The following is a 57,552-nucleotide window of genomic DNA, read 5'->3' as shown; positions in this document are numbered from 1 at the left end:
GTTACCTAGATCTTTCCGGACGGGGGCTGCGGTTCCCGTACCCGGCCAGGGAGTTCTCGGGCGTTTCGGGGGCGCCTGGCGTGTCACCGTCCACCTGGAGCACCACCTTTGAATCCCCAACCCTTCCCGTTTTTTCACCTTCGATTCATTCGCCATGTGGCCCAGGTAACAAGTCGGACAAAGCTCGCAATGACCGAACGTGATCATCGGATCGCATGCTTATGCGGTTTTCCGCAACGGATTCCGAAGCACTTCCGGCGTTGACTCGATCAATACGCCCACGGTTCCATTGCGGCCCGGGAGCGACTGGAACCGGACACCGAGCAACCAGCCAGCGGAGGCGATACCGCTCCCACTCCAGCACCGCACAGAGCCGATCGGAAGCCACATGACCGACACGCTTCGTCCGCCACAGAACGTAGCCGCCCCGGCGGCCGAGGCGGCCGCGTCCCAACAGCTCAAGCGCTCGATCGGCGTGGTGGGCGGCACCCTGCTCACGCTGTCCTGCGTCACCCCCGCCTCGACGCTCTTCGTGATCGTGCCGGAGCTGTTCTCCAGCATCGGCAGCGCCACCGCCCTGGCCATCGCGATCGGCACCGTGCTCTGCGTCGCGGTCGCGTTCTGCTACTCCGAGCTCGGCACCCTGATCCCCAGCGCCGGCGGCGAGTACGCGATGGTCGGCACCCTCGCCGGACGGCTGATGGGCTGGCTCGTCTTCGTGCTCTCGCTGATCGTGGTGATGATCGTCCCCTCGGTCATCGCCCTCGGCACCGCCGACTACCTCGCCCCCGTCCTGCACCTGGACAAGGCCATGACCGGCGCCGCCGTGATGCTGGCCGCCACCCTGGCCGGCCTGCTCGACCTGCGCGCCAACGCCTGGATCACCGGCGTCTTCCTGGTCCTGGAGGTGGTCGCGGCCGGCGTGGTGTCGGTGCTCGGCTTCGCCCACGCCAACAGCGACGCCCCCAGCCTGCTGCACGGCGTGGTCGCCGGGGACGGCGGCACCACCACCACGGTGAGCGTGGGCGCCATCGTCGGCGCGCTCGGCATCGCCCTGTTCATCACCCAGGGCTTCTCCACCGCCGTCTACCTCTCCGAGGAGCTGGAGAACCCCCGCCGCACCGTCTCGCGCACCGTGCTGTGGACGCTCGGCATCTCCTCCGCCGTCATCCTGGTCCCGGTCGTCGCCATCACGATGGGCGCCCCCGACCTCCAGACCCTGGCCTCCGGCGACATCTCCGGCATGGTCACCGCCTGGAGCAACTCCGCGGTCGGCACCTTCATCAGCCTCTGCGTCGCGCTGGCCATCATCAACGCCGGCATCGTCATGGTCATCCAGAACTCCCGGGTGCTGTTCGCCTCCGCCCGTGACAAGGCCTGGCCGGAGCCGGTCAACAAGGCCTTCGGCACCCTCGGCCGGTTCGGCTCACCGTGGGTCGCCACCCTGGCGGTCGGCCTGCCCGGCGCCGCGCTCTGCTTCGTCAAGGGCGAGCTGCTGAGCAACATCACCGGCGTCGCCGTCACCGGGATGTACCTGCTGGTCGCGATCGCCGCGCTGCTCTCCCGCCGCGCCCACCACAAGCACGCCGCCGCCTGGCGGATGCCGCTGTGGCCCGCCGTCCCGGTCGTGCTGATCGCCGTCCTGGTCTACGTGATCACCCAGCTGGACACCGAGCCCCTGCTGTGGACCGGCGGCATCACCGCCGCCGGCACCCTCTACTGGCTGTTCTACCTGCGCCCCCGGCAGGACACCCACTGGGTGATCAGCCTCCCCGAGGACCAGCAGGACTGACCCCCACCCTCCCCCACACCTCCCCCACACAGCGGTGCCCCGGGCCTCCCCAGCCCGGGGCACCGCCATGTGCGCCTGCTACTTCGCCGTCTTCCAGACCGGGTCGGCGGCGATCGCCCTCAGCTGGTCCGGGGTGAGCAGCTGCTCACCCGGGCCCTGGGAGACCATGACCGCCATGCCGTCGGGGCGCAGGACGTTCACCACCGGCGGCTTGCCCTTGCCGTCCGGGGCGCCGCCGGTGCCGCCGGTGCCGCTGGTGAGCACCCGGCTCCCGTCCGGCAGGGTGACCGCGTCCTTGAACGCCCGCTCAGCCGGGTTGTCCCCGGACTTCGCCCAGTTCTCCACCCGCAGCACCACCGAGCCGGTGGTCCCGCCCCGGGCCAGCTGGAAGGTGGCCGCCAGCGGACCGCCGGTGCGGCCGGTCACCGTCACCCCCGGGGGCAGCAGCCGTGCCAGGGCGGCCTCCCGGTCCGCCAGGGACAGGCCGGGGTCGACCGCTTCGACGTCGACGCCGTCGAACCCGACCGCCGCGACGACCCGGTCCCAGGACCTGTCGGTGACGACCACCCTCAGCTGGTCGAGGGTGAGCGGCGGGTTGGGGCGGCTGTCCGGCGCGCCCTTCTCCTGGGGCGCGTTCCACTCGCTCAGGGAGATGCTCCGGCCGTCCGGGCCGTTCAGCGTGGCGTGCCACTCCTTGGTGTCGGCCCGGCCGTCCGGGTACTCGTGGCCCTGCTGCAGCAGGAGCTCGGAGCCGTCCGGCAGCGTGGTGACGGCACAGGAGTCGACCCGGGCGAGCTTCGGGTCCGGCGGGCAGCCGGGGGCCTGCGCCTGCCGGGGCCGGTGCTTCTGGACGCCGATCTGGATCAGCGACTTGCCCTGGCCGTCGTCGAAGACCAGGTCCGCCCCGGCGAAGGTGCCGTTCATCCGCTCGTCGTCGGTGCCGCGGCCCCTGGCCTCGGTGATCTCGCCCTTGGGGAGCAGGGCCCGGAAGGTCGCCAGGACCTCCTCGCCGGTGACCACGGCCGCGGTCGGGGCCGAGGACCGCGCCGCCGTCGGCGTGGCCGCGGGGCTGCCGCCACCGCCGGCCGCCGCCGGGGCGGAGGCCGCGCGCACCGTGCCCGTGTCCTTCGCCCCCGGCGCGCTCAGGTACACCGCTCCGGTGCCCACCAGGGCCAGCGCGGCCGCGCCGCCCACCACCGCGGCGGCCGAGCGGCGGCGCCAGCGGCTCCGGCCGCGCCGGTAGCCGCCCGCGGCCAGGTCCGCCTGTGCGGTCTGCTCGGTGCGGAAGCCCTCGCCCGTACGAGTGAGGGCATAGAGAAGATCGTCCTCGAACTTGTCCGGTTCGGACATGGGTGTTCACCGTCTCCTTGCGTCGGGGGTTGCGGGAAGTGCCGTACGGGCGGGGCGGCGCGCCGGCCTCAGCGGGCGGCGAGCTCGGTCAGCGAGTCGCCGAGCAGGGTGCGCAGCCGGGCCAGGGCCCGGGTGGTGCGGGTGCGGACGGCGCCGGAGGAGACCCGCATGGCCTCGGCGGTCTCCTCGACGCTGCGGTCCTCCCAGTAGCGCAGCACCAGGACCGCGCGGTCCTTGGGCGGCATCCGGCCGAGCGCGTCGAGGAGGGTCAGCCGCAGGGTGCTGTCGGAGTCCCGCCCCTCCGGCTCCGGCAGGGCGTCGCTGGGGCGCTCGCCGCTGGAGCGGCGGCGCTGCTGGGCGAGGAAGGTGCGCACCATGACGGTGTGGGTGTAGGCCGCCGGGTTGTCGATCCGGCCGCGGCCCGTGAAGGCGCTGCGCCGCCACAGCACGTACATCCGGCTGAGGGCCTCCTGGACGAGGTCCTCGGCGTAGTGGGTGTCGCCGCTGGTGAGCAGGCAGGCCGACCGGTAAAGGTGGCCGGTCCGGCCGGAGACGAGTTCCAGGAACTCCGCGTCCTTGGCCTCCCGGCCCGCCCCGTTCCACCTCATGCGCCCTGCTCCCCCGCGGTCCGCCCACCCTGACACCTCATCGATGCGGCGGGCGGGCGGCGGTGTTACAGGGTTCCAGCGGATCCCCGGGTGAGCCGGTCTCCGCCGGGCGGACGACGGGCGAACGCCGAACGGTCTCCGGACGGGCGACGGGCGACGGACCGTGGACCGGACGTCGGCCGGGTGTCGGGCCCGCGGGTCAGCCGGCGGACTTGCGGCGGTGGTCGCGCAGCACCACGCCGCCGCCGATCAGCAGGGCGACCAGCAACGCGCCGATGCCGACGACGTACGTCGCGGTGCGGCCGTCGCGGTCGGCCTGGGTCTCGCCGAGGCCCACCGGGCGCGGCACGATCGGCGCGGCGGCGAGCTGCACCGGGGCGTCCGGGGTGGGCGCGAGGGGCGCGTCGACGGGGGCCTTGGTGACGGCCTTGACCGGGTCCACCACGCCCCAGCCGATGAAGGTGTCCGGGTCCCGCTGGGTGCGCTGCGCGGTCTGCTCGATCCAGGCCCGCACCTGGGCCGCCTTCCAGTCCGGATGGGCGCCGACCAGCAGCGCGGCGAGCCCGGAGACGTACGGGGCGGCGAAGCTGGTGCCGTTGTCCACGCACTGGCCGCTCCCGGGCACGGTGGACAGCATGTCGACACCGGGCGCGGCGACCTTCACGAAGGCGCCGTACTGGGAGAACGGCGCGCGCTCGTTGTTGCGGTCGGAGGCGCCGACGGCCAGCACGGTCGGGAAGGCGCCCGGATAGGTGTCGCCCTCCTTGCCGTCGTTCCCGGTGGAGGCCACGACGACGGCCTTGTTCTCCTCGGCGTACTCGACGGCGGCCTTCAGCTCCGCGTAGCCGCCGAAGCGGGCGTCGCCCGCGCCGCGCACGTCCTGGGAGATGTTGATGACCCGGGCGCCGGCCTTGACCGCCTCCCTGATCGCCACGGCGAGGGTGGAGACGTCGCCGTTGCCGTCGCTGTCGTTCTGCCGGATCGCCAGGATCCTGGCGTCGGGGGCCAGGCCGACGAAGCCGGTCTGCTTGCTGACGCGGGCGGCGATGATGCCGGCCACCTTGGTGCCGTGGCCGACCGGGTCCTCGACGGACCTGCCCTTGACCGGCTCCTTGGTCTCCCGGTTGACCAGCAGGTTGGGACCCTCGATCACCTTGCCGTCGGCCAGCTGCGGGTTCCGGTCGTCCACCCCGGTGTCGATGACCGCGACCGTCACGCCCGCGCCGGTGGTCCTCCCGTCCTGCCACAGCTCGTTCAGCAGCAGGCGCTGCAGCGACCACGGCACGGTCTTCACGTCGGGAGCGTTCTTGGGGCAGTCGCCGGCCGCGGCCAGCCCGGTCCCGTCGCCGGCGTACGCCGGGGCGGCGAGCGGTCCGCCCAGCACCGCGAGCGCGGCCAGCGCCGCGGCCGCCTTCCGGTACCCGTGTCGGGACACCCTGCCACCCCTCATGTCGTCCACCCGTGCCGCGCGTCGGGGGCGGGTGCCCGGAATCCGGGTACCCGCCCCCTGTCGTTCCTCAAGGAACCCGAACGTCAGCCCCAGAGCTTGGCGTTGGCGTCCTCGGTCGTCTTGTAGCTCTGCGCGGCGTTGTCCAGCGAGGTCGCGATCTGCGAGCAGACCTGCTGGAGGTCGGCGGCGCGGGAGTCCCACTGGGCCTGGTGGGCCTGGTAGCCCTGCTGGGCGGCACCCTGCCAGCTGGCGGCGATGCGGGTGACCTGGGACTTGAGGTCGTTCAGCAGGTGGTCGATGCGGCCCGCCGAGGCGCGCACCTCCTCGGCCGCGTGGTGAACGGTCTGGAAATTGACGAGGATGTGGTCGGTCACGTTGTCTCCCTAGGCGAGGGTGCGGAGCGCCGCGCGGTCAGCGGCGGGCGCCCCGCAGAGCGGTGGATCGGACAGAACGGCGGTCGGCGCGGGTGCGGCGATCAGCGCGGGTGCGGTGATCAGCCCTGGGCCGAGGAGAACATCGCCTTCTGCTCCTCTTCGGTGCTCGCGTAGTGCTTGGTGGTCAGCTCGATCGCGTGCTTGATCGCGGTCAGCGACTCCTTGAGCTTCGCGATGTCCTCGTTGACCTTGTTCTGCAGGTTCGTGTAGGCCGTCGCGGCCTGGCCCTGCCAGCCGCTGGTGATGCCGGAGACCGTGCTGATCAGCTTGGTCCGCTCGGCCTCGATCTTGCCGATGGCCTCTTCGATCTGCTTGGCGAAAGCCAGCATCTCCTGCGCGGTCATCGTGAACTGACCCTGAGCCATGCTCCACCGTCCCCCATGAGACAACATTCGCGTGCACGGACGGCCCTGCGGGCCGGCCGCCACATCACCGGTGTGATGTCCAGCAGCACTGTAGTCGGCACACGCAGCTCGCCCAACACCGATCACCGACTAGTTACCAGACCATGACACTGGTGCCAATTCGGTTACGGCGCTTGGCCCGTCAGGCGTTCTGCGGCTGGACGGCGCTCTTCGCCGTCAACGGCGGTCCGGCCGGAACCAGGTTCGACCACTCCTTCGGGACCGGCAGCGGCTGGACGCCCTGGTAACCCAACCGGGCCTGGTTGGCGCCGGGTTCCTCCTGCTGCTGACCGGGCTCCTGGGACGCCCCGGGGGCCGGCGTCGCACCGGGCTGCGGGGCCGACGGCTTCGGGGTGCCGCTCTGGCCGGGCTGCGGCGTGGCGGCGGGCCGCCGACCGCCGTCACCGTTGGACGGGACGGAGTAGCGCAACCCGGTCTCGGTGATCAGGAAGTCGGTTCCGGAGCCGGCCGCCGAGTTGTCGAGCGAGCGGTAGAACAGTCCGTGACCGGGGGTCACGTACGCGGCCCCGGCGCCGTTGTTGTACGGCGCGGGGTACGTGGTCCCGGCCCACACGCTCCGCTTGGCCGTGGCACCGTCCTCGGCGACACCGTCGTAGGTGCTGCACACGACCATCCGCGCGTCCTGGCGGTCCTGCCAGTTGTTCACCGGCGCACCGGCCTTCAGCGGCCAGTCCGGCGCGGTGCCCTTCAGCCGGACGTCGCCGCCCCACTGGGCGTTGTCGGCCGGGTTCATCTCGTCGCTGCGCGGCTTCTTGTCCTGGTCGTACTTGTAGAGCATCTGGTACGCCGGGTTCTGCCGGATCAGCTCCGCCTGGAACGGGGTGACCAGGAAGAGCTGGTCCCTGCCGACCACGTAGTGGCGGTCCTGGTAGTGCACCAGGCGGCCGATCCGGCGGTCGGCCGGATTGCTCAGCTCCACCTTTGAGTTGGCGCCCTGGCTGTCGGCGACCCCCTCGACCTGCGGGAAGGTGATCGGGGTGGCGGTCACCAGGGTCTCCAGCCAGTCCCGCTTGACCCGCTGCGGCACCGCGTTGGGCCCGAACACCGCGGTGATCAGCGCCTTGCGCTCCTTGTCGTCCGACTGCGGGGTGCCGATCTGGTGCTTGCGGCCCTGCGCGTCGACCAGGTACACCGCCGCGGCCGCGACGGCCGGCTGACCCGGCGCCGGCGCGGCCGAGACCTGCTGCTCGTCGGCCTGCTGCACCAGCATCAGCTGGTCCGGCCCGAGCATCCGGTCCTTCGCCGCCAGCGCCGCCGCGTCCGCGCCGGCCGCCACGAACACCGCCTGGTTGACGGTCTCCTGCTTGTCGTCCGAGCCCGGGCGGTCGCACACCGCCCACTTCATCGGCTTGCTCGCGTTGTCCGTGGTCGGCAGCTTGTCCGGCGCGTACGGGATGCCGATCGTCGGCCCGTGGTTGGGGTACCGGTCGAGCACCCCGTCGTCCACCACCACGACCTTGGCGCCCGCGGGCAGCACCAGCCGCGCCGAGGACATGTTGAGCACCTGGTGCAGCCGCTTGGTCTTGTTGTCCTGGTCGAGGAGCACCACGTAACGGGTGGTCGACTGCTTGCCCTGGATGATGTTCTTGCCGTCGTCCCACTTCACCGGCGCGCTCGGCTTGAAGACCCCCCAGAGCCCGAACCCGGCCACGACCACCGCCCCGGCCAGCACACTCGGCAGCACCGCCTTCACCGGACGCGGCGCGTCCTCGTCGCTGCCGCCACCGGCGGGCAGCAGGAAGGCTCCCACCGTGCGCTTGCGGGCGAAGGTGTACGCGTTCAGCTCGTCCCGGCGCGATGCCATACCTCGTCGTCCCCCTTGTCAGACGTCGTCGGGCGTTGTCAGACCGACCGTCCCCGTGGTCACCCGCCGGGCACGAACCGGCGCGAACCCTCTACGATGCGGCAGCAGACGGTGAGTACGGTACGGGTACGGTCCGCGACACAGCCAGCCGGGCCGCGACAACGGATCAGAGAGGGCCACCGGGGGATGCCAAGCCAGACCGCTCCAGGACGCCGCCGCAGCGCGGGCGGCGGGAGGTCGCGACGGGCCGGCCGGGCTCAGCGCGGCGCGCCGACGACCGAGACCGGCACCGGGACCGCCCGGCCGGAGCCCACCGGCGGCGGGGGCGGCGGAGCCGTCCAGGTCCGGGTCAACCCCCGACCGGGGCTGCTCGGCGGGCGGCTGAAGCTCCAGCAGCTCGTCCTGGTCGAGGTCGCGGCGGCCCTGGTCGCCGTCGGCTGGACGATCAGCCGTCCGGTCGCGGCCGGATTCGGCGCGGTCGCGCTGGTGCTGCTCGTGCTCGCGCTCGTCCCGGTGCGCGGCCGCACCGTCCCGGAGCTGCTGCGGGTCCGCGCCGCCCTCAGGTCCCGCCGCAAGCAGGCCAGGACGCTGCTGCCGCCGGCCGGCACCGACCCGGCGCTGGCGCCGGCGCTGGAGCTCGAACCGGGGCTGCGCACCTGCACCCACGCCACCGAGGCCGAGTTCGGCGGCCGCCCGGTCCGCCGGGAGACCGGCATGGTCGGCGACGGCACCTTCCTCAGCTCGGTGCTGCTCGTCCAGGCCAAGGACCAGCCGCTGCGCCCGGTGCGCACCGCGCTGCCGCTGCCGCTGGACGTGATCTGCTCGGCGCTCACGGTGGACGACATCACCCTGGAGTCGGTGCAGCTGGTCCAGCACACCCAGCCCGCCCCGGCCCCGCACCTGCCCGAGCAGTCGCTGGCCGCCCGCGCCTACCGCGAGCTGCCGGACGGCACCTCCACCCCCGGGCTGCGGCTGACCTGGATCGCGCTCAAGCTCGACCCGGAGCGCGCCGCGACCGCCGTCCGGGCCCGCGGCGGCGGCGAGGAGGGCGCCCGCAAGGCGCTGCAGCGGGTCACCGACCAGCTGGCCGGCCGGCTCAACAGCGCCGGCTTCAACGCGACCGTGCTGGACGAGCGCGAGCTGATCGCCGCGCTGGCCATCTCCACCTGCGCCAACCCGATCGCGGTGGCCGGCCGGCAGGGTACCGGCAGCGGCGGCGGCACCACCCGCCGCACCCAGGAGGGCAACCGGTTCTGGCGGATCGACGACCGCTGGCACACCACGTACGGGATCTCCCGCTGGCCGCAGCTGAGCCGCCCCGGCGGCGCCCCCGGCCGGGTCGCCGCGCCGGACCTGGTCAACCTGATCACCGGCTCCCCGGCCCTCGCCAGCACCTTCAGCCTGACCGCCGGGCGCGGCACCGGCGGCTCGGTGACGGTCAGCGGGCACCTGCGGGTGACCGGCCGCAGCGAGAGCGAGGTCGGCCAGGTCGGCCGCCAGGTGGAGACCCGGGCCCAGAGCACCGGGCTCGGCCTCGTCCGGCTCGACCTGGAGCAGGCCCCCGGCATGCTCGCCACCCTGCCGCTCGGAGGGGCTTCCTGATGGCGTACCAGACCTACTCCACCGTCGGCCCGCAGCCCGGCGCCGAGCAGCGCCGGGCCCGGCCGCGGATCCTGCCCGGCTTCGGCCTGCGCGGCCCGCGCCGGGAGAAGCACGTGCTGGAGCCGGCCGACCTCGCCGCCCTGGCCTTCCCGGTCGGCGACGACGGCGTGGTGATCGGCGTCGACCCGCAGGGGCTGCCCGCGGTGCTCGGCCTGTTCCGCCCGACCTCGTACGACCTGGTCCTCGTCGGCGGCATGTGGACGGCGCAGGTCATCGCCCTGCGGGCGGCCGCGATCGGCGCCCGGGTCGCGGTGGAGACCGCCCGCGGACAGCTGTGGGGCCCGATGGCCCAGGCGGCCGGCGGCGGGCAGCCCTGCGTGACGATCCACCAGGTCGGCCGGCTCGGGCCGCAGGGCGCCTCGGTGGCCTCGCCGGTGCTGGTGGTGCGCGACCTCGGCGCCCGCCCGCCGCGCAGCCGGCTGTCCGCCGCGCCCTGGCAGACCACCCTGACGCTGCTGCCGTACCTGGGCCCGAACGCCTCCCGGGTGCTGAACGCCGCCGACCTGGTCGGCGTGCAGCGGATCTCGCCGCAGGAGGCCGAGCTGACCGGCCGGGTGCTGTCGCTGCCGCCGGAGGACGTGGCCGCGCTGCCCACCCTCGGCGACGACCTCACCCTGTGGGCGACCCGGATGCGGCGCCAGTACGTACGGGCCGTGGCGGGGCAGGCCGAACAGCAGGTGCTCGGCGGGCCGCGCCGGATGGACTGAGCGTCGGCTCGCCGCACCGGGCGGGCCGACGGGGATCCGTAGCCGCCTTCAACGGGGGTTGCCGTAGCGCCTAGTCTTTGATGCGGCAACGGCACCGCTGAACAAGCGGCGGCGAACACGAGGGAGCCAGAGTGAGCAGCGATCGGGACGGCGTCTACGTCGGCGACAACGCGGCGGAGGACGACGACGACTGGTCGGACGCGCCTGACTACACTCCCCCGTCCTGGTACGTGCAGACCGAGCCGGCGGCTCCGGGCGCGGCCGCGGCTCCGGCGCAGGCCCAGCAGGCTCCGGCCCAGCAGCCCGCCGCCGGGGCCGCACCGGCGCAGCAGCAGGGCCCGGCCCAGGCTCCGGCCCCGACCGCGGCCCAGGCTCCGGTGCCCGCCCAGGGCGCGGCACCGGCGGCCGAGGCCGTGCCGGGCGCCGCCCCTGCTCCGGCGCCTGCTCCCGCGCCCGCCGCGCCGGTCCCGCCGGTGCAGGCCGAGGCGCAGCACGTCCCGTTCCCGGCGGCCTCCGCGACCCCGCCGGCCGCCGAGCAGCCGCAGGCCGGTGCCCCGGCCTGGGCGGCGCCGGAGGCCGCGGCGCAGCAGCAGCCCGGACAGCCCCAGGCCGTCCAGCCGTACCCGGCGCCGGCGCCCGCCCCGACCGCCGCGGCCCCGCAGCCCGGGCCGGCCGCCCAGGCGGTCCAGCCGGGGCAGCCGGTCCAGCCCCAGAACTTCGCGCAGCCGCCGGTGCAGCAGGCACCGCCGCAGCACCCCCAGGACCCGCAGGGCCCGTCGGCGGCCTGGGACCCGCAGGCCGCGTGGGCGGCCCAGCAGGCCCAGCAAGCCCAGGCCCAGCAAGCCCAGGCCCAACAAGCCCAGGCCCAGCAGGCCGCCGCCCCGCAGCAGACCGGCCCGGTGCCGCAGCCCGGCCCGGTGGACCCGCGCCAGGGCGGCTGGCCGCAGCCCGCCGCCTACCAGCAGCCGCCCCAGCCGCAGCCCGGCCCGCAGGCCCAGCCGGCGCAGCCCCAGCCCGGTCCGCCGCAGCCGGGGCCAGGACAGCCGTGGCAGCAGCCGCAGTCCCCGCAGCCCAGCGCGTTCCAGCAGGCCGCCGCCCCGCAGCAGACCGCGCACGGCGCGCCGCTCGGCTACACCGCCGCCGTCGAGCTGTCCTCGGACCGGCTGCTGCGCAGCCAGCCCAAGCAGCAGCGCCAGCAGCCGCGCTTCCAGTTCGGCGGCAAGGCCGCGGCGGCCGAGAAGGCCCGCAAGCTGGAGATCATCCGCACCCCGGTGCTGAGCTGCTACCGGATCGCGGTGATCAGCCTCAAGGGCGGCGTCGGCAAGACCACGACCACCACCGCGCTCGGCGCGACCCTGGCCAGCGAGCGCCAGGACAAGGTGATCGCGATCGACGCCAACCCGGACGCCGGCACCCTGGGCCGCCGGGTCAAGCGCCAGACCGGCGCGACCATCCGCGACCTGGTGACGGCCATCCCGCACCTGCGCAGCTACATGGACATCCGTCAGTTCACCTCGCAGGACCTGAACTCGGGCCTGGAGATCCTGGCGAACGACGTCGACCCGGCGGTCTCGACCACCTTCAACGACTCGGACTACCGCCAGGTGATCGACGTGCTGGGCCGCCAGTACCCGATCATCCTGACCGACTCCGGCACCGGCCTGCTGTACAGCGCGATGCGCGGGGTGCTGGACCTGGCCGACCAGCTGATCATCGTCTCCACCCCCAGCGTGGACGGCGCCTCCAGCGCCTCGACCACCCTGGACTGGCTCTCCGCGCACGGTTACGCGGACCTGGTGCAGCGCAGCATCACGGTGGTCTCCGGGGTCCGCGAGACCAGCAAGATGATCAAGATCGAGGACATCGTCGCGCACTTCCAGACCCGCTGCCGCGGCGTGATCGTGGTGCCGTTCGACGAGAGCCTGGCGGCCGGCGCCGAGGTCAACCTCGACATGATGCGGCCCAAGGTCCGGGAGGCCTACTTCGAGCTGGCCACCCTGGTCGGCGAGGACATCGTCCGGGCCCAGCAGGCCGCCGCCCAGCAGGCCGGCTGGCAGCAGCAGGCCCAGGCGCAGCCGGGCTACCCCGGCGGCCGGCCGCAGCCGTACGCCGACCCGCAGCAGCAGCCCTACCCGCAGCAGGCCGGCCAGCCCGCCCCCGGGGCGCCGTGGGCCCCGCAGCCCGGCCAGGCCCCGCCGCCCCCGCCCGGCTACGGCTACCCCCAGCAGCCCGCTCCCGGGGCGCCCTGGCCGCAGCAGCCGGGGCCGGGCTACGGCTACCCGCCGCAGGCCCCCCAGCAGTGAGACGACGGCAGGGGCCCACCGACCTGGTGTCGGTGGGCCCCTTCCGTCGTCCCGGCGCCCGGAACCCGTCGGTCGGCCGCCGCCGGTCGGACCCGGTCGCTCAGACGCCGTCGGTCAGACCCCGTCGGTCAGCTCGCGGGCCCGCTTGACGTCGTCGGCCATCCGGTCCAGCAGCGCGTCGATGGAGTCGAACTTCTCCATCCCGCGCAGGTAGGCCAGGAAGTCCACGGCCACGTGCAGCCCGTACAGGTCCAGGCCGACCCGGTCGATGGCGTACGCCTCCACGGTGCGGGCGGTGCCGTCGAAGGTCGGGTTGGTGCCGACCGAGATCGCCGCCGGCATCCGCTCGCCGTCCGCGGTCAGCCAGCCCGCGTACACGCCGTCGGCCGGGACCGCGCTGTGCGGCACGGTCTCGACGTTGGCGGTCGGGTAGCCCAGCTCGCGGCCGCGCTGCGCGCCGCGCACCACCACGCCCTCGACCCGGTGCGGGCGGCCCAGCACCTCGTTGGCGCCGGCCATGTCCCCGGTCTCCACCAGCCGGCGGGTCAGGCTGGAGGAGAACGGCTGGCCGTCCCCGGCCGTGCCGCACACCTGGAGGTCGACGACCTCGACCTCGAAGTCGTCCGCCCGGCCCAGCTCGCCGAGCAGCGCGACGTCCCCCGCGGCCCGGTGCCCGAAGCGGAAGTTGGGGCCCTCGATGACGACCCGCGCGTGCAGCGCGTCCACCAGCACCTGCCGCACGAAGGTCTCCGGGGACTCCTTGGAGAACTCGGTGGTGAACGGCAGCACCAGCACCGCGTCCACGCCCAGCTCCGCGATCAGCTCGGCGCGGCGCGGGTGCGGCGCGAGCAGCGGCGGGTGGCTTCCCGGGCGGATGACCTCGCGCGGGTGCGGGTCGAAGGTCACCACGACCGACGGGATGCCGAGTTCGCGGGCCCGCTCGACCGCCCGCCCGATGATCAGCTGATGCCCGCGGTGCACCCCGTCGAACGAGCCGATGGTGACGACGCTGCGTCCCCAGTCACCGGGGATCTCCTCCAGGCCACGCCAGCGCTGCACCTGACCGCTCCTTGTTCCGTACGGCGCGTACCCTCTGTACGCTCAAACGCTCAAAACCCGAACCCCTATAGCGTGCCATGCGCCTGCCCCGGCTCAGGCACCGGAATGCGGGTTGAGCGCACCGAGGCCCCCGCGGGCAGCCCTGACACCGTCCGATCAGCCTCGGCGGCGGCGTACCGCGGATCCCGTCCGGCCGCCGCCAGGGCCCGCATCCGGGCCGGCCGGGGGCCGTCCGGAGCGGTCGGCCCGGCCCCGGACGGCCACCGGGCGAGCAGCCGGGCGAAGGCCGCCGACCGCCCGGCGCAGCGCACCAGCAGCTCGTCCGCGTCCGGCAGGCCCGGGGTGGCCCGGGCCAGCACCGCCCGGGCCCGGGCCGGGTTCTCGGCCGCGCAGTGCTCGGCCAGCCGCTCCACCACGGCGGTCAGCACCACTGGGTCGGCCTCGGCGGCGAGCAGGGCGTCCAGCAGCTCGCAGCGCAGCGCGTCCGCCGCCGGGTCGGCCACCGGGACGGACAGCACCTCGGCGAACGGCCGCCGGACGGCCGCGCTGCGGGTGGCCAGCGCGGCGTCGAGCAGCGCCCGCAGCTCCGTCCGGTCGGCCGGGTGGACGCCGGCGGCGCGTCCCAGCCGGCGGCCGAGGTAGTCGACGGCGACCGGACCGGCCGGCACCGGGTGGCCGCGCAGCAGCCGGGCGGCCAGCTCGGCGCCCCGCCGGACGGCCACCGGGGCGGTGGCGTCGGCGAGCACCCGCAGCGTCTCGGCGGGGGCCGCGCCGGCGGCGGCCGACCGGTCGGCGAGCGCGGCCAGGACGGCCTCCGGGTCGCTCTCCAGGGCCGGGGCGAGCGCCCGGGGGGTGAGGAAGGCGTCGCCGCCCGCCCGGAGCCGGGCGAGCGCGGCCGGCAGATGCTCGGCCCTGGTCGCCGGATCCGCGACCAGCAGCGCCAGCGCGGCCCCGTGCAGACCGGGCTCGTCCTCGCGGGCGAGCAGCGTCAGCGCGGTGTACCGCAGCAGCTCGGCCCCGGCCCCGGAGGCGTACGGGGCGGTCCGCAGCGCGTGCACGGCGGCCGCGACGTGCCGTTCGGGCCGCCGGTCGTGGCTCCAGCGGTCCACCGCCCGGCAGAGCGCGGACGGCTCCTCGGCGGCGAGCACGGTGAGCAGCGCGTCCGCCGCCGGGTGCGCGGCGGCGGCCAGCGCGTCGGCCAACTCGTCCAGGGCGAGCCGCCGGTGGGCGTACAGCAGGTCGTGGGCGAGGCCGGCCACGGTGCGTCCGGGGCGGCCCGGCAGGCCGCGCGGGTCCTCGAACCAGGCGCAGAGCAGCGGGAAGACCGCGACGGGGTCGGCGCGCAGCCGCTCGGCCACCACGGCGAGGAAGCGCTGCCCCGGGCCGTCGGCGACCACCAGGCGGCGCAGCAGGGCGAGTTCGGCCTCGACGGGCAGGCCCAGGCCGGTCCAGAAGGCCGGGCCGAAGCGGCCGAGCCCGACCGCCGGAAGCGCCACCGCGCCCGCCGCGCCGGCCCGTTCGGCGATCCGGTCGGCCAACTGGTCGAGCAGCGCCAGGTGTTCGGCCGGGTCCGGGCTGGCGGTGAGGCCCGCGGCGAGCAGCCGGGCCGCCCACCAGGCGGGTTCGCTGCCCGGCGGGCGCAGGTCCAGGGCGCGCCGGATCCGGTGCAGCCACGGGTCCAGGGCGCCGGCGCCACAGGTCTCGGCCACCCGGCGCAGCGCGGCGGCGACCGGGCCGACCCGGTGCCGGGCGACGGCGTTCGCTCCGGCGGCCGGCTCCCCCGCCCGGTCGCCGCCCGGCTCCCCCGCCCGATGGCCGCCCGGCTCCTCGACCTCGTCGGCGGGCCGGGGCGGGGTGTCCTCGGCCTCGCCGAGCAGCTGCCGCAGCGCCGCGTCCAGGTCCAGGTGCCGGCCCTGCAGCCAGTCCGCGAACTCCCCGTGCGCGAAGCGGAATCCGGGCCCGGCCGGGACGAACAGGCCCTCGGCGAGCACCGCCGCGGCCCAGCCGCCCCCGGCCGGAAACAGCTCCTCGAAGACCGTCCGGTCCAGCCCGCCGCCCGACGGGCCGCCGAGCATCCGCCGGGCCGCCTCGTGCACCCGCCCGGCGACCGCCGCCGCGAGCCGGCGCACCCGCCGGTGCTCGGGCCCGCCCGGCCGCGCCGCGCCCCTCCGGTGGGCACCGGGCCGGCGCGGCCGGGCGTCCTCCAGTCGCTGGGCCACCCGCAGGCAGCGCAGGTCCAAGAAGGCCTCGAACAGGTCGCCCCGGCGCACCTGCCCGTCGTGCGGCCCCCCGGCCCACAGCCCCTCCGCCCACAGCTCCCCGGCCAGCCGGACGGCCAGCGGGTGCCGGGCGTCCTCGGCGGCGACCGGGCGCCCCGGGGGCAGCCCGTACCGGCGGCACACCCGCTCGGCCGCCTCGGGGGGCAGCGGGCCGAGCCGGTGCCCGGCCAGGCTCGGCCCGCCCGGGCCGCGGCCGTCCATCCGCACGGTGGGCGCGCTGCTCAGGTCGCCGTCCGGGTGCGGCTCCGCCGTCCGGCGCGGGCCAGGGGCGCCGCCGCCCCAGGTCTCGGCCGCGAGCCGCTCCCAGAGCTCCTCCCCGCAGGCGGTCACCAGCCGGGCCCCGCAGCCGGTCAGCCACTGGCCGGCACCGCGCAGCCAGCGCGCGTCCACCGGCAGCGGGGCCTCCTCGGGGCCGTCCAGGACCACCAGCAGCGGACGGCCGGCCGCCGCGCACAGCGCCGCCACCGGTCCGGCCGCGGGCGCCGGGGTGCCGAGGCCGGCCGCCGCGGCGGCCAGTGCCCGCTCCACCGGCTCGGCGAGCGAGCGGTCCCCGGCGCGCAGGTCGGCGCCGCGCAGCCAGAGGGTGGGCAGCGGCCGGGCACCGCCGTGCCGACGGACGGCCAGCGCGGCCAGTTCGGTGGTGCGCCCGCTGCCGGGGGCGCCGACCAGCACGGTGACGGTCGCGGCCGGCTCCTCCCCGGTCAGGCCGTCCGGCCGGTCCACCCGGTCGGCGGCCAGCCGGGCCACCCGGCCCGGTCCGGCGCCGGCGGCCGTCACCTGGGCGGCGGCCAGCCGCAGCACCGCGGCCAGGTCGAGCGCCGGGCCGTGGCCGGGCACCGCCGCCGCGTTGCGCGCCGGCAGCCCGACCAGCGCCTCGGCGGCCTGCGTCCCGTCCGCGGGGCCCGTTCCGGCCGCCGCGGCCCCCACCGCCACGGCCGGCAGCGCCCCGTCGTGCCAGGGCCCGCGCACGGCGGGCGCGGCCAGCGCGACCACCGCCCCGCTGCGGGCGTCCAGCACCGGCGAGCCGGCCGGCACCGTGACCCCGCCGACCACCGGCACGTCCAGCAGCAGCACCCCGCCCAGCCGGTGCCCGCCGTACGCCGCGCCGGTGACCCCGAGCAGCCCGCAGCGCAGCGCGACCACCCGCTCGTCCTCCGCGGCCAGCGCGGGCACCAGCACCTCCGGCCCGGCCGGGACGGCGGCCAGCGGCAGCGGGGGCACCGGCAGCCCGTCGGCCGCCCCGGTGCGCAGCAGCGCGAGCCCCTGCCCGGGCAGCGGCAGCACGGCGTCCGGGCCGAGCACCGTGCTCCGCCCGCCGGGGGTGTGCAGGACGATCCGGTCCAGCCCGGCGACGCTCTCGTGGGCCGTCAGCACGGCCCCCTGCGGGTCGGCGACGAAGCCCAGGCCGTGCAGCCGCCCGTCGAGGTCGCGGATCCGCAGCAGGTACCGCCCCGGATCGCCCTCCGGAAACCCCGGCATCTCGCGCCCCTTCGGCCGTCGCTCGCCCGCCGCCGGGAACCTGCCCGCCGGGGCGGCGCCCCGACCGCGCCCGCGCCGCTCACCACGGGCGTTCACTGCGCGCGCTCCCTCGCACGGGTGAAACGGTTCCGGGAACGGCGGAGCCCCCGTCGGGATGACTCCCGACGGGGGCTCCGGACAGCGGCGGGGCCGTCAGCCGACGAAGACCGCGACCGGCTTCGCCTGCCCGCCCTTCTCCTCGACCAGCGCGAGGAAGCGCCCGTCCGGCCCGAACACCGCGATCGGCCCGTCCACGCCCATCCCGGGCGCCTTCAGCCGGGAGCCGTGCGACAGCTTCTGCGCCGAGGCCTCGTCCAGGTCCCAGCGCGGGAAGGCGGCCGCCGCGGCCTGCCCGATCGGCAGCACCTGCAGCCCCTCCGGGGACTCGCCGGTGACCGCGGCCTCCAGCTGCTCCAGGGTGTGCGCCGACTCCACCCCGTACGGCCCGACCTTGGTGCGGCGCAGCGCGGTCAGGTGCCCGCCGACGCCCAGTGAGGCGCCCAGGTCCCGGGCCAGCGCCCGGATGTAGGTGCCGGAGGAGCACTCGACGGTGACGTCCAGGTCGAGCACCGGCGTGCCGTCCTCGGCGACCGCCGCGCGCTGCCCGTGCACGGTGAAGGAGTGGATCGTGGTCGGCCGGGCGGCGAGCTCGAACTCCTCGCCCTCGCGCACCCGCGCGTACGAGCGCTTGCCGTCGATCTTGATCGCGCTGACCTTGGACGGCACCTGCATGATCTCGCCGGTGAGCGCCGCGATCCCGGCGTCGACGGCCTCCCGGGTGACGGCGTCGGCCGGGGCCGAGGAGGTGACCTCGCCCTCGCGGTCGTCGGTGACGGTGGTCTGGCCGAGCCGGATGGTCGCCTCGTAGGTCTTGGCGGTGAGCATCAGGTGGCCGAGCAGCCGGGTGGCCCGCTCGACGCCGATCACCAGCACGCCGGTGGCCATCGGGTCCAGGGTGCCGGCGTGCCCGACCTTCCGGGTCCCGGCCAGCCACCGCAGCTTGGCGACGACCCCGTGCGAGGTGATGCCCTCGGGCTTGTCGACGATCACCAGGCCGTCCGGGCCGGTGCCTTTGCGCTTCATCGGGTTCTTTCTCTCAACAACATCAGCAGAGACGATCAACGTACCGGGCGCAGGGCACCCCGGAACCGCTCGACCACCGCGGCCACCTCCTCGCGGACGCTGAATCCGGCCGCGAAGACGTGCCCCCCGCCGCCCAGCTCGGCGCAGGCCGCGGCGACGTCCACCGCGCCCTTGGACCGCGAGGAGCCGCGCAGCGTGCCGTCCGGATCCTGCTTGAGCACCAGCGCCACCTCGGCCTCGGCCGGGCGGCGCAGGACGTCGATCAGTCCCTCGATCTCCTCGACCGTGACGCTGAACAGCGCGAGGTCCTGGTACGGCACCCAGGTCCACACCAGGCCCAGCCCGTCCGCCGCCTCCGGCTCGTAGACGGCCCGGTCGAGCGCGCCCGCGAGCACCTTGAGGTAACCGAACGAGGAGGTGTCCCACAGCTGCCGGGAGATCAGGTCGTGCCGGATGCCGGTGGCCAGCAGCCGGCCCGCCAGCTCATGGGTGGCGGGCGTGGTGGCCCGGTACTTGAACGACCCGGTGTCGGTGGCGACACCGGTGTAGAGGCAGGTGGCCAGCTCCTGGTCGAGCTCGACGCCGAGCCGGCGCAGCAGTTCGTCGACCAGCACCGCGGTGGCCGGCGCGCTCGGGTCGATCAACTGGTGGGTGCCGAAGCCCGGGTTGGAGGCGTGGTGGTCGAACACCACCAGCACGGGCGCGGCGAAGGCCTTGTCGTGCAGCAGGCCGAGCCGGCTCTCCGCGGCCACGTCGAAGCAGAGCACCAGCTCGGGCCGGTCCGGCACCTCGGCGGCCGGCACGATCAGCTCCTGGCCGGGCAGGAAGGCCAGCGACTCCGGGACGATCTGCGGGTCGTCGCCGAAGGACACCCGCACCTGCTTGCCGAGCGCGCGAAGCGCCAGCGCGGCCGCCAGCGAGGAGCCCAAGGCGTCGCCGTCCGGGCAGATGTGGCAGATCAGGTCGATCGAACGGGCCCGCCCGATCTCCGCCACCACCCGCTGCCAGACCAGCTCGAACCCGCTCTCCTCGCTGCGCGGGGCCGGGAGCGCCGCGAGGGCACCCTCCACCGTGCTGGTGGAGGACGCCCCCGTGGTCGATCCGGCTCGCGAGGCGGCCCGCGCCGGCTCACCCGCCATGACTACTCGTCCTCGTCGTCACGCTCGGACGCCGGAACCCGGTACGGGTCCGCGTCGCCGGCGTAGCTCGCCCCCGCGGCCTGGGTGCGCACGGCGGCGTCCGAGGTGCGGGCCCGGTCGAGCAGGTCGTCGATGTTCCGGGCGTTGTCCGGCAGCGCGTCCGCGACGAAGGTCAGCGTCGGGGTGAAGCGCACCCCGATCTTGCCGACCTCGGAGCGGATCACGCCCTTGGCGCTCTCCAGCGCGGCCGCGGTGGCCTCGCGCTCGGTCTCGTCACCGAAGACGGTGTAGAAGACGGTGGCCTCGCGCAGGTCTCCGGTCACCCGGGTGTCGGTGATGGTCACGAACCCCAGCCGGGGGTCCTTGATCCGCCGTTCCAGGGTCTGGGCGACGACCACCTGGATGCGGTCGGCGAGCTTGCGCGCCCTTGCGGTGTCGGTCACGTTGCCTCCTCGTGCAGTGGGCCCGGTACCCGGGCGAGCTGCGCACCCGTCGGGGCCCACGCCCCAAAGTACCGGCCCGCGCCCGGCCTTGCGGGCGCTCTCGGTCCTGATCCGTGTGAGAACGGCGACTTCCGTCGGCCGGCTCCACGGTCCTCATTCGTCGTCGTCGTTGTGGTACCGCCTCCTCGCGGAGAGGAGCTGCACCTCGGGGCGGCCGGCGACCAACCGCTCACAGCTGTCCAGGACCTCGGTGACGTACCCGGCTTCGCCGGCCACCACCGCGAGGCCGATCTCGGCCCGGCGGTGCAGGTCCTGGTTCCCGGTCTCGGCAGCGCACACGCTGTACTTGCGCTGCAGTTCGGCCACGATGGGCCGCACGATCGAACGCTTCTCCTTGAGCGAGTGGACGTCGCCCAGCAGCAGGTCGAAGGTGAGTGTTCCCACGAACATGATGGACAGGTCTCGCCGACCTGGAAGGCCTCGGGGAGCAGCCCGGAACCGGGCTGACGCCGTTGTGTCTGACTACTCCCGGACCCTACACAGCGAGACCGGGGCCGGTCGACGGAAATACCACCCGTCGACCGGCCCCGGCTGACACCGACTAGGCGCGCGGCTTCTCGCGCATCTCGTAGGTCTCGATGATGTCGTCGACCTTGATGTCGTTGAACGACCCCAGGGTGACACCGGCCTCGAAGCCCTCGCGGACCTCGGTCGCGTCGTCCTTGAAGCGGCGCAGACCCTCGATGGAGAGGTTCTCCGCCACGACCTTGCCGTCGCGCAGCAGGCGGGCCTTGGCGTTGCGGCGGATGATGCCGTCGCGGACCAGGACACCGGCGATGTTGCCGAACTTGGAGGAGCGGAAGACCTCGCGGATCTCCGCGGCGCCGAGGCGCACCTCCTCGTACTCCGGCTTGAGCATGCCCTTGAGGGCGTTCTCGATCTCCTCGATCGCCTGGTAGATGACCGAGTAGTACCGGACGTCCACGCCTTCCTTCTCGGCCGCGGTACGCGCACGGCCTTCGGCGCGCACGTTGAAGCCGATGATGATGGCGTCCGAGCCCATCGCCAGGTCCACGTCGGACTCGGTGATGGCACCCACACCGCGGTGCAGGACCCGGAGCTCGACCTCCTCGCCCACGTCCAGCTTGACGAGGGCGTCCTCGAGGGCCTCGACCGAACCGGAGACGTCACCCTTGATGATGAGGTTGAGCTGCTCGATGGAGCCGGCGGCGATGGCCTTGTCCAGGTCCTCCAGGGACACCCGGACCCGACGCTGCGCGAAGGCGGCGTTGCGGTCGCGGGCCGAGCGCTTCTCGGCGATCTGACGGGCGGTGCGGTCCTCGTCGACGACGATGAAGCTGTCGCCGGCGCGGGGCACCGAGGTCAGACCGAGCAGCAGCACCGGACGGGACGGGCCGGCCTCGGAGAGGTTGTTGCCGTTCTCGTCCAGCATCGCGCGGACGCGGCCGTAGGCGTCGCCCACGACGATCGAGTCGCCGACGCGGAGGGTACCGCGCTGCACGAGCACGGTCGCCATGGCGCCGCGGCCCTTGTCCAGGTGCGCCTCGATGGCGATACCCTGCGCGTCCTGCTCGGGGTTGGCCCGCAGGTCCAGCGAGGCGTCCGCGGTCAGGACCACGGCCTCCAGCAGCTGGTCGATGTGCAGGCCCTGGCGCGCGGAGATGTCGACGAACATGGTGTCGCCGCCGTACTCCTCGGCCACCAGGCCGAACTCGGTCAGCTGACCGCGGACCTTGGTCGGGTCGGCGCCCTCGACGTCGATCTTGTTGACGGCGACCACGATCGGCACACCGGCGGCCTTGGCGTGGTTCAGCGCCTCGACCGTCTGCGGCATGACACCGTCGTTGGCCGCGACCACCAGGATCGCGATGTCGGTGGACTTGGCACCACGGGCACGCATGGCGGAGAACGCCTCGTGACCCGGGGTGTCGAGGAAGGTGATCGGGCGCTGCTCGCCGTTCACCTCGGTGACGACCTGGTAGGCACCGATGTGCTGGGTGATGCCACCGGCCTCGCCGGCCACCACGTTGGACTTGCGGATCGCGTCCAGCAGTCGGGTCTTACCGTGGTCGACGTGACCCATGACGGTGACGACCGGCGGGCGCGGGGCCAGCTGGTCCTCGTCGCCCTCGTTGGCACCGAAGTCGATGTCGAACGACTCCAGCAGCTCGCGGTCCTCGTCGTCCCGGCTGACGATCTCCAGCTGGAAGCCCATCTCGCCGGCCAGCAGCTCGAGGGTCGCGTCGGAGACCGACTGGGTCGCGGTGACCATCTCACCGAGGTTGAACATGACGGAGACGAGCGCGGCCGGGTTGGCGTTGATCTTCTCCGCGAAGTCCATCAGCGAGGCGCCGCTCGACAGGCGAACGGTCTGGCCGTTGCCGCGAGGCAGCATCACACCGCCGACGGACGGGGCCTGCATGGCCTCGTACTCCTGGCGCTTCGCCCGCTTCGACTTGCGGCCGCGCGCCGGGCGACCGCCCGGGCCACGACCGAAGGCGCCCTGCGTACCACCACGGGCACCCGGGCCGCCGGGACGACCGCCGAAGCCGCCGGGACGCGGGCCGAAGCCGCCGCCACCACCGGGGGCACCGCCACCGGGACGCGGGCCGCCGAAGCCGCCGCCACCGGCCGGACGCGAGCCCGGACCGGCCGGACGACCCTGGAAGCCGGGACGGGCGCCACCGGCACCCGGACCACCCGGACGGCCGCCGGGGCCACCCGGACCACGGCCACCCGGACCCGGACGCGGGCCGGCCGGACGCTGCGGCATCATGCCCGGGTTCGGGCGCGGCATGCCGGACGGGGTCGGACCGCCGGGACGCGGCGCGGCCGGACGGGGCATGCCGTCGGGACGCGGGGCACCACCCGGACGGGGGGCACCGGCACCCGGGGCACCGGCGGGACGCGGACGGTCGCCACCGGGACGCGGCGCACCGGCACCCGGGGCACCGGCGGGACGCGGACGGTCGCCACCGGGACGCGGGGCACCGGCACCCGGGGCACCGGCGGGACGCGGACGGTCGCCGCCCGGACGCGGAGCGCCGCCGCCCTGGGCACCGCCCGGACGCGGGGCACCGCCCTGACCGCCCTGACGGCGGTCGCCGGGACGGCCCATGCCGGTGGCGCTACCCGAGGTGAACGGGTTGTTGCCCGGACGCGGGCCGGCCGGACGCGGGCCCGGACGGGCGCCGCCGGAGGCCTGGCCACCCGGGCGCGGGGCCTGGGTGGACGGACGCGGGGCGTCGCCGGCCGGAGCCGGCGAGGAGAACTCGGCCGCGGGCGCGGCCGGGGCCGCCTGGGCGGCGGGACGCGCGGCCGGGCGCGGGCCCGGGGTCGGCGCGCCCGGCTTCGGGGCGGCGGGGGCGGCCGGCGCGGAAGGCGCGGCGGCAGCCGGGGTCGGACGGGGACCAGGCGCCGCGGCGGGGCGCGGACCCGGAGTCGGAGCCCCCGGCTTCGGGGCACCCGAGCCGGCGGCGGGGGAGGGCGCCGCGGTCTTCCGCGGGCCCGGCTTGGCAGCGGAGCCACCAGTGGGGGCCACACCAAGCGCGTCAGTCAACTTGCGCACGACCGGCGCCTCGATCGTCGAGGACGCCGAACGAACGAACTCACCGAGCTCGGTGAGCTTGGCCATGACGGCCTTGCTCTCCAAGCCAAGCTCCTTGGCGAGTTCATAAACCCGGACCTTAGCCACTTCACTCCTGTCTATGAGTCCGGGGGTCTCGTCCGCCGGACTGTCGCTACTTCATGGGCGTACCCATCGCGTACTCATCGCGTACTCATCGAGTGCTCATCGCAATCTCGACCTACTTCCACATCGCGAGGTACCTGACTGGTGGCACGGCGCGCGGCTGCCCGAACGCCGTGCTTGTTGCGGTAGTTCTCCGCCGCGCGAGCGGCGGCCGTCGCGGGAGGCGGCCCTGCTAGGGGGCTTCACCCGCCCGCTCCCCGATGAACCCGCGGAGCCGCTCGGTGTCGAGCGTGCCCTGGAGCCGGAAGGCCCGGGGGAACGCCCGACGGCGGACCGCGAGGTCGAGGCAGGCCGGATCGGGGTGCAGGTGAGCGCCCCGGCCCGGGAGTGCGCCACGGGGATCAGGGACGCACTCGCCCTCGACCGCCGTGACACGCAACAGCTGGTGCTTGGCCGCGCGCTTGCGGCAGCCCACGCAGGTGCGCTCCGGGCGTGCTCGGACATGCGTCCGGCCAGACGAAGGCAAGTCTACCCCTCCGAGGCGACATGGCGCCGCCCGTCGATCCCGGAGGGCCGACGGGGACACCCACGACAACACTGATTACCGGGCCTGCGATTCCTCGGACTGGCCCTCGGTGTCCGGCCGGATGTCGATCCGCCAACCGGTCAGACGCGCGGCCAGGCGGGCGTTCTGCCCCTCCTTGCCGATCGCCAGCGACAGCTGGTAGTCCGGCACGATCACCCGGGCGGAGCGCTGGGCGGCGTCCACGATCTCCACGCTGGTCACCCGTGCGGGGGACAGGGCGGCGGCCACCATCTCCCGCGGGTCCTCCGACCAGTCGACGATGTCGATCTTCTCGCCGTGCAGCTCGCCCATCACCGCGCGCACCCGGGAGCCCATCGGGCCGATGCAGGCGCCCTTGGCGTTCAGGCCCTGGCGGCGCGACCAGACCGCGATCTTGGTGCGGTGGCCGGCCTCACGGGCGATCGCCGCGATCTCCACGCTGCCGTCCGCGATCTCCGGGACCTCCAGCGCGAACAGCTTCTTCACCAGGCTCGGGTGGGTGCGCGACAGCGTCACCGAAGCGCCGCGCACACCCCGGCGCACGGCCACCACGTAGCACTTCAGCCGGGTGCCGTGCCGGTAGTCCTCGCCCGGGACCTGCTCCTGCGGCGGCAGGATGGCCTCCAGCTTGCCGATGTCGACCAGCACGTTCTTCGGGTCGTTGCCCTGCTGGACGACACCGGTGACGATGTCGCCCTCCTTGCCCGCGTACTCGCCGAAGGTCTGGTCGTCGGCGGCGTCGCGCAGGCGCTGCATCATCACCTGGATGCCGATGCTGGACGCGATCCGGCCGAAGCCGTTCGGGGTGTCGTCGAACTCCTTCGGCTCGACGCCCTCCTCCAGCTCCGCCGGGTCCTCCATGGCCCACACGGTGACGTGGCCGCTCTTGCGGTCCAGGTGCACCCGGGCCCGGCGGCGCGAGCCCTCGGTGCGGTGGTACGCGGTGAGGAGGGCGGACTCGATGGACTCGACCAGCAGGTCGAAGGGGATGTTCTTCTCGTTGACCAGCGTGCGCAGGGCACTCATGTCGATGTCCACGGCTACGCCTCCTCGTCTTTCGTCACGTTCGTCATGGTCGTACGGCACCCGGGGGTCACTCGGCGCCGTCCTCCCCCTCGTCGAAGTCCGCGGCCTCGTCCAAGAGCTCGTCGTCCTTGCGGTTGAACTCGACCTGGACGCGCGCCCGGTCGACCTCCGCGTACGCCAGACGGCGCTCCTTCGGGCGGCCGCGGCCCTTCACCGGCTGCACCTCGACCAGGGCGCCGTCCTCGTCCGCCTCCAGCACCCGGGCGACGATCTCCCCGCCGTCCACCAGGTGGATCCTGGCCAGCCGGCCCTCGGCGCGCTGCCAGTGCCGGGGCAGGACCAGCGGACGCTCCGCACCCGGCGAGCCGACCTCCAGCAGGTACGCGTCGTCCCCCATCAGGTCCGACTCGTCCAGGGCCGCACCGACCACCCGGCTGAACTCGGCGATGGCGTCCATGTCCACACCGCCGTCGGTGTCGACGTCGATCTGCACCTGTCGGCGGCTGCCCGCCCTGGTGACCCTGACGTCCTCCAGGTCCAGGCCGGCCTGCTCGGCCAGCGGCTCCAGCAACGCTCGCAGCCAGTCGGTGTGGGTGGTGCTCATCCGGGTGGACTCCTCGGCCGCGTCTGCTGTTGTCAGAAGGTCGCCCCGCGCCCCCGGTGCCACACCGGATCACGGCAGCTCGGCCCAAAGCCTATCCGGTCAGGCCCCCAACCACCGATTCCGGACCGCCGCCCACCGCCCGCACGCCACCCACTGCGAGCAAGCTCACACCCGGCACGGCATCCCCGAACCGGGCCCGGGAACGTGGGGATTCTGTAATCATTCACGCCAACGAGGGCAGCGGGGAGGCCGTCCTCCCGTACCCGCCCGGAGTGACCCCGATGCAGCCGCCCAGCCGACGGACCTTCCTGGCCCTCGGACTGCTCACCGCCCTCACCGCCTGCACCGCCGACCCCCGCGGCGCCCGCCCGGCCGGCCCCGCCCCGACCCGCGACCCGGACGCCCCCGCCCGGCTCCGCGCGATCGCCGACACCGACCTGCTGCTCGGCGCCTACGACAACCTGCTCACCGTCCCGGGCGCCCAGACCGCCATCCTCCAGCCCCTGCGCGACGACACCGCCCAGCACCGCGCCGCCCTCGCCCAGGGCCTGCCGACGGCGAGCCCCTCGCCCACCGGCACCCCGGTCCGCTCCCTGCCCACCCTCCCCGAGCTGGCCCTGATGGAGCGCCGGACCGCCGAGTCCCGCCTCAACGGCCTCGACGAGGTCAGCCCGCCCCTCGCCCGGCTGCTCGCCGCCGTCTCCGCCTCCAACGCCCTGCACGCCGCGGCCCTCGGCGACCCGACCCCCGTCAGGACGCCCGACGGCCGCACCGAGGCCACCCCGGCCGCCAGGACCGCCGCCGTCCCCGCCCTGCAGACCGCCCTCGGCGCCGAACACGCCGCCGTCTACGGCTACGGCGTGGTCGGCGCCCACCTCCCCGACGACCCCCAGCGCGCCGACGCCCGCTCCACCCACGCCGCCCACCAGGCCCAACGCGACGCCTGGCAGCGCCTCCTCACCTCCTCCACCGCCGCCCCCACCCCCGCCGCCGGCGGCTACCAGCTCCCGTTCCCGGTCGCCTCGCCCGCCGACGCCGCGAAGCTCGCCGTCCACCTGGAGACCCGACTGACCACCGCCTACGCCGACCTGGTCACCGCGCTCCCCGCCCCTTACCGCCCCTCCGCCGCCACCGCCCTGCGCGAAGCCGCCCTCCGGGCCCACCGCTGGGGCGCTCCGGCCACTCCCTTCCCGGGCCTCCCCGGCTGACCCCGGGCCCTCGCCGGCTGACCGCAGGGCCGCGCCGGCTGACGGCGGGCCCGCACCGCCTGACCCCGGCGGACGCGCGGGGCGAAGCCCGCACGCCCGCCCCGCCCCAAACCCCGACAATGGACCCATGTCGGAAGCCGAACCCACCATCACCGTTCCCAGCCGGCTGACGAACACCGTCACCGCCACCCACGGCGACGTCGCCCGCCGGTGGCTGGCCACCCTCCCCGCCCGGGCCGCCACCCGCCTCGCCGCCTGGAACCTCACCCTGGAACGGGTCCTCGACCCCGGCGGCAGCCTGAGCCTCGTCGCGTACGTCCAACGCGACGACCTCTCCCCCGCCGTCCTCAAGATCGGCCTGCCCACCCCCGAGACCGCCCACGAGCACACCGCCCTCGCCCACTGGGCGGGCCGGGGCGCCGTCCTGCTCCTCGACGCCGTCCCCGCCGAGGGCGTCCTGCTGCTCGAACGCCTCCACGGCGAGATCCCGCTGCGCTCCCTCGCCGAGCCCAAGGCCATGCTGGAGGCCACCAGCCTGCTGCACCGCCTCTGGACGGAGCTCCCCGAGGGCCACTCCTTCCCGGCCCCCGCCCAGCGGATCGCCACCACCGCCCGCCTCGCGGAACGCTCCCACCCGGCGGCCGCCGAAGCGCGGCACCTGGTCGCCGAGGCCCTGGACACCGCCCGCGACCTGGCCGGCTCCGCCACCGAGTCCTTCCTGCTGCACGGCGACTTCCACCACGGCAACGTCCTGGCCGCCGACCGCGCCCCCTGGCTGGCCATCGACCCGCGCCCGCTCGCCGGCGAACGCGCCTACGACCTGGCCCGCCTGGCTCTGGACCGCGCCGACACCCTGCTCGGGTCCCCCGGCGCCCCCGCCGCCGTCCGCCGCCGGCTGGGCCGGCTCTCCGAGGCCCTGGAGGTCGACCAGGACCGCCTCCGCGGCTGGACCCTCTTCCGCGCCGTCGACCTCGCCCTCCGGGCCCTCGGCACCGACCGCCGCGAGGACGCCGAGCTGTACCTCGAGTTCGCGAACTCCCTCTAGCCCGAAGCCCCTTGGCCCTCGCCCGCAGGCGCGCTCCAGGCCCCGGCCCCCCGCAGGGGCAGCCGGGCCCCCATCACCGCGTACAGCCGGTCCGTCGCCGGAAACCGCACCGCCCGCGCCAGGTCCCGGTACCCCAGCCCCCGGTACAGCCGCCGCGCCGGCGTCTCCGCGTCGATCGCCGACAGGATGCTCCGGTCTAGTCCCGACCGCTCGCACAGCGTCCGGATGAGCCGCGAACCGACCCCCTGCCCCTGGAACTGCGGCAGCACGTGCAGCTCGGTGACGGCGAACACCCCGTCCAGCCAGTCCCCGTGCCCCTCCGCGGCCAGGTAGGGCTCGATCACCGTGCTCCACCAGTGCTCCCGCTGGTTGGGCATCCCGTACCCGAACCCGACCAGCCGCCCGCCGCTCATCGCCCCGAACGCGATCACCCCCGGCTGCTGGGCGTGCCGCCCCACGATGTGCAGCCGCACCGCGACCTCCTCGGGCGTCAGCCCGAACGCCACCGCCTGGACCTCCAGCGCCTGCGGCGCCCAGGCCGCAAGGTCGATGGCCTCGATCGTCACCCCGGTCAGCTGATCCATGCTCCGGACGTTACTACCAGCGGCCCCGCGGCGCGGCCGAAGATCCCAACAGCGCTTCGCGCAGCTTGCCGGACCCGCGCGGAACAGCGCCGCGACCCGCTGCGGCAGCACGCTCAGAACAGCACGCTCATGAACGCCCCGACCTCCTGGAAGCCCACCCGCCGGTACGCGGCCCGGGCCCGCAGGTTGAAGTCGTTGACGTACAGCGACACCACCGGCGCCACCTCCCGCAACGCGACGTCCAGGACCGCCGCCATCCCCGTCTCGGAGAGCCCCCGCCCCCGGTGCTCCGGAGCGACCCAGACCCCCTGGATCTGGCAGGCCCCTTCCGTCACCGCCCCGATCTCCGCCTTGAAGACGACCTGCCCGTCCTCGTCGAACCGCGCGAACGACCGCCCGGTGGAGACGAGTTCGGCCACCCGGGCCTGGTAGAGCAGCCCGCCGTCCCCCGCCAGCGGCGACACCCCCACCTCCTCGGTGAACATCGCCACGCACGCCGGCATCAGCGCCTCGACCTCGTCCCGCCGCACCCTGCGCACCAGCGGGTCCGGCGCGATCTCCGCCGACGGCGCCGAGGTCGCCAACAGCGGCTGGTGCGCCCGCACTTCCCGGGCCGGCCCCCAACTGCGCTCCAGCAGCGCCCAGAAGGCCGCGGTGGCCGCCGCCGGCCCGACGATCGAGGAGCAGCGCCGTCCCTGCCGGCGGGCCCGCTCGGCGAACGCCGCGACCGCCACCGGCCCGGCGTTGACCAGGACCAGGTTCGCCCCGGCGTAGCAGAGCGCGTCCAGCACCCCGTCCGCGTCGTACCAGCCCCACAGCTCCCCGCCGAGCCGCCACGGGTCCAGCCCGACGGCCTCGACCCTGGTCGCGACGAACGCGTTGGCGACCGGGTCGCGGTGGAGGATCTCCAGGGCGCCCGGGAGGTCCGGCGGCTCCAGCACGCGGGTGGTGGCCAGGGCCCGGGCGGCCTGGAAGGAGCTCGGGAGCATCACACCTCGATCGAGCATCGAGACAGCACCTCACTGAGACGACTCTGGCCGCACCCTACTCCGTGGCCCCACCCGGCTACGGCCGCGGGGCCGTCCGCGAACGGACGGCCCCGCTTCCGGAAATCACCGCGCGGGTGTTCCGCACGGTCAGGACAACCCACGGCTGTCGGAACACGCTACGCGGGGGTTCGCTCCCCGCGACCGGTCACTCCCCCGCGACCACGGTAGGCGAGCCCGCCTCGACGCCCGCCTCCTGCATCTGCTCGGCGAGCTTGAGCGCCTCCTCGATCAGGGTCTCGACGATCTTCGACTCCGGGACGGTCTTGATGACCTCGCCCTTGACGAAGATCTGACCCTTGCCGTTGCCGGAGGCGACCCCGAGGTCGGCCTCGCGGGCCTCGCCCGGACCGTTCACGACGCAGCCCATGACGGCCACCCGCAGCGGCACCTCCATGCCCTCCAGCCCGGCGGTGACCTCCTCCGCGAGCTTGTAGACGTCCACCTGGGCGCGCCCGCAGGACGGGCAGGAGACGATCTCCAGGCCGCGCTCGCGCAGCCCGAGCGACTCCAGGATCTGGTTGCCGACCTTGATCTCCTCGGCCGGCGGGGCGGAGAGCGAGACCCGGATGGTGTCGCCGATGCCCTCGGCCAGCAGCGCGCCGAAGGCGACCGCCGACTTGATGGTGCCCTGGAAGGCCGGCCCGGCCTCGGTCACGCCGAGGTGCAGCGGGTAGTCGCACGCGGCGGCGAGCTGGCGGTAGGCGTTGATCATCACGACCGGGTCGTTGTGCTTGACCGAGATCTTGATGTCGCGGAAGTCGTGCTCCTCGAACAGCGAGCACTCCCACAGCGCCGACTCGACCAGCGCCTCCGGGGTGGCCCGGCCGTACTTCTCCATCAGGCGCTTGTCCAGCGAGCCGGCGTTGACGCCGATCCGGATCGGCACGCCCGCGTCCTTGGCGGCCTTGGCGATCTCGCCGACCTTGTCGTCGAAGGCCTTGATGTTGCCCGGGTTCACGCGCACCGCCGCACAGCCGGCGTCGATCGCCGCGAAGACGTACTTCGGCTGGAAGTGGATGTCCGCGATGACCGGGATCTGCGACTTCTTGGCGATGATCGGCAGCGCGTCGGCGTCGTCCTGCGAGGGCACGGCGACCCGGACGATCTGGCAGCCGGACGCGGTGAGCTGGGCGATCTGCTGGAGGGTGGCGTTGATGTCCGAGGTCACGGTGGTGGTCATCGACTGCACCGAGACCGGGGCGTCGCCGCCGACCGGCACGTTGCCGACCATGATCTGCCGGGAGTAACGGCGCTTGGCCAGCGGCTTGAGCGGCAGGGACGGAATACCGAGCGAGATCGCGGTCATGTGCGCAGGGTTCCCCGGGGTTGAGGTGTGGTCGACCGCCCGGCCGTGACACGGCCGAGGCCGGGCGCGCTGTGATCGCGCACCCGGCCTCCACGGTACGGCACCGCAACGGCGCCCAGCACACCCGCCGTACCCGAACGTCCTAGCCGATCTTCACCGGGTTCACCAGGTCGGCGACCATCACCAGCAGTGTGAAGCCGATGAAGACGCTGGCCACCACGTACGCCACCGGCATCAGCCTGGCGACGTCGAACGGGCCCGGGTCGGGCCGCCGGAACAGTTGTGCGAAGCGGCGGCGGACCGCCTCCCAGGCGGCGCCGGCGATGTGCCCGCCGTCCAGCGGGAGCAGCGGCAGCATGTTGAAGAGGAAGAGCGACAGGTTGATCCCGGCGAGCAGGTTCACGAAGACCGCGATCCGCTGGGTGGCCGGGATGTCGAGCGAGATGACCTCGCCGCTGACCCGGGCGGCGCCGACCATGCCGATCGGCGAGTCCGGGTCGCGCGGGGCGTCGCCGACGACCGCGTTCCACAGCCCGGGGATCTTGCCGGGCAGGGCGATCAGCGACTTCACCCCGTTCTCGGCCATGTCGTACATCCGGTCGAGCGACTGCCCGAAACCGAGCTGGACCACACCACTCGCCGGAGTGAATCCGAGGAACCCGGCCTGGACGGTCTGGCCCTTGAGCGGGACGTTGTCGCCGTCGTACTTCTGGACGTCGTTGACCGCGATGGTCGGGGTGAGGGTCTGCTGCTGCCCGTCCCGCTCGACCACCACCGGCACCGTCCGGCCGGCCGACCTGCGGATGTCCTCCTGGAGCTGGTCGTAGGTGCGGATCCGGTCGCCGTCGAAGGAGAGGATCCGGTCGCCCGCCTTCAGCCCGGCCTGGGCGGCCGGCGTCTGCGGGGCGCCCTCCGGGCAGCTGTCGGTCGGCTGCCCCGCCTTGACCACGCACTGGGCGACGGTCTTGACCGTCGGCACGCTCATCTGGACGCCGAAGCCCATCATGACGGTCAGGAAGAGCCCGAACGCCAGGACCAGGTTCATGAACGGCCCGGCGAACATGACGATCATGCGCTTCCACGGCTTGCGGGTGTAGAAGAGCCGGCTCTCGTCACCCTCCTGGAGCTCCTCGTAGGAGGCCTCGCGGGCGTCCTCGATCATGGTGCGCCAGGGCGAACTGCTGCGCTTGGTGATCCGGCCGTCATCGCCCGGCGGGAACATCCCGATCATCCGGATGTACCCGCCGAACGGGATCGCCTTGATGCCGTACTCGGTCTCGCCCTTCCGGCGCGACCAGAGGGTCGGGCCGAAGCCGACCATGTACTGCGGCACCCGGATGCCGAACAGCTTGGCCGTGGAGAGGTGGCCGAGCTCGTGCCAGGCGATCGAGATCAGCAGCCCGATGACGAAGACCAGGATGCCGACCACCGTCAAAACCGTTGCCACCGCTGGTCCTCCGTCATGCCGCTCCGCTCATCGTCTCGTCCTACCGCAATCATGGCCGTCGCCCGGCCGTCGCCCGGTGGTCAACCGGCCGCCAGCTCGCGGGCCCGGGCGCGCGCCCAGTCCTCCGCGTGCAGGACGTCCTCCACCGTCAGGGAAGTTCCCGACGCCGGACCGCCGTCCCGCCCGCCGTGCTCGGCCACGACCTTGGCAACAGTGTCCACGATTCCGGTGAAGGCGAGACGGCCCTTCAGGAACGCCTCCACGCACTCCTCGTTGGCCGCGTTGAAGACCGCCGGGTTGGTGCCGCCCAGGGTGCCCACCTCGCGGGCCAGCTCGACCGCCGGGAAGGCCTCGTCGTCCAGCGGGAAGAACTCCCAGGTGGCGGCCTTGGTCCAGTCGCAGGCGGGGGCGGCGTCCGACACCCGGTCCGGCCAGCCCAGGCCCAGCGCGATCGGCATCCGCATGTCCGGCGGGCTGGCCTGGGCCAGGGTCGAACCGTCGGTGAACTCGACCATCGAGTGCACCACCGACTGCGGATGGACCACGACCTCGATCCGGTCGAACGGCACGTCGTACAGCAGGTGCGCCTCGATCACCTCCAGGCCCTTGTTCACCAGGGTGGCCGAGTTGATCGTGACGACCGGGCCCATCGCCCAGGTCGGGTGCGCCAGCGCGTCCTGCGGGGTCACCCCGGCCAGCTGCGCACGGGTGCGGTCGCGGAACGGGCCGCCGCTGGCGGTCACCACCAGCTTGCGCACCTCCGCCCGGGTGCCGCCGGCCAGCGCCTGGAACAGCGCGGCGTGCTCGGAGTCCACCGGCACGATCTGGCCCGGCTTCGCCACCGCCTTCACCAGCGGACCGCCGACGATCAGCGACTCCTTGTTGGCCAGCACCAGCACCCGGCCCGCCGCCAGCGCGGCCAGCGTCGGCCGCAGGCCGATCGAACCGGTGATGCCGTTCAGCACCGAGTGGCACTCCAGCGCGGCCAGCTCGGTCGCCGCGTCCGGGCCCACCAGCACGGTCGGCAGCGGACGGCCCGCCGCCTTCGCGGCCAGCGCCTCGCGCAGCGCCGGCTCGGCCGCCGGATCCGCCACCGCCACGGTGTGCACGCCCAGCCGCACCGCCTGCTCGGCGAGCAGCTCCACCCGGCCGCCGGCCGCCGACAGGGCGACCACCCGGAAGCGGTCCGGGTTGCGGAGCACCACGTCGACGGCCTGGGTGCCGATCGAACCGGTGGAACCCAGGATCACCAGCTCCCGGGGGCCGGAGGGGTCCGCCACGGTGGGCGTGAAGCGCAGCTGCGGGTGGGCGAGCGAAGTCATGCGCCCATTGTGTCCTGTTCGCGGCGCTCCCCAGGACGACCTCCGGCCCTTCGGACTACCGTCGGAACCATGCGTACCGTCATCGCCGGGGGCCACGGACAGATCGCGCTCCAGCTGGAACGGCTGCTCGCCGCCCGCGGCGAGCGGCCCGCCGGGATCATCCGCCGCCCCGAGCAGGCCCAGGACCTCGTCGACGCCGGCGCCGAGCCGCTGCTGCTCGACCTGGAGGCCGCCACCGCCCCGCAGCTCGCCGGGCTGCTGACCGGTGCCGACGCGGTGGTCTTCGCCGCCGGCGCCGGACCGGGCAGCGGCGCCGCCCGCAAGAACACCGTCGACCGGGACGCCGCCGTCCTGCTCGCCGACGCCGCCGAACTCGCCGGGGTCCGCCGGTACCTGATGGTCTCGGCGATGGCCGCCGACGCCGAGGCGCGCCACCCCGCCGACGAGGTCTTCGAGACCTACCTGCGGGCCAAGGGCGCCGCCGACGACGCCGTCCGCGCCCGGACCGCTCTGGACTGGACGGTGCTGCGCCCCGGGCGGCTCACCGACGGCCCCGGCACCGGCCTGGTCCGGCTGGCCCCCTCGGTCGACCGCGGCGCGGTGGACCGGGCCGACGTGGCCGCCGTCCTGGCCGCACTGCTGCACGAACCCGGCACGGCCGGACTGACGCTGGAGCTGGTCGCCGGGAACGCCACCGTCGAGGAGGCGGTCGCCGCGGCCGCCGGGCACGACGGCTGAACCGGCGCGGGCGCGCGTGGGGGGTGCGGGGAGCGCTCGGACGCGAGGAGGGCCCGGTTCGGTGAACCGGGCCCTCCCGCTACCGCCGTAGCGCTGCCATGGCACCGCTACGGCGTCACTACGGTGCCGCTCAGAGGTCGAGGCCGGTCAGGACCATGACCTTCTCGACGGTGTAGTCGTCCATCGCGTACTTGACGCCCTCACGGCCGACACCGGAGTCCTTGACGCCGCCGTACGGCATCTGGTCGGCGCGGTAGGACGGCGCGTCACCGATGATCACACCGCCGACCTCCAGCTCCCGGTGGGCGCGGAAGGCGGTCTGGAGGTCGTGGGTGAACACGCCCGCCTGGAGGCCGAACGCCGAGTCGTTGACGGCCGCGAAGGCCTCGTCCACGCCGTCCACCTTGTGCAGCGACAGCACCGGGCCGAACACCTCGGCCTTGGCCAGGATGGCGTCCCCGGGCAGGTCGGCCAGCACGGTCGGGGCGTAGGTCGCGCCCTCGCGGGTACCGCCGGCGAGCACCTTGGCGCCCTTGGCGACCGCGTCCTCGACCCAGGACTCGACGCGCTTCGCGGCGTTCTCGTCGATCAGCGGGCCGACGTCGGTCGCGTCGTCGCTCGGGTCACCGGTGACCTGCGCCTTGACCTTGGCGACGACCTTCTCCGCCAGCGCGTCGTACACCGAGGCGTCGGCGATGACCCGCTGCACCGAGATGCAGGACTGGCCGCCCTGGTAGTTGGCGAACATCGCGATCCGGGTGGCCGCCCAGTCCAGGTCGGCCTCCGAGGACCAGTCGGCGAGCACCACGGCCGCGGCGTTGCCGCCGAGCTCCAGGGTGCAGTGCTTGCGCGGCACCGAGTCCATGATCTGGTAGCCGACCTTGTCCGAACCGGTGAAGGAGATCACCGGCAGGCGCTCGTCCTGCACCAGGGCCGGCATCCGGTCGTTCGGCACGGTCAGGATCGACCAGGAGCCGACCGGCAGGTCGGTCTCGGCCAGGATCTCGCCCAGCACCATCGCCGACAGCGGCGTCGCCGGCGCCGGCTTCAGGATGATCGGGGCGCCGACCGCGATCGCCGGGGCGACCTTGTGGGCGACCAGGTTCAGCGGGAAGTTGAACGGGGCGATCCCCAGCACCACACCGCGCGGGAAGCGGCGCACCACCGCGAAACGGCCCACGCCGCCCGGGTCGGTGTCCAGCCGCATGGTCTCGCCGTTGGTGCGGCGCGCCTCCTCGGCGGCCCAGCGGAAGACCGACACCGCGCGGCCGATCTCACCGCGGGCCCACTTGATCGGCTTGCCGTTCTCGGCGCTGACCAGCTGGGCGAGCTCCTCGGTGCGCTCGGCCAGCCGCTTGGCCACGTGGTCCAGGGCGCCGGCACGCTGGTGCGCCGGGGTGGCGGCGAACACCGGCAGCGCCGCGACGGCGGCGTCCAGCGCCTCCTCGACCTGGGCCTCGGTCGGGATGCTCACCTTGCCGACCAGACGGCCGTCCCAGCTGTTGTGCACCTCGAAGTCGGCGTCGCCGCTCGCCCGGCGGCCGGCGAGCCAGAAATCGTACGTGGTGGTCACCGTGGTACCGGCCCTCTCCTCGTCTGTCCTACGGCCCACGGACGTGGGACCCGGATTTGAGGGTAGGGGTGTCGACACGCCGATCGGATTGGCCGACCAGGAGTGTTCGACTCCGGGGTCACTCCACCGCGTCCAGCCGGGTGTTCTATTCCTCCCCGGAACGGAGCGCCAGCCACAGCTCCATGCGCACGTCCGTGTCGTCCAGCGAGCGGCCCAGCAGCTCCTCGACCCGGCGCATCCGGTAGCGCAGCGTGTGCCGGTGCACGCCCAGGTCGGCCGCCGCCGCGTCCCACTGGCCGTGCCGGGACAGCCACGCCCGCAGCGAGGCCACCAGGTCCCCGCGGGCCGTCCGGTCGTGCTCCCGCAACGGCCGCAGCAGCCCCTCCGCGAAGGCCGTCACCGCGTCCTCGCCGAGCAGCGGCAGCAGCGACCCCGCGCCGACCTCCTCGTGGTCCACCGACCGGCGGCCACCGCGCAGCGCCACCGCCAGCGCCCGCTCGGCCTGCGCGTGCGCCGTCCCGGCGTCCTCCAACGCGGCCGGCGCCGAAACGCCCAACGACAGGCCCTCGTGCTCCTCCACCGCGCCCAGACAGGCCCGGTGCACCGCGCCGTTGTCCAGCGCCAGCACCATCAGCCGCGGCCCGTGCGCACCGTCCTCCCGCGCCACCAGCAGCTTCTCGCCCACCCGCGAACCCGCCTGCTCGGCCCGGTCGCCCAGCTCCCCGAGCGCCTCCGCGGCATCCGCGGACGCCGGCCCGGCCCCGGCCACCAGAACCCGTATCGTCCCCTCCGGCAGACCCCCGAACAGCCCCACCGCCACCTGCCGGGCCGTCGCCACCTCACCCGCCAGCACCATCCGCAGCAGCGCCGCGCCCATCCGCTCCTCGGCCTGCCGCAGCTCCCGCGAACGCTCCAGGGTGAGGGTCAGCAGCGCCACCGCCGCGTTCAGCACGTACCGCTCGGTCGGCGTGATCCGGTCCTCGGTCCCGACCGCCAGGAAGCCCCGGGCCCGCCGGTCCGCCCCCAGCGACTGGACCACCACGTAGTCCTCGTCCGCCGTGTCTATCCCCGGCGCGCGGCCCTGCAGCGCCGCGCTCGACGGCGCCGGCCGCCGACGCAGCCGGTCCACCTCCGCCGCCAGCCGCCCCGCCCGGCGCGCCGCCCAGTCCGGAGCCACCACCGACAGCGCGCCCGACCCGTCGTACAGCGCCGCCCAGCCCCCCAGCCGGGCCGCCAGCCGGCGCACCACCGCCGTCGTGCCGTCCTTGCCGAGCGCCGCCCGGGTCAGCTCCTCCTGCGCCTCGAAGCTGGTCGTCACCGCCTCGTACTGCTCCGCGGCCAGCGCCGCCGACACCACCTTGCTGATCGCGATGAACGGCGTCGGCTCCGGCACCCGCAGCAGCGGCAGCCCGCGCTGCGCCGCCGCGTCCACCAGCGGCTGCGGCACCTCGGTGTGCGACAGCCCCACCCCGAGCCCCAGCCCGACCACGCCCGCGTCGGCCAACCGGTGCACGTACGCCTGCAGCTGCGCCGCCGTACGGCCCAGCTTGATACCGGTGGTGAGCAGCAGCTCACCACCCTCCAGGAACGGCGTCGGGTCGTCCAGCTCACTGGTGTGCACCCAGCGGACCGGCCGCTCCAGGTGGTCCGCACCGGCGAGGACCGTCAGATGGAGCGACGTGTTGCGGACGACGGAGGCGAGTGTGGGGGGCATGGCACCTTCGGAGGATCGACCTGACCGCGCCGTTGCGGCCGGGCGAGGAGAGGGACGTGGGACTGGTGAGGGTCTCTCCCCTTCATTATGGACGCTCCGGACAACCCGCACTGCCGAATCCACCTCGAAGGCGACTTCCCGGCGGCCCCGCCGTCGGCCCGCCCTCAGTCCCTGAGATCCACCAGCAGCGGCGGCACCTGCTCCCCCGACACCGCCGTCAACGACACCACCGCGTGCCCCGCCGGCAACGCGTGCGCCAGATCCGACGGCGACCACCGCAACCGCTCCACGTCCCGCGTCGTCACCGACTCCGTCTGCGCCGTCGTCCCCGACAACGCCTTCCGCCCGACCCGCCCGGCCCGCCGGATCACCCCACCGGAGGTGTCGGGGGTGTGGGTGACCGCGGTCTCCTGCACCAGGTGCGTCCCCCAGGCCTCCGAGAACAGCTTGCCGTCCCACGGCGCGATCCCCGGGAACGCCATCCGGCAGCCGACCGCGCCGAACAGCGGCGCCCGCAGCGCCTCCGGCAGGTCCACCAGCGTGCGCAGCAGCAGCACCGCGCCCGCGTTCGCCCCGCGCATCCGCTGCAGGCCGCGCACCGCGGTGGCGTCCAGCGCCGCCGAGGCGTCGTCCACCACCAGGCCGGCGAACAGCGAACGGTCCTCGCGGGCGCCGGCCGCCTGCACGAACTGCCCCACCACCAGGCGGGACAGCATCCGCGCCGCCTCCGGGTGGCTCCGCTCGGGCAGCTTCACCCGCACCCGCAGCGGGTGGTCCAGCACCCGCATCGCGAACGGGGGCCGACCGGTGCCGTCGGTCGCGAAGGCCCCCTCGAAGGCGGGCCGCTCCAGCAGCGCCAGCCGGTCCGCCAGCAGCGCCCCGGGATCGTCCGCCCGGTCGCGCTGCCGCTCCCGGTGCTCCAGGTCCCGCTCGTGGACGGCCAGCCGACCGGCCGCGCCGAGCGCCTTCACCAGGGCGGCCAGCACGTCCGGATCACCGGCCAGCAGCGCCCGCAGCTCCCGCACCCCCGGGTAGCGGCCGTACGCCGCGTGGAAGGGGCCCACCACCTGCTGCAGCGCGGTACGGGCGTGCTCGGCGCGGGCGGTCAGCTCGTCCGGCAGCAGCGCCTCGGCCAGCCGGGCGGCCGCCTCGTCCGGGTCCCGCGCGGCGCCGTAGAGGTCCAGCCCGTACAGCGAGGACGGGTCGCCGGGCGCGATCACCACGTCGTACCAGGAGTCCGGACCGAGATCGGCGTCCGCCGCCCCGACCACCACCGCGCAGGCGGTGCCGGACAGCGCCTGCAGGCACAACGCCTCGGCCACCGGCCGGGCCAGCCGCGCCGTCTTCCCCGTCCCGGCGGGGCCCACCGCGAGCAGCGAGGTGCCCAGCACCGCCGGGTCCAGCGCGAAACCGGCCGCCCGGTGGCCCAGCGGGTTCTTCGGGACGTCCTGCGCGGTGCCGAGCCGGACCTGACCGAGCAGCAGATCGTGCCGCTCGGCGCGATCGGGCAGCTCACGCGCCTCGGAGGGGTGGGCGAAGGCCGCCGCACCGCGGGTGGCCACCTGGTCGGCGAAGGCGGGCACGAACACCGGGTCCGCCTGGGCGGACTCCCAGGCGCGCCGGATCCGCACGTAGTCGACGTCCCCCACGGCCTCGCCGTCCAGCCGGGCCGCGGCCTCGGCCGCGCCGCCCTGGCGCAGCCCGGCCCACGGATCCTGCCCCCGCACGGCCTCGGCCACCCCCGGGACGTCCTCCTCGGCGGGCCGCTCCTGCGTCACGGTGCGCGACACCAGCGGCGCGACGTAACGGCGCCACACCTCGGGCCAGCGGCCCATCCGGCCGAAGACCTTGATGACGATGCCCATCACCAGGACGTTCAGAGTGAGGACCACCGATGTCGCGACGAAGGCCGACTGTGACGGAAGGACGCCGACCAGCGTCGCCCCGTCCGTAGCGAACTCGACGCCGTAGACAAAGGCCAGCCACCCCACCACCGCGTTCAACCCCGCCCGCAGCAACAGCGGCCAGGTGGCGACCTTGGCCGCCTCCGCCCGCTCCGGGTCGATGCGGCGGTAGCCGAGCCGGTAGATGCCCGGGTCGGCGTCCGGGCGCGGGGCGCAGGCCCAGGCCGCGAGGTCGAAGTCGGGGGTACCCGCGCCGGGGCGTTGGGAGGGGAGCGGCGTCGGGGGTCTGGTGGTGGTGCGCTCGCCGTGGTGGTGTGCCCCGTCGTGTGCCATGTACGGCCCCGCTCCCTCGCCCGCCCGGCCCGACCGCCGTCGGTGCCGCCATACCCATGCCGCCGTACCGGCGACACGCCCGCGCTCAGGGTAGTGGAGCGTGGCCTGCGGGTAGTCGTACCGCCCGTGCTGGCCGTGCCGGACAAGTCGGGCGGCGCACTGCTACCGAGTGGCGCGTGCCCGGGTGGGGAGGGCGGCCGTAGCCTGCGAAGCACCGAGCCGAGAAGTCTGGAGAAACCCCATGAGCGCCGCAACGCCGCTCCCGCAGGAGCGCCGCCTGGTCACCGCGATCCCCGGTCCGAAGTCGCAGGAGCTGCACGCCCGCAAGCTGGGTGCGGTGGCGGCCGGTGTCGGCACCACCCTGCCGGTGTACGTGTCCCGTGCCAACGGTGGCGTGCTGGAGGACGTGGACGGCAACTCGCTGATCGACTTCGGCTCCGGCATCGCCGTGACCAACGTCGGCAACAGCGCCGAGGCCGTGGTGGCCCGGACGACCGAGCAGCTGGCCAACTTCACCCACACCTGTTTCATGGTGACCCCGTACGAGGGTTACGTGGCCGTCGCCGAACAGCTGAACGAGCTGACCCCGGGTGACCACGAGAAGCGCACCGCGCTGTTCAACTCGGGTTCCGAGGCCGTCGAGAACGCGGTGAAGATCGCCCGCGCCTACACCAAGCGCCAGGCCGTCGTGGTGTTCGACCACGGCTACCACGGCCGCACCAACCTGACCCTGGCGCTGACGGCGAAGAACATGCCGTACAAGCAGGGCTTCGGTCCGTTCGCCCCCGAGGTCTACCGGGTGCCGGTCGCCTACCCGTACCGCTGGCTGACCGGTGCGGAGAACGCCGCCACCGAGGCCGCCGCCCAGGCGATCGACGCCATCAACAAGCAGATCGGCGCGGAGAACGTCGCCGCGATCATCATCGAGCCGATCCAGGGCGAGGGCGGCTTCATCGAGCCGGCCAAGGGCTTCCTGCCGGCGATCGTGGAGTTCGCGAAGGCGAACGGCATCGTGTTCGTCGCGGACGAGATCCAGACCGGCTTCTGCCGCACCGGCCAGTGGTTCGCGTGCGAGGACGAGGGCATCGTCCCGGACCTGATCACCACCGCCAAGGGCATCGCGGGCGGTCTGCCGCTGTCGGCGCTGACCGGCCGCGCCGAGATCATGGACGCCGCGCAGACCGGCGGCCTGGGCGGCACCTACGGCGGCAACCCGGTGGCCTGCGCCGCCGCGCTGGGCGCCATCCAGACCATGAAGGAGCAGGACCTCAACGGCAAGGCGCAGCGGATCGGCGAGATCATGCTGGGCCGCCTGCGGGCGATGCAGGAGAAGTACGAGATCATCGGCGAGGTCCGCGGCCGCGGCGCGATGATCGCCATCGAGCTGGTGCTGCCGGGCGGCAAGGAGCCGAACGCGGAGGCCACCGCGGCCATCGCCAAGGCGTGCCACGCGGAGGGCCTGGTCGTGCTGACCGCCGGCACCTACGGCAACGTGCTGCGCTTCCTGCCGCCGCTGGTCATGCCGGAGCACCTGCTGAACGAGGGCCTGGACATCCTGGAGGGCGCGTTCGCCGCCCTCTGAGCGGTGTCGCCCGTCAGGCGGTGAACCCCTCCGGAGGGTTGTCCGGACAGCGCTGAACGGCCCGTGGGGACCTCTGGTCCGCACGGGCCGTTCGGTTTCCGGGCGCACCGTGCGGGCGGGCCGGGCATGGTCGCCGGGGCGCCCCGGAGGCCGCCCGGCGCAGGGTGAAGATGATGTGCGGAATCGCTGGAGGCGCTCGGCGCGGAAGGGGTGTTGACGTAGTGTCATCACAGATGGACAGCGAGCCTCAGCCGTTGGCGCGGCCGTCCGCGGGGCCCCTTCCGGGGCCTCTTCCGCGGGTGCCGCACGAGGACGACCAGGCCGGCCCGGGAGGGCCGGCGCACACCGAAGACCGATCGACCGACCGTCCGCCCCACACCCCCCGGGACGCGCGGAACGGCGATCATCAGAGCCGCCCCGGAGCTCTCCCCCCTGCTCCGGGGCGGCTGTTCGCCGTCCTGGGCCGGGCGGCGCGGTCGGTGGCCGTGCCGGTGGTGGCGGCGGCGCTGTTGCTGGTGGTGTCCTGGCAGGTCGCGGCGGACGGGCCGCTGCTGGGCGTGGACCGCTGGGTCCGCCGGGCGGTCCGCACGGCCCACCGGGACTTCCCGAACGCGCTGCTCGACCGCCTCGGCCATCTCCTGTCGGACCTGGGCGGCGGTGTCCCGGCGGTCCCGGTGCTGCTGCTGGCCGGCGCGCTGGCCGCCTGGCGGGGTCGCCGGGCCGGGGCGGGCCGCTGGTGGCCGCCGTTGCCGGTGGCGGCCCTGACGGCGGGGCTGATCCCGCTGCTGGTGGTCCCGGCGAAGTCGGCGTTCGCCCGGCCGGGGCCGCTCGGGGAGCCGCTGACGGCGGGCCAGTGGGGCTGGTACCCCTCCGGCCACACCGCGACCGCGACGGTCGCGTACGGGGTGGCGGCGCTGCTGCTGGCCCGGGTGGCGGGGCCGCTCGCCGCCCGGGGGCTGGCGGCCGGTGCGGCGCTGCTGTCGCTCGGGGTGGGCGCGGGGCTGGTGTGGAGCGACTTCCACTGGCTGCTGGACGTGGTGGCGAGCTGGTGCCTGGCCGTCCTGGTGCTGTGGTCGCTCGCCCGGTGGCTGCCCCGGCCGGGTTCCGGCAGGCGTCAGGCCTCGGGGTCCTCGTTGCGGTGAACCAGGCCGGCCTCGCCGTTGTCGCGGTGCCACTCGATGACGAGTTCGTCGCGGGCGCCGAAGCGGACCAGGTGGCGCCCGACGACGTCCTCCAGGCCGGGCAGGTTCTCGCGCTCGCCCTCGACGGTGAGCAGCAGTGCGTCCGGCTGCGCCTCCAGGGTGGCGGTGCCGGCGCCGAAGACCAGCGTGCCGCGGCCGGTCTCCTCCGAGTAGACGGCCTCGATCTTGCGCCCCATGTGGGCGGTGAGCTGCTTGGCGTAACGGCCCGGCCGGTCGGTGGCGACGCGGGCTTCGGAGCGGGGCATGGGCCCTCCAAGGTCGGGGAGGGGAACTTAGGGTCCCCTCACTAGGCGCAACGCTAACCCAGATGCTGAGCTAGGCTCAACATATTTCCGCGACCGTCCTCCGCCGCCGGCCGCGGGCCCCGGACCGGCGGCTACCCTTGGGCGGACGCCAGCCGAGGAGACCGCCGATGACCACCACGCCGACCGATGAACCGGCGGACTCCTCCCCCGACCCCCGGCCCGGCACTTCGGGTGCTCCCGGCGCTCCCGGAACCGTCGGCACCGCCGGCACCGCCGCCGAACTCGCCGACGCGATGACCAGGGCGATCAAGCGGATCCGCCGTCAGACCGGCTGGCGGCTGGAGCCGTACGGCATCACCCCCGGCCAGGCCCGGGCGCTGCGCATGCTCGCCCACGTGCCCGGCTGCGAGACGCCGGACCACGCGATGCGGCTGAGCGACCTCGCCGACAAGCTGCACATCGCCCCGCGCTCGGCGACCACCGTGGTCGACGCGCTGGAGGAGGCCGGCCTGGTCGAGCGCAGCCCCGACCCGGCCGACCGGCGGGCGGTGCGGATCCTGCTGACCGAGGCCGGGCGGGCGGCGGTGGAGCGGATCGGGCAGGTCCGGGACGAGGTGGCGCAGGAGTACTTCGGCGAGGTCAGCCCCGCCGACGAGGAGGTGCTGCTGCGGGTGCTGCGCTCCGCCGAGGCCCGCTTCCTCGCAGCCGGGCCACCGCGCCGCTAGCGGCCCCCGGGCGCAGCGCGGTGATCCCGATCCCGGCGATCACCAGCAGCGCGGCCGCCGCGGCGGACGGGCTGATCCGCTCGCCGAGCAGCAGCCAGGCCGAGGACATCCCGAACACCGGGACCAGCAGCGAGTAGGGCGCGACGGCGGTCGCGTCGTAGCTGCGCAGCAGGAAGCTCCAGGCGACGAAGCCGAGCAGGGTGGAGACCAGCCCGACGTAGCCGATCGCCCCCAGTCCGGCCGGGGTGATGTCGCGCAGGGCGCGCAGGTCCGCCTCCGGCCCCTCGACCAGCAGGGACAGGGCCAGCAGCGGCAGCGGCGGGACGGCGCTGACCCAGACCATCCAGCGCAGCGCGTCCGGTGGCGCGGCCATGCGGGTCAGCACGTTGGCCAGGCCCCAGGCGACGGCGGCCAGGACGACGAGGGCGAAGGCCCCGAGCGGTCCGCCGGCGCCCTGGTCCCAGGCGCTCAGCGCGATGCCGGCGAAGGCGACCGCCAGGCCCGCCAGCCGCTGCCCGCCGGGCCGTTCGCGCAGCAGCACGGCGGCGAACAGCGCGGTGAAGCCGGCCTGCCCCTGGAGCACCAGGGAGGAGAGCCCGGCCGGCATCCCGGCGTGCATGCCGAGGAAGAGCAGTCCGAACTTGACCACCCCGAGGACCACGCCGACCGCCACCACCCAGCGCCAGGCCACCCTGGGCGGGCCGACGAAGAAGACCGCCGGCACCGCGACGACGGCGAACCGGAGGGCGCAGAAGAGCAGCGGCGGGAAGCTGTCCAGGCCGACGTGGATCAGGACGAAGTTGAGGCCCCAGACGGCGGCCACCAGGACGGCCAGGGCGATGTGGCGCGGGCTCATGCCGCCCCCGCCACCGGTGTTTCCCGTGCTGCCCGTGGTGCCCGTGCCGGGCTGGCCGCTCGGGGCGGCGGCGGTTGTCGCGGTCATGGGTCGAGCATGGTGGCGCCGGACCATGTAGCACCAGCGATGAATACTGAAGGGAACACTTTAGGATCGCTGCATGATGGATCTGGGGCGCCTGCGCGCGCTGCACGCGGTGGCGGTGCACGGTTCGGTCGGCGGGGCGGCGGCCGCGCTCGGCTTCACGCCGTCGGCGGTCTCGCAGCAGATCGCCAAGCTGGAGCGGGAGACCCGGACGGTGCTGCTGGAGCGGCAGGGCCGGGGCGTGGTACTGACCGACGCGGCGCGCGAGCTGGCCGTCACCGCGCAGACCGTGCTGGGGCTGGTGGAGCAGGCCGAGGTGCGGCTGGAGGAGCAGCGCGGCCAGGCCGTCGGGCGGCTGCTGGTGGCGGCGTTCCCGTCCGGTGCCCGTGGACTGATGCCCGCGGCACTGGCCGACCTGCGGCGGCGCTGCCCGGAGCTGGACGTCCGGCTGCTGGAGCGCGACCCCTATCCGGCGGCCGAGCTGGTGGCCCGGGGCGAGGTGGACCTGGCGCTGGTGCAGGACTGGCCGACCGTGCCGCTGCCGGTGCAGGAGGGGGTCTCCCGGATGGACCTCGGCACGGACCCGGTGGACCTGCTGCTGCCCGTCGACGACGGGCTGGCCGCGCTCGACCCGGTGCCGGTGGAGCGGCTGTGCGGGCAGCGCTGGATCAGCGTGCCGCCCGGCAACATCTGCCACGACTGGCTGGTCCGCACCCTGCGCGAGGCCGGCGAGGAGCCGGACGTGCGCTACCAGGTCGGGGAGTTCGAGACGCAGATCGCGCTGGTCGCGGCCGGGCTGGGGATGGGCCTGGTGCCGAGGCTCGGCCGGGGCCCGCTGCCGCCCGGGGTGGCGGCCCGCCGGGTGATGCCGGAGCCGAGCCGGCGGGTGTTCGCACTCTGGCGCTCCCAGGCCTCCCGGCGGCCGGCCATCACCGAGGCACTGGCCTCGATGCGGGAGTGCTGGGGGCGGCTGCCGGTCTGAGCGGGCCTCCTGCCGGCCCCCGTACGAGCTTGTCGTCGGGCCTCGTACGGACGTCGCGAGGCCTCGCGCGGACGTCGCGAGGGCTCGTGCGGACGTCGTGCGAGTGCTCTACGGGCTGGTACGCGCTTCAGCCGGCGAAGCCGATCACCAGCCACATGAAGCCGACCCCGGCGACGGTGCAGAGCAGGGTGCTGCGCGAGGGGTGCGGGCTGTGGGCCTCGGGGAGGATGTCGGAGGTCGCCAGGTAGAGCAGGAACCCGGAGAAGAAGCCCAGGTAGAGGCCGAGCAGGTGCTCGGAGATGGTGAACGCCAGGGTGATCGCCGCACCGGACACCGGGGCCAGCGCGTCCGCGGCGAGCAGGGTCAGCGCCCGCCGCCGGTTGTTCCCGTACAGCCGGGTGATCGTGTACGTGTTGAAGCCGTCGGCGAAGTCGTGCGCGACCACCGCGATGGCCACCACCGTGCCGACCGTGGTGCCGGCCTGGAAGGCGGCGCCGATCGCGAAGCCGTCCATCACACTGTGCCCGACCAGGGCCAGCGCGGCGGTCAGCCCGATGCCCTGGCGTCCGGTGGAGTGGTCGTGCACGTGGTGGCCGTGGGAGTGGGCGGCGTACTCGCCCTCGTGGCCGCGGTGGATGGCGACCGCGCGCTCGACCACGTGGATGGTGAGGAAGCCGGCCGCGAACATCAGCAGCGCCTGCGGTACGCCGTGCACCTCGCCCGGCGCCTGGTGGATCGCCTCGGGCAGCAGGTCGAAGGCGACCACGCCGAGCATCAGTCCGGCGGCGAAGCCGAGCACCAGGTGGCGGCGGTCGCGGGTGCGCTGGGCGACGAAACCGCCGACCAGGGTCATCAGGAACGCCGCGGCGGCGACCAGTACCGCGGTCATCGGATCGACTCCGTCCCGGGTCCGGCCGGGTGGCCGGGGCCCTGGTCGGATGGTCCGCCGAACGCTCTGCCCATTCCTCTCCCCCTGGGATCCGCCCGTGGCCGGGCCGATCGCCGACCGTACCGGACGCCCGTTCGACGGTGATCACCCGGGGTGCCGGGACCGGGTCGGGAGCCGTTCCCCCAGCCTCGGCCCGGGCCCACCGGGGCGCCCGCCGGACGGGCCGCCGACTGGGCCGTCGGAGTGAGGCCGCACGTCGGCGCGGCCTGCCTGCGGGCGGGTCAGCCGCCGGTGGCGAGGGGCAGCCCGAGGTGGGTGTGGGCGAGTTCGCGGACGCCGTCGCCGTCGATCAGGTGGATGTGCCGGTGGCCCTCCCCGGCGGTGAGGTCCAGCACCTCCTCGGTGAACCGGCCGGTGGTCAGCCGCAGGCCGCGCTCGGCGGACTCCTCGCCGACCGCCTCGGCCAGGGTCTCGATCTGCTCGGCTCCGATCGACGCGGCGTCCCGGGAGGCCCAGACCACCCAGCGGCCGGGCAGCGCCGTCCCCGGTGCGCCCTCGCCGGTGGCGACCAGCCCGGCCGGGCCGCGCAGCCGGACGCTCCACCGCGCGATCCCGCCGCGCGTCAACAGGTCCCGCACCAGCTGGGCGAACTCGTTGGCGGACAGGTCTGAGGCGGCCGGGACGGTGACCCCGGCCCGGGCGGCCGGCTGGACCCCGGCCAGGTCGTACGGGTCCGGGGTGACGGCGGCGCCGAGCCGGCGCAGCCGCACCAGCGCCTCGTCCTGCTCGGCGTCGGCGTAGACCCCCTCGTCGTCGCGCTCCTCGTACGGGGTGCCCGGCGGCAGCAGCCGGGTGCGGGCCAGGGCGTCGCGGTCGGCGTCCACGCTGACCAGGCAGAGCGGTTCGGCGGCGGGATCGGCGGGATCGCGCAGCCAGCCGTTGAGCACGACGCCGGCGAGTATCTCGTCGGTGTCGACGGCGTCGGCGGCCTGCAGGGCGCGCAGGGCGAGCCGGGCGACCAGCCGCAGGTAGTCGGTGGCCCGGTCCGCGGGCGGGCGCGGCACCGGGAGGATGTCGCCGTCCGGGGCGAGCCGGTAGCCGGCGAGCGAGGGCACCAGGTCGAGCGGGGGCAGGTCGAGGTCCAGCACGGCGGTGCGGGTGAGCGGGCGGAAGACCGCCCGGCAGGGCGCGGGCAGGTCCTGGGTGGCCGTCTCGGCGGCGGCCAGCGCCCGTTCCAGCAGCGACTCCACGGCGGCCGGCTCGGCCAGCCGGTAGGCCCGGCGGCACTCCTCCAGGCTCTCGTTGTACTCGCGCACGGCGCGGGCCCGGGCCTCCTCGGCCGCCTCGTGGGCGCGCCGGGACTCGTCGGCGGCCGGGCTGCCGGCCTCGGCCCGCCGGGTGCGCCACTCGCGCAGGGCGCGCTGGTGGGTGAGCCGGGCCTGCGCCAGCTCGCGCTGGTAGCCGGAGTCGAGCAGCCGGCGGGACGGGCCGCTCTCCGGGTCGGCCGCGGGCGGCTCGGCGGGCGCGAAGTCCTCCCAGCGGGGCTCGGACTCCTCGGCCGTGTCGGAGCCGTCGGCCGGGTAGGGGCGGGGCTGGTAGTGGCGCAGCTGGCTCTCGAAGTCCATGGCCGCGACGGGCAGCGCGGCCCGCCGCAGCAGGTCGGCCAAGCGGTCGTGTTCGGCCCGCACGGCGAGCGTGCGGTGGTGGGTCAGGGCGGCGGCCCGGGCGTGCGCAGCCACGGCCTCGTCGGGGGCGGCCTCGTTCGGTTCGGCCTCACCGGGGCCGGAGACGGGGCCGGAGGCGGGTCCTCGACCGGCGAGGCCCGGGGCGGCGGAACCGTCACCGGCCGGTCCGCCATCGACCGGGCCGCCATCGATCGGCCCACCCTTGGTCGGAGCGCCGCCGGACGGGCCGTCACCGGCCGCGCCTCCGCCGGGGCGGCCGGTGGCGGCGCTGTCCGGCGCGCGCTCCTCCTCGGCTCCGAGGTCACGGAAGACCGAGGCGAGGAAGCCAGGCCGGGGGAACTGGACGGTGGCGGTTCCCTCGGACTGGCCGTCTGCTGAGTACTGCATCGGTCGTCGTTCCCCCATGCTCGTCCGGCGCCTGCCCGGGGCGATCGGCGAGCCTGAGGACCCGCCCCTGCCGGACATTGTCCCCCGAACGGGCGCGGCGGTCAGCCAAGCCGCTCAGTTGGTCCGGGTGTTGGTCAGGTGCAGACCGATGTAGCCGACGTAGATCCGGCCGCTGCCGGAGCAGTCGTCCAGGTAGTGCAGCCGGGGCGCGGTGCGGCCGCCGCCGATCCGCAGGTGCGCGCCCATGAACGCGCGCCGGGAGGAGTCGACGCATTCCGGCACCGGCAGCATCCGCTCGCGCTTCCACTTGGTGTGGCTGAACACCGTCCGGGACTCCCCGCGGACCGCCTTTCGGGGCGGGAAGCGGCGGCAGCCCTCGGGGGTGCGCTCGCACCACTGCTTGAAGTCCCCGCCGGCCGCACCGCGCACGGCCGCCTCGGCATACTCCTGAAGGGCGGTCAGCCCGTCCCAGGCGAGCCTGGCCCAGCCCGCGCCGGCGCACTGGAGCTCGTCCAGGGCGAGCGCGCTCTTCTGGTCACCGGTGAAGGTCACCAGGGGGAACTCGCCCAGTCTGGCCATGAGTTCGGTGAAGGTCTCGGGCGTGCCGCGGCCGTCGTGGGGCTGGGCGGCCGAGTGCGGCCCGGCGCCCGGCCCGCTGCCCGGTGCGACGCAGTGCCGACCGGTCAGGGCGCGGGTGCCGGAGTGGAGGCGGCCGTCCCGGATGTCCCGGCCGTCACGGCCCTGCCCCCGCTCGCGGTGTTCGCGGCGCTCCAGGCGCAGGGTGTGCCGGACCCGCTCCAGCTCGTCGGCCCGGGCCTGCTGCTCGACGCGGTCCTGCTGCTCCTCGCGGGCGAGCGCGGCCAGTTCGTCGCCGTGGCACGCGGCGGCCCGGCCGGTGGTCCGTTCCGCGGCCTGCTCGGCGTCGTGCTCGGCCGTCCGCTCGACGCCCTGCTCCGGTGCCCGGTCGACGGTCTGCCCCGCGGTTCGCCGCCCAGCCCGTTCCGTGTCCTGACCCGTGGCCTGAGCCGTGGCCTGTTCCGCGGTCTGGCGGAGCTGCGGCGGCGGGACGCGCAGCACCGGGACGGCCGCCAGCGGCGGCGGCAGCGGCTGTTCCGCGGCCAGGCGGCGCGGCTCGCGGGCGAGCAGCCCGGCGGCGCGGCGCAGGTCCTCTTCTATTCGGCCCCGGGCGAGCACCGGATGTCGGGCGCTGTCCTGGCGGGAGGCCGGGTCGACCTCGGGGAGGTAGGTGCGCACCGCCCCGCCGTAGACGGTGTGGTACTCCAGCGCGACGTTGAACCAGGTGCGGGCGCCGGGGTCCAGCACGTAGGCGGTGGCGAGGCCGGGCAGCTGCTGGCAGAGCGGGGCCACCACGTCCTGCACCCAGCGGTCGAGCGGGAGGTTCACCGGGACGCTGGCCACCACGGTGGGCAGCCTGCGCTCGGGGTCGCAGAGCTCGTCGATCAGGGCGTCGACCTCGTCGGCCGTGATCACCCGGGGTGCGAGGTGGACGGCGGCCGGGCCGTCGGTGGCGTCGAGCAACGGGAGGAGCGAGCGGGCGAGTTCGGGCACCGGCACCCGGCACGGGGTGCGCACGCCGCTGCCGGTGCTGTGGGTCTCGGCTTCCAGCCGGACCCAGGTGGGGCCGTCCGGGGCGGTGGCCACGGTGAGGGTGAGCTGCTGGGTGCCGTGGGGGGCCGGGGTGCGCAGCCGGCGGCGGTCGTAGCGGCCCGCGTCCGGGGCACCGCTGCCGATGTCCGGGTCGTAGCGGCCGACGTCCGGGTCGCCGCGCAGCGGCCCCTGGTCGCGGTCGAGCAGGACGCGCTCGCCCAGCCGCAGCCGCTCGGTGCTGGGAGCCGGTTCGGCGCTCCGCCCGGCGCGGGCGGGACGGGTCGGCGGGGGCTCCTCGAAGCCCTCCTGTTTCAGCCAGGAGGCCAGCTGTTCGTCGGCCAGGGCGACGGCCTCGGCGTGTGTCAGGGCCGTGGTGACCGTCATCCGGTAGGGCGCCGCGGGACCGCGGGCACCGGGCAGGTCGGCGGCGGCGTGCGAGCGGACGCGGTTCGGGGCGGAACGGTTGGCGATCGGATGGTTCGAAGCCGGGCGGTTCGCGGTCGGGTGGGTCGAGGTCGGGCGGTTCGCGGTCGGATTCGTCGTGGACTGGGGATTCGAGGTCGAACGGTCTGAGGTCATGCGCATGCCTCCGCGGTGCGGGGTCGGGTCCTGTGTCCTCCATCGATGGTTTCGTCCGGTTCTGCCGGAGCCTTGCCCAGGAAACGCCACGGCCCGGAGGGGAAGTTCCAACTCCGGGCCACGACACTACGTTCGGGTGAATCTACTCAAGCGGTCTTCCGCGTGGCGCGGCGCCTGGTCTACGGGAAGCGGCCGGTCACGGGCCGTCCGACGGACCGTCCGACCCCCTGGCCCCACGGGCGCCACCCTTCCCCGCGGTCAGACCGGCACCTCGACATAGGTGCGGCCGGCCGGGATCGCCACCGCGCTTCCGCCGGTCGCCTCGGCCAGCCAGGTGTGGAACTCCGCCACGTCCGGCTCCGGCACGCCCACCTCGATCCGCACCCCGGTGGCCTCGTAGGCCAGGTCGCTCACCGCGTACCCGGCGGCCCGCAGGTCGTTCTCCACCCGCCCGGCCCGCACGTGGTCCACCGTCACGGCCAGCAGCGCGACCGGCCGGCGCTCCAGCAGGCCGATCTCGTCCACCGCCTCCGACACCGCGTTCCCGTACGCCCGCACCAGGCCGCCCGCGCCGAGCTTGATCCCGCCGAAGTACCGGGTGACCACGGCGACGGTGTCGGTCAGCCCCCGCCGGCGCAGCACCTCCAGCATCGGCACCCCGGCCGTGCCGCCGGGCTCCCCGTCGTCGCTGGAGCGCTCCCGGTGCTGCTCGTCGCCGACCACGAAGGCGGTGCAGTTGTGCCGGGCGTCCCAGTACTGCTTGCGGATGCCGGCGATGAAGGCCTGCGCCTCCTCCTCGTCCGCGACCCGGGCGAGGTGGCAGATGAACCGGGACTTCTTGATCTCGATCTCGTGGCTGCCGGCCCGCCGGATGGTGAGGTACGGCCTGGGGGTCGGCTCCGGCGTGGCGGACATGGCGCGGGGGTCCTCCCGAGGACGGCGAAGGCTGACGGCGCACGCCCGGGACACCGGAGCGGCACCGCCAGCCTAGTTGGCGCGCGGCGGGAGGGGTCAGCGGCCGGGACCGACGGCCCGCCGCGGTCGGGTCAGCGGCCGGCCAGGGCGTCCAGCCGCTCGCGGTCCAGGCCGGTCAGCGCGGTGACCTCGGCGAGGTCGACGGCGCCGCAGTCCAGGCCGCGCAGCAGGTAGCCGCTCAGCGCCCGGGCGGTGGCCGGCTCGTCCATCACCTCGCCGCCCGCCTTCGCGACGTACGCGGCCAGCCGGGCGGCGGCGGCCGCCAGGCCCTCGCGGTAGAAGGAGTAGACCGCGGCGTAGCGGGTCGGCAGGTGCGCCGGGTGCATGTCCCAGCCCTGGTAGTAGGCGCGGGCCAGCGAGCGGCGGACCAGGCCGTGGTGGAGCTTCCAGGCGGCGTGCACCTGCTCGGTGGAGCCGGTCGGGACGACGTTGGTCGAGCCGTCGGAGAGCCGGACCCCGGTGCCGGCCGCGGCCACCTGCATGACCGCCTTGGCGTGGTCGGCGACCGGGTGGTCCATGCTCTGGTGGGCGGCGCCGACGCCGCAGGCGGCGCTGTAGTCGAACGTGCCGTAGTGCAGGCCGGTGGCGCGGCCCTCCGCGGCCTCGATCATCCGGGCGACGGTGGCCCGGCCGTCCGGGCCGAGGATCGCCTGGGTGGTCTCGATCTGGATCTCGAAGCCGATCCGGCCGGCGGGCAGCCCGGCCCTCGCCTCGAAGTCCTCCAGCAGCCGGACCAGCGCGGTGACCTGCTCGGCGTACGTCACCTTGGGCAGGGTCAGGACCAGCCCGTCCGGCAGGCCGCCACCGGCCAGCAGGGTGCCCAGGAACAACTCCAGGGTGCGGATGCCGCGGGCGCGGACCGGCGCCTCCAGGCACTTGATCCGGATGCCCAGGTACGGCGGGGCACTGCCGTCGGCCACCGACGCGGCGACCAGCTCGGCGGCGCGGACGGCGGCCGCGTCCTCCTCGGTGTCGGGGCGGGGGCCGTAGCCGTCCTCGAAGTCGATCCGCAGGTCCTCGACCGGCTCGCGCTCCAGCTTGGCGCGGACCCGGGCGTGCACGTCGGCGAGCAGTCCGTCGTCCGCGACGCCGAGGGCGCGGGCCAGCTCGGCGGGGGTGGCGGCGTGGCGGTCGAAGGCCTCCAGGGCCCGGCGGCCCCACTCCCGCACGGTGTCGGCGCCGAAGGCGTCCGCCGGGACGTAGACGGTGTGGACCGGCTGCCTGGTGCCGGGCTCGCCCGGGTAACGGCGTGCCAGTTCGGCGTCGACCGGGGCGAGCAGCGCCTCCACGGCGGCACGGGCCGCGGAGGAGAAGGAGGCCCCGCCCGTCGGCCCGTTTCCGTCGACCCCGACCCGTGTCATCCGCACTCCTCCATGCCGAACCAGCGCTTCAACATTTTGTTGAGGCGAAGGTAGCCCCGGCGGGATCGGGCGTCAATGGCCGCCCGGTGCCCGGACGGTGACGGCTGCGGCCGGTCCCCTCGGGCGGTCCCCGGGGTCAGTCCCTCCCGGCGTCGGCGTACCGCTCGTTCAGTGCGGGATAGAGGTCGGCGACCTCCTTCGGGTGGACCGCACCGTCCGGTCCCTTCCCGGTGGCGCCGTACCTCCTGGTCAGCCAGTCGGCGAGCCGCTGGGCGTCCGGCTGGTGGTTGTGGGCGTCCATGTACGACAGCAGCGCCTCGTAGGCGAGGTCGAGGTCGAGGTGTGCCGGCCCCGGACGGGTGTCGGACACCTCACCGGGAAGGGGCTCCTCGACCGGCTCCAGGTGCTCCGAGGACGGCTCCGCGGCCACCGGTACGGCGTTGAACCACGGTGAGGTCGGGCGGGGTGCCCGACTGACGGGGGCGGGGGCGGGGGCAGGCGCGGGAGCGGGGGCAGGAGCAGGAACGGCAGGAGCCTCAGGGCCCAGGGGCGGAACTGGAGTGGCGGCGTCGGGTCGCTGGCCGCCGGCGCGGGTCTGTCCGGCCGCCCAGACGTCGACCTCGTCTCCACGCTGCACCGGGCCCTCGACGGGCTCGCCCTCCGGCTCGGCCTCGACGCGCCGACGGACGGCGGCCAGCTTCGCCAGCACCGGTGCGGCCACCTCGACGGGTACCGGCGGGACGGTGGCCGGAGCCTGGGGCTGCTCGGGCTGGAACTGCTCGGGCTGGACCTGTTGCGGCTGCGCCGGGGCCTCGGCGGCCGACACAGGCTCGATCTCGGGGTGCGGCTCGGGCCGGGGCTGCGGCGGCTGGACCGGGTCCGCCTCGACCGGGGCGATGGCCGCAGCGGCCCGACCCTCCTGGAGTTCCGACTCCGGGGCATCCTGCTCGATGGCCTCCACGGCCTCGACTGCCTCGGCCTTCGTGGCCTCGCGCTCACGGCCCTCGTCGTCCAGCCGGTCGAGCAGCGCCGGGTCCAGCGGCACGCCGAACTTGGCGAGCTTGAGCGGCAGCAGTGCCTGGATCGGCGCCGAGCGGCGCCAGCCACGGCCGTACCGGAAGCGCAGCTGCGCCCGGTAGACCAGGCGGTTCTGCTCGAGTCGGATGACCTCGTCGTAGGAGCGGAGCTCCCAGAGCTTCATCCGCCGCCAGAGTCGGAAGGTCGGCACCGGGGAGAGGATCCAGCGCATCACCCGGACCGACTCCATGTGCCGGTCCGCCGTGATCGCCGCGATCCGGCCGACCGCGTGCCGCGAGGCCTCGACCACGACGACGAAGAGCACCGGGATGACGGCGTGCATCCCCATGCCGAGCGGATCGCCCCAGGAGGCGGCCGCGTTGAAGGCGATGGTGGCGACGGTCAGCAGCCACGCGGTCTGCCGCAGCATCGGGAAGGGGATCCGCAGCCAGGTCAGCACCAGGTCGAGTGCGAGGAGCACCACGATGCCGGCGTCCACGCCTATCGGGAAGGCGTAGGAGAAGGCGCCGAAACCCTTCTGCTCGGCCAGCTCGCGCACCGCGTTGTACGAACCCGCGAAGCCGATGCCCGAGATGATGCAGGCACCGGCCGCGACCATGCCGAGCAGGCCCCGATGGGCCTTGGTGAGCGTTGGGCGTGCCATTACGTCTATCAACCCCTGGATGTCGGCTGCTGCCGTACGCTGCCACGGCTGCCGGGTCCCGCTGGTCGGGCCGCCGGACGGCTGAGCAACCGCCGGGCCCGGCCCACCGGAGTTTACTCGTACACCTGTTTAAGCGTTTCCACAGCCTGGGGTGTCACAGTGCGGCGGCCCGACGCCGGCCCCGGCACCGCTCGGAGCCGCGCCGGAGGCCGACCGGACCGTCAGCGGGTCTGCCCCGCCGTGCCGTTGAGGTAGGTCAGTACGGCCAGCACCCGACGGTTGGCGTCCTCGTCGGGGGCGAGTTCGAGCTTGCCGAAGATGTTGGCGATGTGCTTGGCCACCGCACCGTCGCTCACCGAGAGCCGGGCGGCGATCGCCGAGTTGGAACAGCCCTCGGCCATCAGTTCCAGCACCTCGCGCTCGCGCGGCGACAGCCGGAGCAGCGGGCCGGGCCGGCGCGAGGTGGTCTGCATCAATTTGGCGATCACGTCCGGGTCCATCGCGGTACCGCCCGCCGCGACCCGCCGCACCGCGTCGATGAACTGCCCGGCGTTGAACACCCGGTCCTTCAGCAGGTAGCCGATCCCCCCGGTGCCGTCGGCCAGCAACTCCCGCGCGTAGAGCTGCTGGACGTGCTGCGACAGCACCAGCACCGGCAGGCCCTGGATCTCCCGCCGGGCCTTGAGCGCGGCCTGCAGGCCCTCGTCGGTGAGCGTCGGGGGCAGCCGGACGTCGACCACGGCCACGTCCGGGCGGTGGGTCAGCAGCGCCTCCAACAGTTCGGGACCGGTCTCCACCGCTGCGGCGATGGTGAAGCCGTGCGCTTCCAGCAGCCGGATCAGGCCTTCGCGAAGGAGGTAGAGGTCCTCGGCGAGGACAACTCGCACGGCAACTCCAAGGTGATGGTGGTGGGTCCGCCCGACGTGCTGTCGATGGAGAGGACACCGTCGAAGGTACCCAATCGCTTCTCGATCCCGCGCAGCCCCGTCCCCCGCGAAGGGTCCGCCACCCCCACGCCGTCGTCCGTCACCGTGACCCGCAGGGAGCCGGCCCGGTACAGGATGTCCACCCACACCTGGTCCGCCCCCGAGTGCTTGGCCGCGTTGGCCAGCAGCTCGCAGATGCTGAAGTACACGGCGGCCTCCACCGGGGCCGGCGGCCGGTCCGGCAGGCTCACGCACACCTCGGTCGGCAGCGCGCTGTCCAGTGCCAGGGCGCGGACGGCGTCGCCCAGTCCGCGCTCGGCGAGCACCGGCGGGTGGATGCCGCGGACCAGGTCCCGCAGCTCCTGGAGAGCCCGGGCCGAGGACTGGCGGGCCTCGGCGAGGAGCTCCCGCGCGGCCTCCTGGTCGGTGTCCATCAGGTGCTCGATGGTGCCCAGCGTCATCCCTATCGCGACCAGTCGCGCCTGGGCGCCGTCGTGCAGGTCCCGCTCGATGCGCCGCAGCTCGGCCGCCTGGTTGCCCGCCGCGTCCGCCCGCGTCTCGGTCAACTCGGCCACCCGCCTGGTCAGCTGGGCGTGCGTGGCCCGGCCGTCCTGGTCCAGCACCCGGCGGGCCGCCTCCGCGTACATCCGCACCGCGAACGGGGCCACGAGCGTGCCGACGGCGACCATGGCGGCCCCGAGCACGACGCTCAGCAGGACGGACACCATCCGGCCGTTCAGCGGCCCCACCCCGTCCGTCGGCACCGGCCCCGCGAGGATGTAGCCCACGCCCAGCCCGAGCAGCACGGCCACCGGCCCGACCAGGGCCACCACGAGGAACGGGTTCACCACCAGCCAGAGCAGCTCGGCACGGGTGGTCCGGTCCCGCAGTCCCCAGTGGACGGCCTGCGCGTACTTCGCCACCGTCCGCGAGCGGTGGTACGTGTAGCCCGTCCACCAGTGGCCACGACCGTCCAACTCCAGCTCCGGACGCGGCTCGTACACGGCAGGCAGCCGTATGCCGAACCAGCGCTCCAGCTGACCGCGGGTGCGGGTGGCCACGCCGCGGACGAGGAAGGCTGCCACCGCGGAACCGACGAACGCCGCCACCAGCAGCGCGGCGAGGATCGCCGGGGAGTAGTTCTGGAGCGCCTGGGCCGCGATCACCCCCGAGAGAACGGCGGCCGCCACCGGCAGCGCGAGCCCCGGCACCGCGCTCAGCAACACCACGACCAGTCGGGTCAGCCCCTCACCGCCGGCCGCGAACGCGGCCCGGGCCTGCGCACGTACGGACGTGCCGCTCGTACGACTCACTGTTGTCACGGGAAGCTCCTGGTGCCGGTACCGATCGTCCTCCATCAGTGTTCACGAACCGCCCGGCACCCACACTGGCCATGGCACCCCAATTCCGGGGTGGACCTAGGACCACCTGCTGGTGGACGAAGTGACACCATCGAGTGAGATGATCCGGAAATGCGAAGAACCCCCATCCGGGACCCGGATGAGGGTTCTTCAGCAATGATTGTTCGGCGGCGTCCTACTCTCCCACAGGGTCCCCCCTGCAGTACCATCGGCGCTGTAAGGCTTAGCTTCCGGGTTC

General features: G+C 74.6%; 45 protein-coding genes and 1 rRNA gene. 11 read left to right on the top strand and 35 right to left on the bottom strand.

Annotated features, from left to right (window positions below):
- The first annotated feature begins 388 nt into the window (after positions 1–388).
- Positions 389–1,792 carry an APC family permease gene (locus ACFY0X_RS33660; RefSeq protein WP_387760293.1) on the top strand — a complete coding sequence of 468 codons (1,404 nt, stop codon included), beginning with the start codon at positions 389–391 and terminating at the stop codon, positions 1,790–1,792.
- A gap of 78 nt (positions 1,793–1,870) precedes the next feature.
- Here the strand turns inward: ACFY0X_RS33660 and ACFY0X_RS33655 are convergent, their stop codons facing one another.
- The 6 genes from ACFY0X_RS33655 to ACFY0X_RS33630 form a co-directional block, all read right to left on the bottom strand.
- Positions 1,871–3,142 carry a hypothetical protein gene (locus ACFY0X_RS33655; protein WP_387760291.1) on the bottom strand — a complete coding sequence of 424 codons (1,272 nt, stop codon included), beginning with the start codon at positions 3,140–3,142 and terminating at the stop codon, positions 1,871–1,873.
- A gap of 68 nt (positions 3,143–3,210) precedes the next feature.
- Positions 3,211–3,750 (bottom strand): SigE family RNA polymerase sigma factor, encoded by a 540-nt coding sequence (locus tag ACFY0X_RS33650; protein ID WP_387760290.1) that lies wholly within the window; start codon positions 3,748–3,750, stop codon positions 3,211–3,213.
- 199 nt (positions 3,751–3,949) lie between these two features.
- The gene (gene mycP / locus ACFY0X_RS33645; protein WP_387760288.1) at positions 3,950–5,200 is read right to left on the bottom strand and encodes a type VII secretion-associated serine protease mycosin; all 1,251 of its coding nucleotides are present in this window, start codon (positions 5,198–5,200) and stop codon (positions 3,950–3,952) included.
- A gap of 83 nt (positions 5,201–5,283) precedes the next feature.
- Positions 5,284–5,574 (bottom strand): WXG100 family type VII secretion target, encoded by a 291-nt coding sequence (locus ACFY0X_RS33640; RefSeq protein WP_387760287.1) that lies wholly within the window; start codon positions 5,572–5,574, stop codon positions 5,284–5,286.
- A gap of 119 nt (positions 5,575–5,693) precedes the next feature.
- Positions 5,694–5,999 carry a WXG100 family type VII secretion target gene (locus ACFY0X_RS33635; protein ID WP_387760285.1) on the bottom strand — a complete coding sequence of 102 codons (306 nt, stop codon included), beginning with the start codon at positions 5,997–5,999 and terminating at the stop codon, positions 5,694–5,696.
- Between the two features lie 181 nt (positions 6,000–6,180).
- Positions 6,181–7,863: a type VII secretion protein EccB gene (locus ACFY0X_RS33630; RefSeq protein ID WP_387760283.1), complete on the bottom strand. Its 1,683-nt coding sequence runs from the start codon at positions 7,861–7,863 to the stop codon at positions 6,181–6,183.
- Between the two features lie 186 nt (positions 7,864–8,049).
- On the opposite strand from ACFY0X_RS33630, the gene eccE reads away from it, so the two are divergent.
- The 3 genes from eccE (at position 8,050) to ACFY0X_RS33615 (ending at position 12,535) form a co-directional block, all read left to right on the top strand.
- Positions 8,050–9,465: a type VII secretion protein EccE gene (gene eccE / locus ACFY0X_RS33625; protein ID WP_387760282.1), complete on the top strand. Its 1,416-nt coding sequence runs from the start codon at positions 8,050–8,052 to the stop codon at positions 9,463–9,465.
- Positions 9,465–10,232 carry a hypothetical protein gene (locus ACFY0X_RS33620; RefSeq protein WP_387760280.1) on the top strand — a complete coding sequence of 256 codons (768 nt, stop codon included), beginning with the start codon at positions 9,465–9,467 and terminating at the stop codon, positions 10,230–10,232. The genes eccE and ACFY0X_RS33620 overlap by 1 nt, the downstream gene beginning before the upstream one ends.
- Positions 10,233–10,363: 131 nt before the next feature.
- Positions 10,364–12,535, top strand: a complete 2,172-nt coding sequence (locus ACFY0X_RS33615) for a MinD/ParA family protein (protein WP_387760278.1) — start codon at positions 10,364–10,366, stop codon at positions 12,533–12,535.
- Between the two features lie 114 nt (positions 12,536–12,649).
- On the opposite strand, the gene ACFY0X_RS33610 is transcribed toward ACFY0X_RS33615, so the two are convergent.
- From ACFY0X_RS33610 to rimP, 10 genes are all read right to left on the bottom strand, one after another.
- On the bottom strand, positions 12,650–13,594 hold the full coding sequence (locus ACFY0X_RS33610) for a bifunctional riboflavin kinase/FAD synthetase (protein WP_387760277.1): 945 nt from the start codon (positions 13,592–13,594) through the stop codon (positions 12,650–12,652).
- A gap of 65 nt (positions 13,595–13,659) precedes the next feature.
- The gene (locus ACFY0X_RS33605) at positions 13,660–17,352 is read right to left on the bottom strand and encodes a serine protease (RefSeq protein WP_387760275.1); all 3,693 of its coding nucleotides are present in this window, start codon (positions 17,350–17,352) and stop codon (positions 13,660–13,662) included.
- 192 nt (positions 17,353–17,544) lie between these two features.
- Positions 17,545–18,474 (bottom strand): tRNA pseudouridine(55) synthase TruB, encoded by a 930-nt coding sequence (gene truB / locus ACFY0X_RS33600; protein ID WP_387760274.1) that lies wholly within the window; start codon positions 18,472–18,474, stop codon positions 17,545–17,547.
- 35 nt (positions 18,475–18,509) lie between these two features.
- The gene (locus tag ACFY0X_RS33595) at positions 18,510–19,613 is read right to left on the bottom strand and encodes a bifunctional oligoribonuclease/PAP phosphatase NrnA (RefSeq protein ID WP_387760273.1); all 1,104 of its coding nucleotides are present in this window, start codon (positions 19,611–19,613) and stop codon (positions 18,510–18,512) included.
- A gap of 2 nt (positions 19,614–19,615) precedes the next feature.
- A complete protein-coding gene (rbfA, locus tag ACFY0X_RS33590; RefSeq protein WP_207812580.1) occupies positions 19,616–20,056 on the bottom strand; it encodes a 30S ribosome-binding factor RbfA in 441 nt (146 codons plus the stop codon).
- Between the two features lie 153 nt (positions 20,057–20,209).
- The gene (locus ACFY0X_RS33585) at positions 20,210–20,506 is read right to left on the bottom strand and encodes a DUF503 domain-containing protein (protein ID WP_030311386.1); all 297 of its coding nucleotides are present in this window, start codon (positions 20,504–20,506) and stop codon (positions 20,210–20,212) included.
- A 151-nt stretch (positions 20,507–20,657) separates the two neighbouring features.
- Positions 20,658–23,771: a translation initiation factor IF-2 gene (gene infB / locus ACFY0X_RS33580; RefSeq protein ID WP_387760272.1), complete on the bottom strand. Its 3,114-nt coding sequence runs from the start codon at positions 23,769–23,771 to the stop codon at positions 20,658–20,660.
- Positions 23,772–24,000: 229 nt separating this feature from the next.
- Entirely contained in the window at positions 24,001–24,294 is a 294-nt protein-coding gene (locus ACFY0X_RS33575; protein ID WP_387760270.1) for a YlxR family protein, read from the bottom strand.
- Between the two features lie 75 nt (positions 24,295–24,369).
- Positions 24,370–25,371 (bottom strand): transcription termination factor NusA, encoded by a 1,002-nt coding sequence (nusA, locus tag ACFY0X_RS33570; protein ID WP_387760269.1) that lies wholly within the window; start codon positions 25,369–25,371, stop codon positions 24,370–24,372.
- Between the two features lie 55 nt (positions 25,372–25,426).
- Positions 25,427–25,963 (bottom strand): ribosome maturation factor RimP, encoded by a 537-nt coding sequence (rimP, locus tag ACFY0X_RS33565; protein WP_387760267.1) that lies wholly within the window; start codon positions 25,961–25,963, stop codon positions 25,427–25,429.
- A gap of 281 nt (positions 25,964–26,244) precedes the next feature.
- On the opposite strand from rimP, the gene ACFY0X_RS33560 reads away from it, so the two are divergent.
- Positions 26,245–27,171, top strand: coding sequence for a ferritin-like domain-containing protein (locus ACFY0X_RS33560; RefSeq protein WP_387760313.1), 927 nt, complete (start codon positions 26,245–26,247; stop codon positions 27,169–27,171).
- A 127-nt stretch (positions 27,172–27,298) separates the two neighbouring features.
- Positions 27,299–28,216 carry an aminoglycoside phosphotransferase family protein gene (locus ACFY0X_RS33555; RefSeq protein WP_387760265.1) on the top strand — a complete coding sequence of 306 codons (918 nt, stop codon included), beginning with the start codon at positions 27,299–27,301 and terminating at the stop codon, positions 28,214–28,216.
- On the opposite strand, the gene ACFY0X_RS33550 is transcribed toward ACFY0X_RS33555, so the two are convergent.
- The 5 genes from ACFY0X_RS33550 to dxr all read right to left on the bottom strand — a co-directional run bounded on the left by ACFY0X_RS33550 (position 28,213) and on the right by dxr (position 33,924).
- A complete protein-coding gene (locus ACFY0X_RS33550) occupies positions 28,213–28,800 on the bottom strand; it encodes a GNAT family N-acetyltransferase (RefSeq protein ID WP_387760264.1) in 588 nt (195 codons plus the stop codon). The genes ACFY0X_RS33555 and ACFY0X_RS33550 overlap by 4 nt on opposite strands.
- Positions 28,801–28,913: 113 nt before the next feature.
- Positions 28,914–29,789: a GNAT family N-acetyltransferase gene (locus ACFY0X_RS33545; RefSeq protein ID WP_387760311.1), complete on the bottom strand. Its 876-nt coding sequence runs from the start codon at positions 29,787–29,789 to the stop codon at positions 28,914–28,916.
- Between the two features lie 205 nt (positions 29,790–29,994).
- Positions 29,995–31,155 carry a flavodoxin-dependent (E)-4-hydroxy-3-methylbut-2-enyl-diphosphate synthase gene (ispG, locus tag ACFY0X_RS33540; RefSeq protein ID WP_387760262.1) on the bottom strand — a complete coding sequence of 387 codons (1,161 nt, stop codon included), beginning with the start codon at positions 31,153–31,155 and terminating at the stop codon, positions 29,995–29,997.
- A gap of 142 nt (positions 31,156–31,297) precedes the next feature.
- Complete coding sequence (locus ACFY0X_RS33535) at positions 31,298–32,602, bottom strand: M50 family metallopeptidase (protein WP_387760260.1); 1,305 nt, start codon at positions 32,600–32,602, stop codon at positions 31,298–31,300.
- A gap of 80 nt (positions 32,603–32,682) precedes the next feature.
- Positions 32,683–33,924: a 1-deoxy-D-xylulose-5-phosphate reductoisomerase gene (gene dxr / locus ACFY0X_RS33530; protein ID WP_387760258.1), complete on the bottom strand. Its 1,242-nt coding sequence runs from the start codon at positions 33,922–33,924 to the stop codon at positions 32,683–32,685.
- Between the two features lie 69 nt (positions 33,925–33,993).
- On the opposite strand from dxr, the gene ACFY0X_RS33525 reads away from it, so the two are divergent.
- Positions 33,994–34,662, top strand: coding sequence for an NAD(P)-binding oxidoreductase (locus ACFY0X_RS33525; protein WP_387760256.1), 669 nt, complete (start codon positions 33,994–33,996; stop codon positions 34,660–34,662).
- Positions 34,663–34,792: 130 nt separating this feature from the next.
- Here ACFY0X_RS33525 and ACFY0X_RS33520 read toward each other — a convergent pair whose 3' ends face one another.
- From ACFY0X_RS33520 to ACFY0X_RS33510, 3 genes are all read right to left on the bottom strand, one after another.
- Positions 34,793–36,235, bottom strand: coding sequence for an aldehyde dehydrogenase family protein (locus ACFY0X_RS33520; RefSeq protein ID WP_387760255.1), 1,443 nt, complete (start codon positions 36,233–36,235; stop codon positions 34,793–34,795).
- A gap of 145 nt (positions 36,236–36,380) precedes the next feature.
- Positions 36,381–37,949 (bottom strand): PucR family transcriptional regulator, encoded by a 1,569-nt coding sequence (locus tag ACFY0X_RS33515; RefSeq protein WP_387760253.1) that lies wholly within the window; start codon positions 37,947–37,949, stop codon positions 36,381–36,383.
- A gap of 164 nt (positions 37,950–38,113) precedes the next feature.
- Positions 38,114–40,186, bottom strand: coding sequence for an ATP-binding protein (locus tag ACFY0X_RS33510; protein ID WP_387760251.1), 2,073 nt, complete (start codon positions 40,184–40,186; stop codon positions 38,114–38,116).
- 241 nt (positions 40,187–40,427) lie between these two features.
- Between ACFY0X_RS33510 and gabT the strand changes: the two genes are divergently transcribed.
- The gene (gene gabT / locus ACFY0X_RS33505) at positions 40,428–41,768 is read left to right on the top strand and encodes a 4-aminobutyrate--2-oxoglutarate transaminase (RefSeq protein WP_387760249.1); all 1,341 of its coding nucleotides are present in this window, start codon (positions 40,428–40,430) and stop codon (positions 41,766–41,768) included.
- A gap of 479 nt (positions 41,769–42,247) precedes the next feature.
- Positions 42,248–42,910, top strand: a complete 663-nt coding sequence (locus tag ACFY0X_RS33500) for a phosphatase PAP2 family protein (RefSeq protein WP_387760248.1) — start codon at positions 42,248–42,250, stop codon at positions 42,908–42,910.
- On the opposite strand, the gene ACFY0X_RS33495 is transcribed toward ACFY0X_RS33500, so the two are convergent.
- Positions 42,883–43,215, bottom strand: coding sequence for a DUF2218 domain-containing protein (locus ACFY0X_RS33495; RefSeq protein WP_387760246.1), 333 nt, complete (start codon positions 43,213–43,215; stop codon positions 42,883–42,885). The two genes, ACFY0X_RS33500 and ACFY0X_RS33495, sit on opposite strands and share 28 nt — an antisense overlap.
- A gap of 167 nt (positions 43,216–43,382) precedes the next feature.
- Between ACFY0X_RS33495 and ACFY0X_RS33490 the strand changes: the two genes are divergently transcribed.
- Positions 43,383–43,940, top strand: a complete 558-nt coding sequence (locus ACFY0X_RS33490; protein WP_387760244.1) for a MarR family winged helix-turn-helix transcriptional regulator — start codon at positions 43,383–43,385, stop codon at positions 43,938–43,940.
- Here ACFY0X_RS33490 and ACFY0X_RS33485 read toward each other — a convergent pair.
- On the bottom strand, positions 43,855–44,796 hold the full coding sequence (locus ACFY0X_RS33485) for an EamA family transporter (protein ID WP_387760310.1): 942 nt from the start codon (positions 44,794–44,796) through the stop codon (positions 43,855–43,857). The two genes, ACFY0X_RS33490 and ACFY0X_RS33485, sit on opposite strands and share 86 nt — an antisense overlap.
- A gap of 160 nt (positions 44,797–44,956) precedes the next feature.
- On the opposite strand from ACFY0X_RS33485, the gene ACFY0X_RS33480 reads away from it, so the two are divergent.
- Positions 44,957–45,862, top strand: a complete 906-nt coding sequence (locus ACFY0X_RS33480) for a LysR family transcriptional regulator (protein ID WP_387760243.1) — start codon at positions 44,957–44,959, stop codon at positions 45,860–45,862.
- A gap of 127 nt (positions 45,863–45,989) precedes the next feature.
- On the opposite strand, the gene ACFY0X_RS33475 is transcribed toward ACFY0X_RS33480, so the two are convergent.
- The 9 genes from ACFY0X_RS33475 to rrf all read right to left on the bottom strand — a co-directional run.
- Entirely contained in the window at positions 45,990–46,751 is a 762-nt protein-coding gene (locus tag ACFY0X_RS33475) for a ZIP family metal transporter (RefSeq protein WP_387760241.1), read from the bottom strand.
- A 281-nt stretch (positions 46,752–47,032) separates the two neighbouring features.
- The gene (locus tag ACFY0X_RS33470; protein WP_387760240.1) at positions 47,033–48,823 is read right to left on the bottom strand and encodes a restriction endonuclease; all 1,791 of its coding nucleotides are present in this window, start codon (positions 48,821–48,823) and stop codon (positions 47,033–47,035) included.
- Between the two features lie 114 nt (positions 48,824–48,937).
- Positions 48,938–51,010, bottom strand: a complete 2,073-nt coding sequence (locus ACFY0X_RS33465; RefSeq protein WP_387760239.1) for a hypothetical protein — start codon at positions 51,008–51,010, stop codon at positions 48,938–48,940.
- A 258-nt stretch (positions 51,011–51,268) separates the two neighbouring features.
- Positions 51,269–51,925 carry a YigZ family protein gene (locus ACFY0X_RS33460; protein ID WP_387760237.1) on the bottom strand — a complete coding sequence of 219 codons (657 nt, stop codon included), beginning with the start codon at positions 51,923–51,925 and terminating at the stop codon, positions 51,269–51,271.
- A 131-nt stretch (positions 51,926–52,056) separates the two neighbouring features.
- Positions 52,057–53,346 carry a DUF6986 family protein gene (locus tag ACFY0X_RS33455; protein WP_387760235.1) on the bottom strand — a complete coding sequence of 430 codons (1,290 nt, stop codon included), beginning with the start codon at positions 53,344–53,346 and terminating at the stop codon, positions 52,057–52,059.
- Between the two features lie 136 nt (positions 53,347–53,482).
- A complete protein-coding gene (locus tag ACFY0X_RS33450) occupies positions 53,483–55,027 on the bottom strand; it encodes a DUF2637 domain-containing protein (RefSeq protein WP_387760234.1) in 1,545 nt (514 codons plus the stop codon).
- A 221-nt stretch (positions 55,028–55,248) separates the two neighbouring features.
- Positions 55,249–55,914, bottom strand: coding sequence for a LuxR C-terminal-related transcriptional regulator (locus ACFY0X_RS33445; protein ID WP_387760233.1), 666 nt, complete (start codon positions 55,912–55,914; stop codon positions 55,249–55,251).
- Positions 55,866–57,275, bottom strand: coding sequence for a sensor histidine kinase (locus tag ACFY0X_RS33440; protein WP_387760232.1), 1,410 nt, complete (start codon positions 57,273–57,275; stop codon positions 55,866–55,868). Before ACFY0X_RS33440 ends, ACFY0X_RS33445 begins: the two co-directional genes overlap by 49 nt.
- A gap of 201 nt (positions 57,276–57,476) precedes the next feature.
- Positions 57,477–57,552: ribosomal RNA gene (gene rrf, locus ACFY0X_RS33435) — 5S ribosomal RNA — on the bottom strand; the annotation flags it as partial.

Origin of the sequence: Kitasatospora sp. NPDC001547 (genome assembly GCF_042894165.1) — a bacterium.
Taxonomy (GTDB): domain Bacteria; phylum Actinomycetota; class Actinomycetes; order Streptomycetales; family Streptomycetaceae; genus Kitasatospora.
The sequence above is the reverse complement of the archived record's forward strand: the minus strand, read 5'-3'. Positions and strand labels throughout refer to the sequence as shown.

Excerpts from the sequence above, each read along its gene's own strand:
- ACFY0X_RS33660 (WP_387760293.1), top strand. The coding sequence starts at position 389 with ATGACCGACACGCTTCGTCCGCCACAGAACGTAGCCGCCCCGGCGGCC.
- ACFY0X_RS33655 (WP_387760291.1), bottom strand. The coding sequence starts at position 3,142 with ATGTCCGAACCGGACAAGTTCGAGGACGATCTTCTCTATGCCCTCACT.
- ACFY0X_RS33650 (WP_387760290.1), bottom strand. The coding sequence starts at position 3,750 with ATGAGGTGGAACGGGGCGGGCCGGGAGGCCAAGGACGCGGAGTTCCTG.
- mycP (WP_387760288.1), bottom strand. The coding sequence starts at position 5,200 with ATGAGGGGTGGCAGGGTGTCCCGACACGGGTACCGGAAGGCGGCCGCG.
- ACFY0X_RS33635 (WP_387760285.1), bottom strand. The coding sequence starts at position 5,999 with ATGGCTCAGGGTCAGTTCACGATGACCGCGCAGGAGATGCTGGCTTTC.
- ACFY0X_RS33630 (WP_387760283.1), bottom strand. The coding sequence starts at position 7,863 with ATGGCATCGCGCCGGGACGAGCTGAACGCGTACACCTTCGCCCGCAAG.
- eccE (WP_387760282.1), top strand. The coding sequence starts at position 8,050 with ATGCCAAGCCAGACCGCTCCAGGACGCCGCCGCAGCGCGGGCGGCGGG.
- ACFY0X_RS33620 (WP_387760280.1), top strand. The coding sequence starts at position 9,465 with ATGGCGTACCAGACCTACTCCACCGTCGGCCCGCAGCCCGGCGCCGAG.
- ACFY0X_RS33605 (WP_387760275.1), bottom strand. The coding sequence starts at position 17,352 with ATGCCGGGGTTTCCGGAGGGCGATCCGGGGCGGTACCTGCTGCGGATC.
- truB (WP_387760274.1), bottom strand. The coding sequence starts at position 18,474 with ATGAAGCGCAAAGGCACCGGCCCGGACGGCCTGGTGATCGTCGACAAG.
- ACFY0X_RS33595 (WP_387760273.1), bottom strand. The coding sequence starts at position 19,613 with ATGGCGGGTGAGCCGGCGCGGGCCGCCTCGCGAGCCGGATCGACCACG.
- ACFY0X_RS33585 (WP_030311386.1), bottom strand. The coding sequence starts at position 20,506 with ATGTTCGTGGGAACACTCACCTTCGACCTGCTGCTGGGCGACGTCCAC.
- rimP (WP_387760267.1), bottom strand. The coding sequence starts at position 25,963 with ATGAGCACCACCCACACCGACTGGCTGCGAGCGTTGCTGGAGCCGCTG.
- ACFY0X_RS33560 (WP_387760313.1), top strand. The coding sequence starts at position 26,245 with ATGCAGCCGCCCAGCCGACGGACCTTCCTGGCCCTCGGACTGCTCACC.
- ACFY0X_RS33555 (WP_387760265.1), top strand. The coding sequence starts at position 27,299 with ATGTCGGAAGCCGAACCCACCATCACCGTTCCCAGCCGGCTGACGAAC.
- ACFY0X_RS33550 (WP_387760264.1), bottom strand. The coding sequence starts at position 28,800 with ATGGATCAGCTGACCGGGGTGACGATCGAGGCCATCGACCTTGCGGCC.
- ACFY0X_RS33545 (WP_387760311.1), bottom strand. The coding sequence starts at position 29,789 with ATGCTCCCGAGCTCCTTCCAGGCCGCCCGGGCCCTGGCCACCACCCGC.
- ispG (WP_387760262.1), bottom strand. The coding sequence starts at position 31,155 with ATGACCGCGATCTCGCTCGGTATTCCGTCCCTGCCGCTCAAGCCGCTG.
- dxr (WP_387760258.1), bottom strand. The coding sequence starts at position 33,924 with ATGACTTCGCTCGCCCACCCGCAGCTGCGCTTCACGCCCACCGTGGCG.
- ACFY0X_RS33525 (WP_387760256.1), top strand. The coding sequence starts at position 33,994 with ATGCGTACCGTCATCGCCGGGGGCCACGGACAGATCGCGCTCCAGCTG.
- ACFY0X_RS33515 (WP_387760253.1), bottom strand. The coding sequence starts at position 37,949 with ATGCCCCCCACACTCGCCTCCGTCGTCCGCAACACGTCGCTCCATCTG.
- ACFY0X_RS33510 (WP_387760251.1), bottom strand. The coding sequence starts at position 40,186 with ATGGCACACGACGGGGCACACCACCACGGCGAGCGCACCACCACCAGA.
- gabT (WP_387760249.1), top strand. The coding sequence starts at position 40,428 with ATGAGCGCCGCAACGCCGCTCCCGCAGGAGCGCCGCCTGGTCACCGCG.
- ACFY0X_RS33495 (WP_387760246.1), bottom strand. The coding sequence starts at position 43,215 with ATGCCCCGCTCCGAAGCCCGCGTCGCCACCGACCGGCCGGGCCGTTAC.
- ACFY0X_RS33490 (WP_387760244.1), top strand. The coding sequence starts at position 43,383 with ATGACCACCACGCCGACCGATGAACCGGCGGACTCCTCCCCCGACCCC.
- ACFY0X_RS33485 (WP_387760310.1), bottom strand. The coding sequence starts at position 44,796 with ATGAGCCCGCGCCACATCGCCCTGGCCGTCCTGGTGGCCGCCGTCTGG.
- ACFY0X_RS33480 (WP_387760243.1), top strand. The coding sequence starts at position 44,957 with ATGATGGATCTGGGGCGCCTGCGCGCGCTGCACGCGGTGGCGGTGCAC.
- ACFY0X_RS33475 (WP_387760241.1), bottom strand. The coding sequence starts at position 46,751 with ATGACCGCGGTACTGGTCGCCGCCGCGGCGTTCCTGATGACCCTGGTC.
- ACFY0X_RS33470 (WP_387760240.1), bottom strand. The coding sequence starts at position 48,823 with ATGCAGTACTCAGCAGACGGCCAGTCCGAGGGAACCGCCACCGTCCAG.
- ACFY0X_RS33465 (WP_387760239.1), bottom strand. The coding sequence starts at position 51,010 with ATGACCTCAGACCGTTCGACCTCGAATCCCCAGTCCACGACGAATCCG.
- ACFY0X_RS33460 (WP_387760237.1), bottom strand. The coding sequence starts at position 51,925 with ATGTCCGCCACGCCGGAGCCGACCCCCAGGCCGTACCTCACCATCCGG.
- ACFY0X_RS33455 (WP_387760235.1), bottom strand. The coding sequence starts at position 53,346 with ATGACACGGGTCGGGGTCGACGGAAACGGGCCGACGGGCGGGGCCTCC.
- ACFY0X_RS33450 (WP_387760234.1), bottom strand. The coding sequence starts at position 55,027 with ATGGCACGCCCAACGCTCACCAAGGCCCATCGGGGCCTGCTCGGCATG.